Source organism: Streptomyces sp. NPDC047079 (assembly GCF_040643755.1).
Lineage (GTDB): Bacteria > Actinomycetota > Actinomycetes > Streptomycetales > Streptomycetaceae > Streptomyces.
Genome location: NZ_JBEYUZ010000016.1, coordinates 115,343 through 160,096 on the forward strand (window position 1 = coordinate 115,343; position 44,754 = coordinate 160,096).

Below are 44,754 nucleotides of genomic sequence, written 5' to 3' on the forward strand. Positions count from 1 at the left end.
TGCCAGGCGCCGCGCACCTCCCGCACCCGGGCGGGTCCGGTGTCCGGGGACTCCTCGCCGCCGACGCGCGCGGCGAACACCCCGGAGTCGGCGGGTGCTTGGGCGGCAGCCGGCAGCTCCTCGGCGGGGGCCTCCCGTATGCGGTGACCCGCCGGGGTCAGAAAGTGGTCGTGCGGCGGACGCGGATGCCGGAAGGCCAGCCCCCGTTTCACCAGCGCGGCGAGCTGGGCGTCCGTCCCCTTCAGCCGCCCCGTGCCGGGGTCGGCGGCGTCGATCACACGCCGTTGCGCGGCGGTCGGCGGTCGGGTCACGGCGTGTTCCTTCCCGCGGGGGAGGGGACGGGTGCTCACGTCCCCCCGTCAGCGTTCCTCGGAGGGCCCCGCTTCCCCCGCGGAGAGGGACCCATGGGAACAGTACGCGTCGGGTCTGACATTCCAGCCGGCCACCACGGGGCGGCGGTGCTCCGTGCTCAGCCGGCTCACCGTCCCCGTGGAGAGCTGGAACAGGGCGCCCGCCGAGGCCGGCAGACCGAGCCGCCGCGCGGTCAGCACCCGCAGGAAGTGCCCGTGCGAGACGACCACCACGCCGCCCTCCGCCTCGGCGAGCGCCGCGTCGATCTTGGCGAGCACCCGGTCCGCGCGCGCCCCGACCTCCTCCGGGCTTTCCCCCGGGTGCTCCGGGGGGCCGGGCGCGACGCCGTGCGTGAACAGGAACCAGTCCGGAAACGTGCGGTGGATCTCGACGGTCGTGACCCCCTCGTACCCGCCGTAGTCCCACTCGGACAGGTCCGCGTCGACGCGCGCTCCCCCGAGCCCCGCCAGCCGGGCCGTCTCCCGGGCCCGCCGCATCGGGCTGACGAACGCCGAAGCGATGTGATGCCGTGCGATCAGCGGAGCCAGCCTGCGCGCCTGTTCCCGGCCGTGCTCGGTCAGCGGGACGTCGGTCCGCCCGGTGTGACGCCCGGACAACGACCACTCGGTCTCACCGTGCCGGACGAGAATGAGGTCGCCCACGCCCTGCCGCCCTTCCCGTTCCGCCTCTCAGCGCACCGTGTCATACGCGAGCGGCGGGGCGCAGGACGGATTGGGCCAGACAGCCGTTCTACTGGCGGTAGCCGCTCAGAAAGCGGCCGATTCGCCCGATGGCCGCCTCCAGGTCGTCCGCGTGGGGCAGCGTGAGGATACGGAAGTGGTCGGGAGCGGGCCAGTTGAAGCCCGTGCCCTGGACTACCTGGATCTTCTCCCGCAGCAGCAGGTCCAGGACGAACCGCTCGTCGTCGTGGATCTTGTGCACCTTGGGGTCGAGGCGCGGGAACGCGTAGAGCGCGCCCTTGGGCTTCACACAGGTCACGCCGGGGATCTCGTTGAGCTTCCGCCAGGCCACTTCGCGCTGTTCGTGGAGACGGCCGCCGGGCGCGGTCAGCTCGCCGATGGACTGCCGGCCGCCGAGCGCCGCCTGAATGGCGTACTGGGCGGGGGCGTTGGCGCACAGCCGCATGGACGCCAGCATCGTCAGGCCCTCCAGGTAGTTGCGCGCATGCTGCCTCGGCCCGGTCACGACCAGCCAGCCGGAGCGGAAGCCCGCCACGCGGTAGGTCTTCGACAGCCCGCAGAAGGTCAGGACCAGCAGGTCAGGGGCGAGGGCGGCGGCCGAGTGGTGCACGGCGTCGTCGTACAGGATCTGGTCGTAGATCTCGTCCGCGAAGACCATCAGTCCGTGGCGGCGGGCCAGGCCGAGGATGCCCTCGACGATCTCCTTCGGGTAGACCGCGCCCGTCGGGTTGTTGGGGTTGATGATCACGACGGCTTTGGTGCGGTCCGTGATCTTCGAGGCCATGTCGTCCAGGTCCGGGTACCAGTCGGCCTGTTCGTCGCACAGGTAGTGCACGGCCTTGCCGCCCGCGAGGGTGGTCACGGCCGTCCAGAGGGGGAAGTCCGGTGCGGGGATGAGGATCTCGTCGCCGTCCTCCACCAGTGCCTGCACGGCCATCGAGACCAGCTCGGAGACGCCGTTGCCGAGGAAGACGTCGTCCACTGCTACCTCCAGGCCCTTCGCCTGGTAGCGCTGGGCCACGGCGCGGCGTGCGGAGAGGATGCCGCGCGCGTCCGTGTAGCCGTGCGCCTGCGGCAGCATCCGGATCATGTCCTGGAGGATCTCCTCCGGTGCCTCGAAGCCGAAGAGCGCGGGGTTGCCGGTGTTCAGGCGCAGCACGCTGTGCCCCGCCTCCTCCAGCGCGTTGGCGTGCTCGATCACCGGACCGCGGATCTCGTAACAGACCTCGCTGAGTTTGCTCGACTGCCGGAACTCCATGCGCCGCTTCCCCTCCGCCATCCGTTGTTGCTTGGTTTTACCAAGTGGCGGCTTGGAAAGTCCAACGACGTGTCTACACTGCGTCGTATGTCACCTCGCCGAAGCTACGACCAGTACTGCTCCACGGCCCGCGCCCTCGACGCCGTCGGCGACCGCTGGACCCTTCTGATCGTCCGCGAGCTGCTCGCCGGTCCCCGTCGCTACACCGATCTGCACGCGGACCTGCCGGGCGTGAGCACCGACGTCCTGGCGTCCCGGCTGAAGGACATGGAGCGCGACGGACTGACCACCCGGCGCAGGCTGCCGCCGCCCGGAGCCGCGTTCGTGTACGAACTCACCCCGCGAGGAAGCGAGTTGCTGCCGGTGATCCAAGCGCTCGGGGAGTGGGGCGCGCCCGCGCTGGCGGAACGCCGCCCCACGGACGCCGTGCGCGCGCACTGGTTCGCGCTGCCGCTGCTGCGCGCGCTGCCGGGCGAGGGGCTGGTCGACGTCCGGCTGGACGAGGGGGAGTTCCATCTGCGGCTCGGTGCCGAGGACGGACCGGTGTACGGCGACGGGGCCGCCCCCGAGGAGCCCGACGCCCGGCTGACCCTGGACGCGGAGACCTGCATGGCCCTTGGCGACGGCTCTTTGACGTTCCATCAGGCGGTCGCGCGGGGGCGCGTCGCGGTCACGGGGGACAGCACACTCGCCAAGGTGCTGCGCGGGGACTGAACGGGCGAGGCCCGCCGGCGTCCACCAGAACGGAAGTGGACGCCGGCGGGCCTCGCCCTTGGTCTGGGAAGAAGGGCTCAGACGCCCGGCGGGACCCGGGACGGCCGTCCCGAGCCGCGCGTCAGCGCGTAACCGCCGATGCCCGCGAGCGCCGCGAGGACGCCGCCGACCGCCGTCCACACCCAGCGGTCCGACCACCAGGCGGAGGCGTCGGGCTTCAGCGACGAGAGCGTGGGCGCGTCCGACGCGGAGTCCGAGGACGTCTGCGCGATCCCCGGCACCAGCGGCTGCCCCAGCGAACCATCCACCGCAGCCGAACCACCGATGTCCTTGGAGTCCACCCGCACCTCGGCGTTCACCGGCAGCCCGAGGTCGGCGGTGCCCAGTCCCACGGCGGTCAGCCGGATGTAGTACGTGCCAGGCAGCGGGTCGGTGGCCCAGGTCTCCGACCAGGCGCGGACCGTGCGCAGCGTGCAGGCGAGCTCGACGGATGCCGCCCCCTGGGCCGCCGTGCGCGTCTGCGTCCCGTACCGGCACGCCTGGCGGCGTCGCAGCCCGTCGTAGACGTCCAGCTGCCAGGTCTGCGCCCCGCTCCGGGACGCCGAGGGCAGCTTCACCGTCGCCTTCACGGTGGGCCGCTGCCCGGCGTCCGCGGGGAACTGCCAGTACAGATAGTCGCCCGTGGAGGCGCTCGCCGTGGCCTGCTGCCCCTGCTCGATCTCCGTCGCCGTACGGAACGACGTGCCCGCCGAGGTGGGCGCGGCACTGTCACCCGACGGGCCGGCCGAGGGCGAGGCGTCGGCGACGGCCGGGGTGGCGGCGACGCCCAGCAGCAGAGCCGCCGCGGTCAACGCTTGTGCGATACGCATCAGTTGGACCTCCAGACAGCGACGCGCCAGCGCGACAGCCAGCCCCACAGCACACCCGCGACGAAGCCGGTCAGCACAAGGGCGCCGAGCAGCCACCAGCCGCGCCCGAGACCGAAGGAGGCCACGTCGCTCGCCTGGTCGGGACCGTCGACGACGTCGACCGTCAGCTCCAGCGGAAGGCCGGGCGTGGTCTTCACACCGGCCGCGGGGGAGAAGGAGTTGGCGACCTCGAGGCACACCGTCTCGGCGGGCGCACTGTCGTCGTCGCTCCCGGCCTTCGGGTAGCGCAGGCCCGTCGACAGGGCGTCCGTACGGCCCGAGCCTGTCGCCTCACCGCGTACGATCTCCCGTCCGTGCACGGTGACCGCGCGCAGCGTCACCCCGTAGTCGGGGTTCACCTGCCGGTCGTCGAAGACGCTCACCGAGGCGCGCAGCTCCTGGCCCGGCTTCACGTCCACACGGTAGAAGCGGTGCCGCCCGAACTCCTCGCGGTCCGTGTACAGGCCCGACTTCAGCGGGGGCGCCGTCGTGCACTGTGCGGTGCCGTCCACGGCGACCGGGGTGACCACCTTGTCCGCCGTGCGGTCCACCAGCTGGTTCACCTTGTCGGAGAGCTGCTCCTTGTGCTCCACCGACGTGTACGTCCCGCCGGTCGCCTCGGCGATACAGCTGAGCTGCTTGCTCATCTTGGAGTTGGGCACCAGGCCCAGCGTGTCGATGGTCAGCCCGATCCCCTTGGCCGCGATCTCCCGGGCCACCTCGCACGGGTCGAGCGGGGCACAGGTGTCCTCGCCGTCGGTGATGAGGACGATACGGCGGGTGCCGTTGCCGCCGTCAAGGTCGTCCGCCGCCTTCAGCAGGGCCGGGCCGATCGGTGTCCAGCCGGTGGGCTGGAGCGTCGCCACGGCCGTCTTGGCGTCGGTCCGGTTCAGCGGCCCCACCGGGTACAGCTGCGCGGTGTCCTTGCAGCCCGTCTTGCGGTCGTTGCCCGGGTAGCCGGCGCCCAGCGTGCGGATGCCGAGCCGCACCTCCTCCGGCGTCGCGTCGAGGACCTCGTTGAAGGCCTGCTTCGCCGCGGCCATCCGCGAACCACCGTCGATGTCCCGCGCCCGCATCGACCCGCTGACGTCGAGGACCAGATCGACCTTGGGCGCGTCCTGGGCCGTCGTCTCGTCGGCGACGGCCCCGGCCGGGAGGGCGATCCCGGCCGCCAGGGCGGCGAGCAGGGCGCAGACGCCCGTCGCCAGCCGTTTTCTTGTGATCATCGGCGGATCTTATTGATCAATGGGGGCGCGCTTCAAAACGATCTCGTTGATCTCAGGGGACGGGCGTTTGAACGAGTGGGTTGGGCAGCCTCGTCCACAGGTCCCCGGGACGCTCGGGGGACATCCGCATCAGGGTCAAGGCCTTGGCGGGCAGCGGTCCGCGCAGCGCCGCCAGATCGGACGTGGCCGGCAGATCCCGTACGGCGGCCTCCAGCGCCGCCCCAAGTGCGGGGCCCGTACCCGCCGTGGAGGCCAGCGCGCCCGCGACGAGCGAGCCGAACAGTTTGCGGCGCAGGGCCGTTTCGTCGTCGGTGACGATCCGGTCGGCGACCTCCGGCATCTTGATGCCGTGCCGGGCCAGCCGGGCCGGGCTCACCCGGATGTCGGCCAGGTCGCGGTAGACCAGCCGCAGCGGGGCCCCCGTGGGCGACAGCACCACCAGCAGGTTCTGGCCGTGTGCCTCCAGCGCCACACCCAGGTCGAGCAGGCGCAGCCCCACGGTGAGCGCGAGACGGGTGAATGCGGTGAGCCAGGCCGGGGACGCGGCAAGGCCGGTGGCCGGGAGCGCGGCCACGGGGACCACCCACTCGCCCGCCGCGGCGTCCGCGTACGTCTCGGGCGACTCGCGCACCATCGCGGCGAGATCCGGCGAGTGGGCGCTGAGCGCCCCCAGGGTGCGGGCGATCCTCAGCAGGCCGTCGGTGCGCCCGGCGACCGACTCGACGAACCCCGAGACGACGAGCGCGGTCTCGACGGACGAGAGGGAGATGTCCCGCACGGACGAGGTCAGCCGGGCGCTGACCGCGGTCTTCACATGCGGTCCGCCGTCGGACAGCGCCAGGGTGCGCAGGGACATCAGCGGATGCGCCACCGGACCGTCCTGCACCGGCCCGCCGAGCACGTGCGCTGCCTGCCAGGGGTGCACCGGCACCAGCGGGCGCTCGCCGTCCCACAGCCACGCAGGCCACTCGCCCCGCAGGAGACCGTCCTCCACGGGCACCAGGACGAGGCGCACCAGGGGCCGGTGCTCGGGGCCGTAGGCGAGCTGCTCGGCGACCGAGAAACCGGGCCGCGAACGGCAGCTGGGGTGGTACGGGTGCCCGTCCACCACCCGCTGTTCCCACGCCCAGCTCGTCACCGGTTCGGGCGCTTCCCGCGGCTGGCCGGCTCGCGACAGCGCCAACGAGGCCGTGCTGTGGTCCAGCTCGGCGGCGAACGCCGCGCCGTGCGGCACACCGAGGGCCGTGACCAGTTCCGCCGCACGCGCGTACCCGCGCCCGTCCACCACCACCTCGGTGGCGTTCGTGGCGGTGGCATACGGATCGACGGGCGGCCCGTGGAGCCGGCGCCCGTCCGCCAGATGGAGGACCAGCCCGTCGCGCGTCGGCTCCCGGCGGGCGATCCACGGCAGCGGCTCATGGGCCAGCGCCCGCCACAGGCGCGTCAGGACGGCGGCCCGGGCACCGGGGAGCGCGGCCGCGTACGCCGCCGACAGATCGGGGCGTACGGTGTCCAGCTCGCAAGCGAGCTCGGTCTCGGCGGAGGGGCAAGGGGACATGGGTGGGCTCCTCGGGACACGGCGCATTCGTGGTGTCGGACCACGACAGACATACTGATCGTCAGTGCACCGTACGGAACGAATGGACGCGTGGACCGCATGCATCCGAGGGACGGGGTCCCCGAGCTCGCCGACGCCTACGCGGCGGCGCCGCTGCTCAACTGTCTGCTTCGGGAGGCGGCGGAGCCCGCGGGAGAGCAGGGCGTCCACCGGCTGCGGGCCGGCGGCCGGCTGCTGCGCGTGCGCGGTGGGCGGCGTCCCCGCGACCCCGAGGTGCACGTCGACGGCACCTGGCATCCGCTCACCCATGCCGACCTGGTCAAGATCACCGCCGAGGAGCTGCGCCGGGCCACCGGCCTGTCCAACCCCGACCTGCCGGGGGAGATGATCGACAGCCGGGAGGCGGTGGTCGCGATCCTGGCCGCACGCGCCCGCGCGACACCGCCGGGCGACCCCTATGTGCTCTCCGAGCAGTCCCTGATCACGGGACATCCCCATCATCCGGCGCCCAAGGCGCGCGGCGGCGGTCCCGTCGCCAGCTGGCTGCCGTACGCCCCCGAGGCCCACGCACGCTTTCCGCTCACCCTCCTGGGGGTACGGGAGGACACGGTGGTGGAGGAGGGCGACACCACGGGGCTCGACGCGTTGGGCGCCGCCCCGCCCGGATACCGGGTGCTGCCCGCGCACCCGTGGCAGCTCGATCTGGTCGGCGGCCGCCCGAAGATCCGCGAGGCGTTCGAGGACGGGCGCCTGGTGCGGCTCGACGGGCCCCCTCGGACCGTGTGGCCCACGGCCGCGATCCGTACGGTGTACATGTCCGACGGCGATCACTTCCTGAAGTTCAGCCTGGACGTGCGGATCACCAACGACATCCGCCGGCTGTGGCGCCACGACCTGCTCAAGCTGCGCTGCACCGACGCCGCGGCGATGGCGGCGTTCGCGGCACACCGGGGCCCGGCGGCCTGGCTGAGCGACCGCGGCTACCGCACGGCCGGCTTCGCCTTCGAGGAGTTGGCCGTCCTGGTCCGCGACGGTCTGCGCCCCCACCTCAGGCCCGGCGCCACCCCGCTGCTCGCCGCGGCGCTCGTGGAGGGCTTCGACGGCAGCCCGCTCGAGCGGCTCACCGACCCGGCGGCCTGGTGGACGGCGTATCTGCGTCAGGTCGTGCCTCCGGTCCTGGAGGCGTTCGAGGGCCATGGGGTCGTCCTGGAGGCCCACCTTCAGAACACGCTGGTCGCCGTGGACGCCTCGGGCCTGCCCGTCCAGGCGCTGTTCCGGGACGCGGAGGGCGTGAAGCTCCTCGGGGACGTGTCCCGCGAGGCGGGCTGGGAGCGGCTCGTGTACAGCCTGGTCGTCAACCACCTGATGGAGGTGGCCGCGCTGCTGGCGGAGCGCCACCCCGGCTGGAACCCCTGGCCCGCCGCCCGCGCGGAACTGGCGCGCCATCCCGTACCCGAGATCCCCGCCCTGCTGGCCTCGCCCACCCTCCCCGGCAAGACCAACCTGCTGCTGCGCTGGACGGGCGCGGACGGCGCGGAGGCCCGCTATCTGCCCCTGCCGAATCCCCTGGCCTGCCGCTGACCGCCGCCGGTGCCCGCCGGTGCCCGCCGGTGCCCGCCGGGTGCCCGCCGGGTGCCCGCCGGTGCCCGTCGGCCCGTCGCGCCGGTCGCGGGCGACGGCCTGTGGGTTTCGCGACGGGCCGGCCCACAGAGGCCCGTGTGCCGCACGGTGTGACTGCCGTCCGATACGTGACCCCGCTGAGGTGCGGCGGCTCCGCACCCGGGCGTCGGCACGCGGAGTGACTGCGGTGGCAGGGCGCTCAGCCCGGCATCACCAGGCAGGTGAGGGCAAAGCGCGATCACCGCGAGTGGCGGTGTCCAAGTCCGGCGGGTGGAAGGCCCTCAACACCCCTGTCGCTCGTGGCCCGGTCGGCACCAGGGTGCCGACCGGGAGCGGTGACAGATCAGCTGGGCTCGGCGGGTGGGGCGGTCCTGGCACCCCAGCGGTGTTCGACACCGGCCAGGCGCCAGTACGCCAGGGCGCAGGCCCAGACCACGACGAACAGGCCGACGATGACGAAGCCCACGTTGTCGAGGTCGACGCCGGAAATCCAGTTGGTGATGGCGTCGTTCAGGTCGAGCTGGTCGTGCAGCACCCCGACCAGTTCGATGGTGCCGATGAGGAAGGCCACCGCGATGGACAGCCCGGTGATGGTGAGGTTGTAGTAGACCTTGCGCACCGGGTTGGAAAACGCCCAGTGGTAGGCGAAGTTCATGAAGGTGCCGTCCAGGGTGTCGAACAGGCTCATCCCCGCGGCGAAGAGCAGCGGAAGGCACAGAACCGCGTACCACGGGAGTCCGGCGGCGGCTCCGGAACCGGCCATGACCATCAAGGTGACCTCGGTCGCGGTGTCGAAGCCAATGCCGAACAGCAAGCCGACCGGGTACATCTGTCCGGGGCGGGTGATGGACTTGGTCAGGCGACCCAGGATGCGGTTCATGAAGCCGCGGGAATCCAGATGCTTTTCCAGTTCGTGCTCGTCGAACCGGCCCGAGCGCATGGCCTTGAACACGCGGTAGATCCCGGCGAGGGAGACCAGGTTGAGAGCGGCGATCAGGTAGAGGAAGCCGCCCGAGACCGAGGTGCTGACCACGCTGAGGGTCTGGTGGGCGCTGGAGTTGCCGTTCGCCAGGGTGCCGGCGAAGCGTGCCCCGGCCGCGATGCCTCCGGCAAGGACAACCACGATCGTCGAGTGGCCGAGTGCGAACCAAAAGCCCACGGAGATCGGCCTTTTGCCGTCGGCCATCAGCTTGCGTGTGGTGTTGTCGATGGCGGCGATGTGGTCGGCGTCGAAGGCATGCCGCATGCCCAGGGTGTAGGCGGTGACGCCCAGGCCGAGGCCGAAGACCTGCTTGCCTACGGTGTAGTGGTGTGGGGCGACCATCGTCACCAGGATCGCGAAGGCCGCGACGTGCAGCGCCGCTATCGCCGCCATCAGTCCGCCGGTGCGTATCCAGTCCTTGCGTTCCCACCGGATGAGCGGCGTGGCCGGTACCACCACCGCCGCGGTCGTGGGGGAGTTTTCAGACAGGGTCATATCAGGGGGCCTCTCCAGCACCTCGTGGACTAGGTCACTTGCAGTGCCGTGGCCGGTCTCCTGGCTGACGGGTCGAACGCCGCCGCACCCCACCTTCCCAGAGGCCCGAAGGCATCCAGTGGCATCCGCCTGACAGCGGAAGGTGCGTCAACTCCCCGATCACAGTGGCGAGGGCCGCCCCGGACTCCAGACCCCTGCGAGGGTCTGTCACCGGTCTTCCCGAGCACCACGGCGGTAACAGGGTAGATGTCCCGCCGGCGCGGCTACAAGCCTGCACAGGTATGTAGGTGTCTTGTTTCACAGGTCCAAGAGCGCGAGAATGGGGCGCATGCACCTGGTCCCACCGGATCGCGCACACCAACGCGCCATTGACGAGCACACCGTGTGCGACGCCATCGCGGGCATCGGCGACCGCCGGCACGTACGCGCATGGGCCGAGCGCTTCGCCCTGCTCGCCGACCCGGGCCGGCTGTCACTGCTCCTCGCCGTGCACAGAGCCGGGCCCATCGCCGTCTCCGACCTGGCGCTCGCCACCGGCATCCGGGACACATCGGTCTCCCAGGCGCTACGGTTGCTGCGCGCTTCCGGCGCCGTGCAGGCCATCAAAGACGGCCGGATCGTCCGATACAGCCTCCGCGACCCCGAGATCGCAGGTCTTCTCGAAGCCCTTTCCGTCGGCGATCGCACATCGACGAGCGAATGACGGCACCAGCTCTGCGCCTGCGAGCCATATGGCCCGACGCCGTGCTCACGGCGGTTGCCGCGCCGGATCGTAGGCGTAGCCGACCTGGCGGATCGTGGCGATGACAGCCCGGTGTGCCGGGCCGAGCTTGCGGCGAAGCCTGGCGATATGAACGTCCACCGTACGGGTGTCGCCCACGGCAGGTTCTCCCCATACCTCGTTGATCAGCTGCGCGCGGCCATGGACGCGTCGGGGATGTGCGACGAGGCGGGCGAGGAGTTCGAACTCCAGGTAGGTCAGAGTAAGGAGCCGGCCGTCAACCGATGCGCTGGCTCTGGCCATGGCACTCTTCGTCCACTGCTGTGGTGGTGGGCCCTCCGAGTGCCGGCCATGAGAGCCGGGCGGCGTCGTACCAGGGCCAGTTCCTGTCGTATCTGGAGGTCGACCTCGTGCTGGGTTTCATCGTCGCCACCTGTGTACGGCGCGCTTCGATCGTTGCCGTGGCCGTGTCCTTCGCTGTGCAGGTGCTGGTGATCGGCGTCTTCGCGCACGGGAACGGCCTGGCCGTCAACGAGGTGATCGCCCTCCTGGCGTTGGCCGCATCCTGCATGGCCGCTCTGCTGAGTCGCGAGCGCCGTGAGCACGCGGTGGCGCTGCGTGCACAGGAGGTGGCCGAGGCCGTGACCGCCGAACGGCTGCGGATCGCACGGGAGTTGCATGACATGGTCGCGCACAGCATCGGCATCATCGCCATTCAGGCCGGTGTGGGCGGCCGGGTCATCCAGACCCAGCCGGCACAGGCGCGCGAGGCCCTGCGCGCCATCGAGGCCACCAGCAGAGAGACCCTGTCGGGCCTTCGGCGCACGCTGGTGTCGCTCCGTCAGGCCGACCGGGGCGACACCGCCCCGGAGCAGTCACCGCTCGCACCGTCGCCGGGGCTGGCGGACGTCGAACGGCTGGCGGCAGCGACCGCGGGCGCAGGAGTACGCGTCGACGTGCGCCGCAGCGGTCAGCAGCGTCCTGTTCCGGCCGACATCGACCTGTCTGCCTACCGCATCGTGCAGGAGGCGCTGACCAACGTGGTCCGGCACGCGGGCACCGGGCGTTGCCGGGTGACCATCGACTACGGAGACGAGGAGCTGTCCGTGGAGGTCGTCGACGACGGGCGCGGCGCCACCGACAACGGCTCGGCGCACGGCTTCGGCATCATCGGGATGCGGGAGCGGGCCGCCCTCCTGGGCGGCCACCTCAGCGCCGGACCGCGCCCCGAGGGCGGCTTCCGGGTGGCGACCCGGCTGCCGCTGCCCGCACCCATCGCAGTTCCGGTGGAAACCCGATGACCGTCCGGGTGGTACTCGCCGACGACCAGCCGCTGGTGCGGTCCGGTCTACGCGTGCTCATGGCCGATCACAGCGACCTGGAGGTCGTCGGTGAAGCCGCCACCGGCGCCGAGGCCGTCCAACTGGTGAGCGACATCGGCCCCGACGTCGTGGTCATGGACATCCGGATGCCCGGCATGGACGGGATCGAGGCCACCCGCCTGATCACGGCCGGTCCGGCAACCACGCGCGTCCTCGTCCTGACCACCTTCGACGAGGACGACCATGTCTACGGCGCTCTCCGGGCCGGCGCGAGCGGCTTCGTGGTCAAGGACATGGCGCTTGACGACATCCTCGCGGCGATCCGCGTGGTCGCCGCCGGCGACGCACTGATCGCGCCGGGTGTGACGCGTCGTCTGATCGCGGACTTCATCGGGCGCCCGGGACCGGCCCCGGAACACTCCCCACGGCCGGTGGAGGGCATCACCGAGCGGGAACGGGAAGTACTGACCCTGGTCGGCCGCGGCCGGTCGAACGCCGAGATCGCCGAGGACCTCTTCATCACGGTGGCAACCACCAAGTCGCACGTCTCACGCCTGCTCACCAAACTGGGCGCCCGGGACCGGGTCCAGCTCGTCATCACCGCCTATGAGATGGGGCTGGTCACCCCGCCTCGCTGATGGCGTCACCGGCCCGCAGGGTGAGGCCGGAAACACCCTGTCGCTCACGTCGCGGCTACGAGCCGCCGAAGGAGCAGCGGTGCCTGAGCGGGGAGAGCCGGGCGGTGGTCCTCATGCCGTCCCGGTACGCCTGGTGGATGGTGCCGCGCTTGCCGTGGCACACGTCGCGGGCCAGCTTGCGGCGGGACTCCTGAACGGTGAGCTGCCGGTTCCGCTCCTCCCCGGCTGTCACGCTTGGTTACTATGCTCACTTCATGCCGGAGGCCGGAAGCAGGGCCGCACGCCATCGACGGTCTGATGGGGAGACAGGGAGACGAGCATGCCAGTCGGAATTCCCCAGATCCTCCCCAGGGCTGGGCGGGTATGTTCCCCGGCCTGCCCTGGCTGGGAGGCGGCAATGGAATGTAAGGAATACGGCCTGTGGGGCCTTGGAAGATGCTGAGAGAGGTTACCGCGACTCGCTATGTCGCACCCCTGCGCGCCGGCGGCTCCGTCCCCGGAGTCGTCGAGGCCGACGACCTGGGCACCTACGTCGTGAAGTTCACCGGCTCCGCGCAGGGCGTCAAGGCGCTGGTCGCCGAGGTGATCGTGGGCGAACTGGCCCGCAGGCTCGGCCTGCGCGTGCCCGAGCTCGTACTCGCCCACTTCGACCCGGCGATCGCCGCGCACGAACCCCACCAGGAGGTGCGCGACCTGCTGAACGCGAGCCCGGGGCTCAACCTCGGCATGGACTATCTTCCGGGCGCCCGGGACTTCACCCCCGAGGTCGCGAGGGCCTGCACGGTCGACCCCGTGGAGGCAGGCAGGATCATCTGGCTCGACGCCCTGACCGTGAACGTCGACCGGACGGTCCACAGCTCCAACCTCATGGTCTGGCCCACCTTCGGCACGGCACCCCCGCGGCTGTGGCTGATCGACCACGGTGCCGCCCTCGTCTTCCACCACCGCTGGGACGCCTCCGCGCCGGAGAAGGCGTACGACTTCCGTCACCACGCCCTCGGCCACTTCGCCCCGGACATGCGGGCCGCCGAGGCCGAACTCGCGCCCCGGGTGACCGAGGAGCTGCTGCGTGAGATCACCGAGCAGGTGCCGGACGCCTGGCTGACCGGGGAGGCGGGCTTCGCGACGCCCGCAGAGGTCCGGAACGCCTACGTGGACTACCTCTCCGCGAGGGTGAAGGCGTCCGAGGTGTGGCTGCCCACCGATTTCCCCACCCGGGAGGAACTCGCCGCCGAGGAGGCCCAGCGCGCGGCACGGACACAGCAAGGACGGCCGGACTGGCTCAAGCGGGTTCCCGACCTGCACGGCAAACCGGCGGCGGAACAGGATTGGTCGGTGCATCTGGGATGACGGACACCCCCGCGGACGACACGTATCGCGTGCAGATCGAGTACTGCACCCAGTGCCGCTGGCTGCCCCGCGCGGCCTGGCTGGCACAGGAGCTGCTGACGACGTTCGAGACCGAGCTGACGGAACTCGCCCTCAAGCCGGGCAAGGGCGGCGTCTTCGTCGTACGGGTGAACGACGAGGTGGTTTGGGACCGCCGCGAGCAGGGCTTTCCCGAGCCGACGGCGGTCAAGCGCCTCGTACGGGACCGAGTGGCCCCGGGAAAGTCCCTGGGCCACTCGGAGAAGAGCGCGGAGTGAGTCAGCCGGCGAGCTGTTCGTATGCCGGGAGGGTGAGGAAGTCCGCGTAGTCCTCGTCCAGCGCCACTTTCAGGAGCAGGTCGTGGGCCTGCTGCCAGTGGCCGGCCGCGAAGGCCTCCGCGCCGATCTCCGCCCGGATGTGCGCGAGTTCCTCGGCGGCGACCCTGCGGGCCAGCTCACCGGTCGCCTTCTCGCCGTTCTCGAACTGGACGCCCGCGTTGATCCACTGCCAGATCTGGGAGCGGGAGATCTCCGCGGTCGCCGCGTCCTCCATGAGGTTGAAGATCGCGACCGCGCCGAGGCCGCGCAGCCAGGCCTCGATGTAGCGGATGCCGACCTGGACGGCGTTGACCAGGCCCGCGTACGTCGGCTTGGCGTCCAGCGAGTCGACGGCGATCAGGTCGGCCGCCTTGACGTCGACGTCCTCGCGCAGCCGGTCCTTCTGGTTCGGCCGGTCGCCGAGGACCTTGTCGAAGGACTCCATCGCGAGCGGGACGAGGTCGGGGTGGGCGACCCACGAGCCGTCGAAGCCGTCCGCCGCCTCGCGGTCCTTGTCGGCGCGGACCTTCTCGAAGGCGATCCTGTTGACCTCGGGGTCCCTGCGGGAGGGGATGAACGCCGCCATACCGCCGATCGCGTGCGCACCGCGCTTGTGGCAGGTACGGACGAGGAGTTCGGTGTACGCGCGCATGAACGGCGCCGTCATCGTGACCGCGTTGCGGTCCGGCAGGACGAACTTCGGCCCGCCGTCACGGAAGATCTTGACGATGGAGAAGAGGTAGTCCCAGCGGCCCGCGTTCAACCCGGAGGCGTGGTCGCGGAGTTCGTAGAGGATCTCCTCCATCTCGTACGCCGCCGTGATCGTCTCGATCAGGACGGTGGCGCGGATGGTGCCCTGGGGGATGCCGATGTGATCCTGGGCGAAGACGAAGACGTCGTTCCAGAGGCGGGCCTCCAGGTGCGACTCCGTCTTCGGCAGGTAGAAATAGGGGCCCTTGCCGAGGTCCAGCAGGCGCTGGGCGTTGTGGAAGAAGTACAGGCCGAAGTCGACGAAGGCGCCCGGCACTTCCTCTCCGTCGACCAGGAGATGACGCTCGTTCAGGTGCCATCCGCGCGGCCGCACGACGACCGTCGCCAGTTCCTCCTCCGGTCGCAGGGCGTAGGACTTGCCCGTCGCCGGGTCGGTGAAGTCGATGGCCCGGGTGTAGGCGTCGATCAGGTTCAGCTGGCCGAGCACCACGTTCTCCCAGGTGGGCGCCGAGGCGTCCTCGAAGTCCGCGAGCCACACCTTCGCCCCCGAGTTGAGGGCGTTGATGGTCATCTTGCGGTCGGTGGGGCCGGTGATCTCGACGCGACGGTCGTTCAGGGCCTCGGGGGCGGGGGCCACCCGCCACGAGTCGTCCGCGCGGATCGCGGCGGTCTCCGGCAGGAAGTCGAGCGTAGAGGTACGGGCGATCTCCGCGCGGCGCTCGGCCCGGCGGGCGAGCAGTTCGTCGCGCCGGGGTGTGAACCGGCGGTGCAGCTCGGCCACGAAGGAGAGGGCCGCATCGGTGAGGACCTCCTCCTGCCGCGGCAGGGGCTCGGCGTCGATGACGAGCGGCGACGGCGCTGGTGCGGACATGAGCTGTCACTTCCTTCGGCGAGCTTGACGTGAGGACGCCGCGGCACGGGGTACGGCACCGGGTGCCAGGGGGGTCCGGGTGCGGCTGACCGCGCCTGTGAGCGGTCAGGCGCTCCTGACCAGTGGATAGTAGTTTCCTCATAGTGGAAGTTCAATGTTTTGTTGACGTCGAGATTCTCCGCTTCGAGGGACGGTGGCGCTCCGTGCCACCGCGTTCACCGGAGGTCAGTCGAGGTGCACCAAGTCGCCCTCGGTGTCGATGTCGTACGGCCGTGCCACGTCTCCGCACTCGACGAGCCGGACGGAGTCCTCGTGCTCCTTCAGATAGGTGCGGGCTCCCCGGTCCCCGGTGGCGGACGCCGCGACCCCGTCCCAGTGGTCGCTCCCGAAGAGCACCGGGTGGCCCCGTACGCCCCCGTACGCGGCCGAGACCAGAGAGGACCGGCCCTCGTAGGCGGCAAGGACCCGGGCCGCCGCCTGCGGGCCGATGCCGGGCTGGTCGACGAGCGAGACCAGGGCGGCCCGCGCGCCCGTCCCGGCGAGCGAGTCGAGTCCGGCGCGCAGGGAGGAGCCCATGCCCTGCTCCCAGTCCGGGTTGTCGACAAGGACGCAGCCGGACAGGTCCGCGCGTTCCCGTACCTCCTCGGCCGCCGCCCCGAGCACCACATGGACCCGGCCGCACCCGGCCGCACGCAGGACCCCCACCGCGTACTCCACCAACGGCCGCCCCCGGTGCACCAGCAGCGCCTTCGGACGTCCGCCCAGCCGGCGTCCCCCGCCGGCCGCGAGGAGCAGCCCGGCGACGCCGTCTCGACCGTCTTCACGTCGCGTCATACGTCCTGCATACCGGAGTCGCGGCGGTCGCGGGGCGTCCCGGGATCGAATGTCCGTCCCGCGGGGGCGGCTGCTTCCGGGCATATCACCCGACCGCCCGAGCTGATGTGCCGTCGGCCGCCGCGGCCGGAAGCCTAGACTTCCTCACCACGACCGGCACTTCGCCTGCCCCTGTCCGGCACGGGTGGGGCCCCCGCGCTACGGAGGAGGCGCCATGCTGCACCGCTCCGGCAGGACGTGCTGGACACGCTTCGCCGCCGTCCTCCTCCCGGCCGTCGCCGCCGCCGCGGCCCTCGGCATCGGCATGGCACAAGGAGCGCTGGCCGCGTCGTTCCTCATCTCCGGCCAGAGGTTCCAGATCACCGCGGACACACTGCGCGGACGGGGTGCGAGCATCTATCCCCTGGTCGACGTGACCCGGAAGGGAGCGCTGGTGCCGGTGGTGGTCCTCGGGTTCAGGCATGCGGAGATCAGCAGGCTGTGCCTGTCGGTGGAGCTTCCGGTCCCGATGCTGGGTCCCTACACCCTGCGGCTCACCAGCGCCGACGGGCGGCGCGTGGAGGCGGCGAACCTGTTCATCGACGTGACCTCGGTGAGAGCCGAGCAGGCGCATGCCGACGACATCGACATCGGCGTGGCGGCGGGTGCGGTCCGGAAGGGGCCGATCGATCCGGGAGACAGGAACTCGAGGTTCTTCGACCCCAACGTCTTCGCGCAGCAGGCGGAGTCGGTCGTCCTGAACGACGTGCGGGCGACCTCGGTCGCGACCTCGGCCGGCACGCTGAACATCCCCGGCCTCGATCTGCGGATCGAGCAAGGCCGTCACCGCTGCTTCTGACGCCCCACCCGCGGCCGGCACGGGCGCCTCGCGCCCACTCGCCGCATGTCCCTCAGGCCTCACCGCAGGGAGAGACGTGTTCCTGGAACCTTTCCGCAACCGCACGCCACGTCGCGCCACCGCGGTCGGCGCTCGTGCCATTGCCGTCGGCGTCTTGCGCGGGTTCTGGGCGTGGCGGGGTGAACGGCCCTTCTGGGCAGGCCTGTTCACCCTCACGGCGGGGCTGCCCGTCCTGTACTTCCCGTACACGCACCTCGATCTCCAGGGCGTCGCACTGGCCCTGTCGACCACGTCCGGGGCGACGTCCCTGATCATCGGGGTTCTGCTCGTGGTGCTGGGCGTCTCCCTGTGGTTTCAGCCGCACATGCGCGTGTTCGCCGGGGTCGCCACCCTGCTGCTGTCCCTCATCTCGCTCCCCCTCGCGAACTTCGGGGGACTGTTCCTCGGCCTGATCTGCGGCCTGGTCGGCGGTTCGCTGGCCTGCGCCTGGACTCCGCCCGAGGGCGCCGCCGAGCGGCTGCCCACCAGGAACCCGGCAGATGCGGCCCTGCCGGCGGCGCAGGACGAGGGCGGAACGGGAGGGGCCGGCCGATCGTGCGCCGTCTGCTCGCCCGACGGGCGTACCGCGGACCCGTATGACCGGCCCGCCTGAGGCGGTCCGACGCCTCGGGCGGGCGTCCTTGAGCGGATGGCCCGCCGCGCCCGCCTCGAGCGCCGCGAGGGTCAGGCTCCCGTGCTGGCCAGGGCCTGGGACAGTTCCGTCGCCACCTGCTGGAGCACGGGCACGATCCGCTCCGTCGCCGCGTCCGTGACCCGGCCCGCCGGCCCGGAGATGGAGATCGCGGCGGCCGTCGGGGAGTCGGGCACGGGCACCGCGAGGCACCGGACCCCTATCTCCTGCTCGTTGTCGTCGACCGCGTACCCGGCCCGGCGCACCTCCTCCAGCGCCGCGAGGAAGGCGTCGGGCGTGGTGATGGTCTTCTCGGTCGCGGCGGGCATACCGGTGCGGGCCAGCAGGGCGCGTACCTCGTTGTCCGGCGTGGTGGCGAGCAGCGCCTTGCCGACGCCCGTGGAGTGCGGCAGCACCCGGCGGCCCACCTCGGTGAACATCCGCATCGAGTGCTTGGACGGCACCTGTGCCACGTACACGATCTCGTCGCCGTCGAGCAGCGCCATGTTCGCGGTCTCGCCGGTCTCCTCCACCAGGCGCGCGAGATAGGGGCGCGCCCAGGTGCCGAGCAGCCGGGACGCCGACTCGCCGAGCCGGATCAGCCGGGGGCCGAGCGCATACCGGCGGTTGGGCTGCTGACGGACGTAACCGCAGGCCACAAGCGTGCGCATCAGGCGGTGGATCGTCGGCAGCGGCAGTCCGCTGCTCGCGGACAGCTCGCTGAGGCCGACCTTGCCACCCGCGTCCGCCATCCGCTCCAGCAGGTCGAAGGCGCGCTCGAGGGACTGCACCCCGCCCGTGGCGGACTTGGCGGGGGCGTCGCTGGCGCTGGACGTCGACGTCGGCACGGCGCGTTCCTTTCGAAACTGGCGGGAAGGGCAGCAGCCTACCCGGCAGTCCGTTGACTCCCTGCTGGTGTGTCACTACGTTCTGCGAGTCGGAATTATAATTCCGCTTTGTGGAAATGTCCAGAGTGCATACCGCCGAAGGGCCGGACGGCGCCCCGCTCTTGACGGCGCGGGGGAGCGGGTGAAGACTCCTTCAACAGAAAGTTGAATTCCGTTAGGTGGGTATACATCCGGTTTCCCGCAAGCGGAACGGCGCAGAGAGGGGTCCGGGTGTCAGACGCTGAGCTGGTGCTGCGCTCGAGGCGCGTCATCACTCCCGAAGGGACGCGCGCCGCATCCGTCGCGGTCGCCGGGGGCACGATCACGGCCGTACTGCCCTACGACGCAGGCGTACCGGCCGGGGCGCGGGTCGAGGACGTCGGCGACGACGTTCTGCTTCCCGGCCTGGTCGACACCCATGTGCACGTCAACGACCCGGGCCGCACCGAGTGGGAGGGCTTCTGGACGGCCACGCGGGCGGCGGCGGCCGGCGGCATCACCGCACTCGTCGACATGCCGCTCAACTCCCTGCCTCCGACCACGACGGTCGACCACCTCCGTACGAAAAGGGAAGCCGCGGCCGGCAAGGCCCATGTCGACGTCGGGTTCTGGGGCGGGGCACTGCCCGACAACGTGAAGGACCTGCGGCCGCTGCACGACGCGGGCGTCTTCGGCTTCAAGGCGTTCCTCTCCCCCTCGGGCGTGGACGAGTTCCCGCACCTCGATCAGGAACAACTCGCCCGGTCCATGGCCGAGATAGCGGGCTTCGGCGGCCTCCTCGTGGTGCACGCCGAGGATCCGCACCACCTCGCCGCCGCACCGCAGCAGGGCGGCCCGAAGTACGCCGACTTCCTGGCCTCCCGGCCGCGGGACGCCGAGGACACCGCCATCGCCCATCTGATCCACCACGCCGGACGGCTCGACGCGCGCGTGCATGTGCTGCACCTGTCCTCGGGCGACGCGCTGCCGCTGATCGCCGCCGCGCGGGCGGACGGCGTCCGCGTCACGGTGGAGACCTGCCCGCACTACCTGACCCTGACGGCCGAGGAGGTGCCGGACGGGGCCAGCGAGTTCAAGTGCTGCCCGCCCATCCGTGAGGCCGCCAACCAGGACCTGCTGTGGCAGGCGCTGGCCGACGGCACGATCGACTGCGTCGTCACCGACCACTCCCCGTCGACCGCCGACCTCAAGACCGGCGACTTCGCCACGGCCTGGGGCGGCATAGCGGGTCTCCAGCTGAGCCTTCCCGCCGTGTGGACCGAGGCGCGCCGGCGCGGGCACGGTCTGGAGGACGTGGTCCGCTGGATGTCCTCGCGCACGGCGGGCCTGGTGGGGCTCCAGTCCCGCAAGGGCGCCATCGCCGCGGGCCACGACGCGGACTTCGCGGTGTTCGCGCCCGACCAGACGTTCACCGTCGACCCGGCCGCCCTCCAGCACCGCAACCACGTCACCGCGTATGCCGGCCGGACCCTGTCCGGGGTGGTCAGGTCGACCTGGCTGCGCGGCGAACGCGTCGTGGCGGACGGCGAGTTCACCGAGCCGAAGGGCAGGCTGCTGACCCGGACCCACTGACCCGCTCCCGCACCCCGCCGACTCCCGAAAGGACGACCTGATCACCGTGACGGCGCAAGCGCACACCGGCCCGACCCGCTTCACCGGCGACGCGAACCCCTACGGAGGCGGTGACCCGTACGCGGACTACCGCACCGCCGACTTCCCCTTCGCCCGCCACGCCAACCTCGCCGACCGCCGGCTCGGCGCCGCGGTCCTCGCCGCGAACGACGAGTTCTTCGCTCCGCGCGAGAACCTGCTGGTGCCCGAGCGCCCCGAGTTCGACCCCGAGCACTTCGGGCACAAGGGCAAGGTCATGGACGGCTGGGAGACCCGGCGCCGGCGCGGCGCCTCGGCCGGGCACCCCTGGCCCACCTCGGAGGACCACGACTGGGCACTGATCCGCCTGGGCGCGCCGGGGGTCGTACGGGGCATCGTCGTCGACACCGCGCACTTCCGGGGCAACTACCCGCAGGCGGTGTCCGTCGAGGGCACCTCGGTGCCGGGCTCCCCCTCGCCGGAGGAACTCCTCGCCGACGACGTGAAGTGGACGACGCTCGTCCCGCGCACACCGGTCGGTGGTCACGCGGCCAACGGCTTCGCCGTGGCGGTGGAGCAGCGCGTCACGCACCTGCGCGTCAACCAGCACCCCGACGGAGGCATCGCGCGCCTGCGGGTGTACGGCGACGTGGTGCCCGACCGCGAGTGGCTCGGGGCGCTGGGCACCTTCGACGTCGTCGCCCTGGAGAACGGCGGCCGGGTCGAGGACGCCTCCGACCTCTTCTACTCGCCCGCCACCAACACCATTCAGCCGGGCCGGTCCCGCAAGATGGACGACGGCTGGGAGACACGGCGCCGCCGCGACCGGGGCAACGACTGGATCCGTTACCAGCTGGTCGCCGAGGCGCGGATCCGGGCGATCGAGATCGACACCGCGTATCTGAAGGGGAACGCGGCGGGCTGGGCGTCGGTCTCGATCAAGGGCGGCGGAAACGCCGGGGGCGAGAACACCGGGGAGACGCAGTGGCGCGAGATCCTCCCGCGCACCCGTCTCCAGCCCGACACCAACCACCGCTTCGTCCTTCCGGTACCGGTCGTCGGCACGCACGCGCGCGTGGACATCTATCCGGACGGCGGCATCTCCCGTCTGCGCCTGTACGGCACCCTGACCGAGGAGGGCGCGGCGGCCCTGACGGCGCGGCACCAGGAACTGGGCGGCTGACCTGCGCTCCCGTGGACCCCGGTGCGACCGGGGGAACGGCTCCGGAGGGTGCGGAACCAATCGCCCCGGCTCCCACGTTCTTCACACGTGACTCTTCAGCAAGAAATCGTCGGCAACGCCATGCAGATGGCGGTCGTCAACCTGAGCCCCGGCCAGACCGTGTACTGCGAGGCGGGCAAGTTCCTCTTCAAGACCACGAACGTGACGATGGAGACCCGCCTGTCCGGCCCGTCGAACAACGGCGGCCAGTCCCAGGACGGGGGCGGGAGCGGAGGCATGGGCGGCTTCCTGCGCCAGGCCATGGGCACCGCCATGCAGGTGGGCCAGCGCGCGCTCGCGGGCGAGTCGCTGGCCTTCCAGTACTTCACGGCGCGGGGCGGCCAGGGCACCGTCGGCTTCGCGGGAGTGCTCCCCGGTGAGATGCGGGCGCTGGAGCTCGACGGCACGCGCGCGTGGTTCGCCGAGAAGGACGCCTTCGTGGCCGCCGAGTCGACCGTCGACTTCGGCATCGCCTTCCAGGGCGGCCGCACCGGCATGAGCGGCGGCGAGGGCTTCATCCTGGAGAAGTTCACGGGGTACGGCACAGTGATCATCGCCGGCGCCGGTAACTTCATCGACCTCAACCCCGCGGACTTCGGCGGCCGCATCGAGGTCGACACCGGTTGTGTCGTCGCCTTCGAGGAGGGCATTCAATACGGGGTCCAGCGCGTCGGGGGCCTCAACCGCCAGGGGCTCATGAACATGGTCTTCGGCGGTGAGGGCCTGTCCCTGGCCACCCTGGAGGGCAATGGCCGCGTCATCCTCCAGTCCCTCACCATCGAGAGCCTCGCAAACGCCCTGAAGAAGGCCCAGGGCGGCGACAAGCAGGGGCCGACGGGCGGACTCTTCTCCACCCACGCGGGCTGAGGGCGTGTACCCGAAAGGCGCCGGAGGATGACGAGCATGGCCTCACCGGCACTCCGACATCGAACGTGCGCACCCGTGGGAGCGGCTCAGCCGTTGAGGGCTTCGGGCAAGGTGGGGTAGCAGGTGATGATCAGGTCGACGCCGACGAGCTCGATGACGCGCAGGACGGGCTCTGTCAGAGCAGCCAGGCGGATCCAGCCCTGGACACGGTCGGCGGCGCGGTGGGCCTTGACGAGGGTGTTGATCCCGCTGGAGTCCATGAACGTGACGGCGCTGAGTTCGAGCACGATACGGGGCGCGATCACGCTGCCGCTGTCGATGAGAGCGTCGTGAAGCTGGGGCGCGGTGTCGTGGTCGATCTCGCCGCCCACGGTCAGCACGGTGACGCCGTCCACGGTGGTGCGGGTGATCGACAATCGGTTGTCCGGCTGCCCTTTGGTGTCTGCCACGCTCCCCCTCGATCCGGTGATTCCCCTGGCCGCCTGTTCTGCCGGCAAGGCTACCCGCCGCGTCCTGCGGTCAGTGCGGTCCAACGGCCCTGTCCGCGCGGGTGTGTTTTGTCGAGGAGGCGGTGGAGGTGACGGTCTGGGACCGTGGGTCTACGCAAACCTGTTCCAGTGGCTCGCGCCGATCACCAACGGAGCCGGAGGTCCGGCCGAACGCAGGACCGAACCTCCAGCGCGTCGCACCATTCCTTGCACTGAGCCGTAGGGGACTCAGCAGCCGAAGTCGATCAGATCGAACGTGGCGTAGTGGTCGGAGGTGTAGTAGTCCTCCTGGTACTCCTCACCGGTCACGATGCGGCGCGCACCGCGCGTGGGGGAGCCCGGGGTGATCACCGTGTACTCGTGGTAGTAGCCAGTGGAGTGGCTGGGCAGGACGCCCTCCCGGTTCTGGAAGACGACGCCGTCCTGCGAGTACGGGAAGGGGCCGCCGGACGCGATCAGGTCGAGCGTGTCGTACGCCTGGGAGGGCAGGTCGCTGTAGCAGATGCTGCCGACCGAGGTCGCGGCGGCGTCCGCCGTGGTGGCGGAGACGGTGCCGCCCACGAGGAGGGCGGACAGGAGCGCGGCTGCGGCGCCGATGCGTGTTGCGCGTGGGGGGAATCTCATGCCGTCATGGTGACGCGCGTAGACAGCGGCCCGTCAACGACCGGGTGCAAGAATTTCCCGTCAACTCCCATGAATTCCCGGCGAGTTAACCTGCGACCCGGCGTCGACACGCCGTCTCCACAGGTATGTCCGGACGCAACAGAAGCCACCGGCGCCGGGGCGCGGGCACGTGGGAACTCCCGCGTCGGCGGGGATCCGCCGCTGTTGAGGCCCTCTCCAGGCGGCAACCCGCCGGAAGTCGCACGTCCCGGAACCCGGCCCCGCCCGGCGAGGTCCCGCACGTTCCCGGCTCCGGCCAGGGCCTGATCGGGCTGACCGAACGCGCGACCCTGACCGGCGGCACCCTCGACCACGGCACCACGGGGGAGGGCGGCTTCCGGGTGCACGCCCGGCTTCCGTGGCCGGGGTGAGCCCGTGCGACCGGGGGCGTTCCCGGCCTGTTGACACCGGCCGCAGCGGGTGCCCCACCTCGCCGGCCCCGGCCGCACAGCGGCCGGGAGCCGCGCACCGAAGCCCTGCCCGCGGCGGACGGTCGCGCACGGTCACGGGGGAAGGGACCGGCCCCGGTGCGGGCCGCAGCTGCCGGGGTCGGCCGTCCGCGAGCGGGCCCGGGAGGCGGATCACTACGGTGGGGCCCATGACCGCGATCCGACTGCTCCTCGTCGACGACGACCCCCTCGTGCGGGCCGGCCTGTCCTTCATGCTGGGCGGTGCCGACGACATCGAGATCGTCGGCGAGGCCGCCGACGGCAGCGAGGTCGAGCAGCTCGTCTACCGCACCCGGCCGGACGTCGTCCTCATGGACATCCGGATGCCGGCGGTCGACGGGCTGACCGCCACCGAGCTGCTCCGCCGTCGCACCGACGCCCCTCAGGTCGTGGTCCTCACCACCTTCCACGCCGACGAGCAGGTGCTGCGGGCGCTGCGCGCGGGCGCCGCCGGGTTCGTGCTCAAGGACACCCCGCCCGCCGAGATCCTGGACGCGGTACGGCGTGTCGCGGCCGGAGACCCGGTGCTGTCGCCCGCCGTCACCCGCCAGCTGATGGCGCACGCCGTGGGCGCCGGAACGGGCACCCGGCGCACCGGCGCCCGCGAGCGGATCGCGGCCCTGGGCGACCGGGAACGCGAGGTCGCCGTCGCCGTCGGCCGGGGCTCCTCCAACGCGGAGATCGCCGCCGAGCTGTTCATGAGTGTCGCCGGCGTCAAGACGCACGTCTCCCGGATCCTCGCCAAGCTGGGGCTCAACAACCGTGTGCAGATCGCCCTTTTGGCGTACGACGCGGGACTCCTGGACGACCACGGGCACTGAACGGGCACCACCGGAACTGAACGGGAGCCCGGCTCGTTGCAAGGGTGACGGGAGGGGGATCGGACATGATCGATCTGGGGGAGTACGGCGCGCGGTTCACGGCCGACCCGCACCATGTCTACGCGGAGCTGCGCGAGCGGGGGCCCGTGCACTGGGTGCGGACGCCGCCGCCCAACGCGTGGGAGACCTGGCTGGTCGTCGGGTACGAGGCGGCGCGTGCCGCCCTCGCCGATCCCAGACTCTCCAAGGACAGCACCAAGCAGGGAGTGTTCGTCGCGGAGGATCAGGCGATGGGCCGCCATCTGCTGATCGTCGACCCGCCGGAGCACACCCGGCTGCGCTCCCTGGTCGCCCGTGCGTTCACCATGCGCCGGGTGGAGGCGCTGCGCCCGCGCATCCAGCAGATCACCGACGAACTGGTCGAGGAGATGCTGCCGAAGGGCCGGGCCGACCTGGTGGAGGCCCTCGCCTATCCGCTGCCCATCACGGTCATCTGCGAGCTGCTCGGCGTCCCGGACATCGATCGGGTGACCTTCCGGGCCCTGTCCAACGAGACCGTGACCCCGAGCAGCCGGGAAGCCGGACTGGCAGCGGCACGGCGGCTGGCCGTCTTCCTGGACGAGTTGATCGAGGACAAGCGCCGTGCCGCCCCGGCCGACGACCTGCTCGGTGACCTCATCCGCACCCGCGCGGAGGACGGCGACCGGCTCTCGGACAGCGAACTGCGGGCGATGGCCTTCCTCCTGCTCGTCGCGGGCCACGAGACGACGGTCAATCTCATCACGAACGGCGTGCACACGCTCCTCACGCACCCGGAGCAACTCGCGGCGCTGCGCGCCGACATGACCCTCCTGGACGGCGCCGTCGAGGAGATGCTGCGCTTCGAGGGACCGGTGCAGACGGCGACGTACCGCTACGCCTCCGAGCCTCTGGAGATCGCCGGCACGGCCATCGCCGAGGGGGACCCGGTGATCATCGGGCTCGACGCGGCCGGCCGGGACGGGTCCCGCTATCCCGACCCCCACCTTTTCGACGTCCACCGCGCCCCGCAGGGCCATCTCGCCTTCGGGCACGGCATGCACTTCTGCCTGGGGGCGCCCCTGGCCCGGCTGGAGGCGCGCACGGCGCTGCGCACCCTGCTGGACCGCTGCCCGAACCTGTCCCTCGACGGCCCGCCCGGGGCCTGGCTGCCGGGCATGCTGATGCGGGGAGTGCGCTCCCTTCCGGTGCGCTGGTAGCGGACGTACGGCCGCCGCGGGACGGGCCGGGGCAGTCGCGGAGGCCCGCGATCAGTCGCGGATGCCCGCGATCTCCCCGAGGGTGACCGGTCGGCGCTCATGGCGGGAGAGCTCGCAAGCCTCCGCGATCCGCAGCGCCTGAAGAGCCTCGCGGCCGTCGCAGGGGTTGGCGCGCTCACCCCGCACCACCTCCACGAAGGCGGCGATCTCGGCCTCGTACGCGGGCGCGAAGCGCTCCAGGAAGCCGGTCCACGGCTTGTCCGCCGGCGGCGGACCGGCCGGTTCGGTCGAAGTGATCGGCGTACGGTCGTCCAGGCCCACCGCGACCGTGTCCAGCTCCCCGGCCAGCTCCATGCGGACGTCGTAACCGGCGCCGTTGGCGCGGGTCGCGGTCGCCGTGGCCAGCGTGCCCTCCTCCAGGGTGAGCACCACCGCGGCCGTGTCGACGTCGTTCGCCTCGCGGTACATCGCCCCGCCGGCGTCCGACCCGGCCGCGTACACCTCGACGACCTCCCGCCCGGTGACCCAGCGCAGGATGTCGAAGTCGTGGACGAGGCAGTCGCGGTAGATCCCGCCGGAGACGGGCAGGTACGCGGCCGGCGGCGGCGCCTGGTCCGCCGTCATGGCACGGACCGTGTGCAGCCGTCCGAGCCGTCCGGAGCGCACGGCCTCCCGCGCGGTCGTGTAGCCCGCGTCGAAGCGGCGCTGGAAACCCGTCTGCAGCACCGTCCCCGCGGCGTCGACCTCGGCGAGCGCGGTCAGCGTGCCCGGCAGGTCGGCCGCGATGGGTTTCTCGCAGAACACCGGCAGGCCGGAGCGCGCCGCCCGGCCGATCAGTTCGGCGTGGGCCGCGGTCGCCGCCGTGATGACCACGGCGTCCACGCCCCAGGTGAAGATCTCGTCCACACCGGGCGCGGCCGTCGCGCCCAGCCGGTCCGCGAGCTCATGGGCCCGGGCCCTGTCGACGTCGGTGATGATGAGCGAGCCGACCTCGCGGTGGCGGCTGAGCGTGGCCGCATGGAAGGTGCCGATCCGGCCTGCTCCGATGAGTCCGATGCGCATGGGAACAACCTGGGGGCGTACCCCCCGTCCTGTCAATGGTTTGTCCGGACAACCGGACTACACAACTTCCCGTCATCAGGTAGCGGAGCTACGCTCGGCCCGTGCCGAAACCAGATGTGGATCCGACCGTCTCGCTCCAGCTCGGTGTCGACCGGAACAGCCCGGTACCGCTGTACTTCCAGCTGTCGCAGCAGCTCGAGGCGGCGATCGAGCACGGGGAGCTGACGCCGGGCAGCCTGCTCGGCAACGAGATCGAGCTGGCCGGGCGCCTCGGCCTGTCCCGGCCCACCGTCCGCCAGGCGATCCAGTCCCTCGTCGACAAGGGTCTGCTGGTGCGCCGCCGCGGCGTCGGCACCCAGGTCGTGCACAGCCAGGTGAAGCGCCCTCTGGAGCTCAGCAGCCTGTACGACGACCTTGAGGCGGCCGGGCAGCGCCCCGCGACCCGGGTCCTGGTCAACACGTCCGCGCCCGCCTCGGCCGAGGTCGCCGCGGCGCTCGGGGTGCCCGAGGGCGCTCAGGTTCACCACATCGAGCGGCTGCGCCTCGCGCACGGTGAGCCGATGGCGTACCTGTGCAACTACCTGCCGACGGGCCTGCTGGACCCGGGCACCGAGCAACTGGAGTCGACGGGCCTGTACCGGATGATGCGCGCGGCGGGCATCACCCTGCACAGTGCCCGGCAGACCGTCGGGGCCCGTGCCGCCACCCCCGTCGAGGGCGAGCGGCTCGGCGAGCCCGAGGGTGCCCCGCTGCTCACCATGCAGCGCACGACCTTCGACGACACGGGCCGCGCCGTGGAGTACGGCACCCACACCTACCGCGCTTCGCGCTACTCGTTCGAGTTCCAACTGCTCGTACGCCCCTGAGCCTTCGGAAGCCTTCCCCCGCGCCCCTGCCCCTGCTTCCCCGGCGCCGCACGCCTGCCCACCTGCCCGCACCAGCCCCCTGACCTGCTGCGTCGTTCCACGGTCGGTGATACTTGGGGGCTCCTGGCAACTACGCAAGAAGGGCACGGGCTAGTGGCACGGTTTCGGACCTGGGCAACCATCGCGCTCGCAGGGGCGCTCGGCCTATCGCTGGCGGGGTGCAGCAGCCACGGCGGCAAGCGCGCCGAGGACGCCCGCAAGGCCGCCTCCGCCCAGGGCCGGGCCGCGGTGAACACGCCCCGCTGGACGGTCGCGATGATCACCCACTCCGGTGATGGCGACACCTTCTGGGACATCGTGCAGAGCGGCGCCGAGCAGGCCGCCGCCAAGGACAACATCAACTTCCTGTACTCGCACGACGCCAACGCCCAGCAGCAGGCCCAGCTCGTGGACGCGGCCGTGGACCAGAAGGTCGACGGCATCATCGTCACACTGGCCAAGCCCGACGCGATGAAGGCCGCCGTCGCCCGCGCCGAGAAGGCCGGCATCCCGGTGGTCACGGTGAACTCCGGCTCGGCGGAGTCCAGGCAGTTCGGCGCGCTCACCCACGTCGGACAGGACGAGACGATCGCCGGCGAGGCCGTCGGCGACGAGCTGAACAAGCGCGGCCGCAAGAAGGTCCTGTGCGTCCTGCACGAGCAGGGCAACGTGGGCCACGAGCAGCGCTGCGCGGGCGTGAAGAAGACGTTCCACGGCACCGTGGAGAACCTCTACGTCAACGGCACCAACATGCCGGACGTGCAGTCCGCCCTGGAGGCGAGACTCCAGTCGGACAAGTCCGTCGACACCGTCGTCACCCTCGGCGCCCCCTACGCCGACACCGCGGTGAAGGCCAGGTCCGGTGCCGGCAGCCGGGCGGAGGTCGACACCTTCGACCTGAACGCCAAGGTGGCGGCCGAGCTGAAGGACGGCACCCTCGGCTTCGCCGTCGACCAGCAGCCCTACCTCCAGGGCTACGAGGCGGTCGACCAGCTCTGGCTCTACAAGTACAACGCCAACGCCCTCGGCGGCGGCCGGCCCGTCCTCACCGGACCGCAGATCATCACCAAGGACCAGGCCACGGCGCTCGAGCAGTACACGAAGCGGGGGACCCGATGACCGCGACGGCACCGGCATCCGCGCCCGAGAGCCCGAAGGCCGCGGCGGACGAACGCCTGCTGAGGACCTCGCCGCTGAAACGGCTCCTCGGCCGGCCCGAGCTGGGCTCGATGGTGGGCGCGCTCGCCGTCTTCGTGTTCTTCTCGATCGTCGCCGACAGCTTCCTGCGGGCGTCGAGTCTCAGCACGGTCCTGTACGCGGCGTCCACGATCGGCATCATGGCCGTCCCGGTCGCGCTGCTGATGATCGGCGGCGAGTTCGACCTGTCGGCCGGTGTCATGGTGACCTCGTCCGCGCTGGTGTCGTCGATGTTCAGCTTCCAGATGACCGCCGACGTCTGGGTCGGCGCCGGAGTGTCCCTTCTGGTCACGCTGGCGATCGGCGCCTTCAACGGCTTCGTGCTGACCCGTACGAAACTGCCCAGCTTCATCGTCACGCTCGGCACCTTCCTGATGCTGACCGGGGTGAACCTCGGCCTCACCAAGCTGATCAGCGGCACGGTCTCCACGAAGTCCATCTCCGACATGGACGGCTTCTCCTCGGCGCAGACCCTCTTCGCCTCCACACTCACCGTCGGCGGCGTGCAGTTCAAGGTCACCATCCTGTGGTGGTTCGCCCTGGTCGCCCTCGCCTCCTGGATCCTGCTGCGCACCCGCGCCGGCAACTGGATCTTCGCGGTGGGCGGGAACAAGGACGCGGCCCGCGCGGTCGGCGTCCCCGTCGAGCGCACCACGATCGGCCTCTACATGGGCGTCGCCCTCGGCGCCTGGATCTCCGGCCAGCACCTGCTGTTCTCGTACGACGTCGTCCAGTCCGGCGAGGGCGTCGGCAACGAGCTGATCTACATCATCGCGGCCGTCATCGGCGGCTGCCTGATCACCGGCGGCTACGGATCCGCGATCGGCTCGGCGGTCGGCGCGCTCCTCTTCGGCATGACCAGCAAGGGCATCGTCTTCGCCGAGTGGAACCCCGACTGGTTCAAGTTCTTCCTCGGAGCGATGCTGCTCCTCGCGACCCTGCTCAACGCCTGGGTCCGCAAGCGCGCGGAGGCCACGACATGACCACGGACGTCACGGAGCGCACCCCGCTCGTCGCCCTGGCGGACGTCAGCAAGCGCTACGGCAACGTACGCGCCCTCGAAGGGGTCTCCCTGGAGGTCCGGGCGGGCGAGATCACCTGCGTCCTCGGCGACAACGGCGCGGGAAAGTCCACGCTCATCAAGATCGTGGCGGGACTGCACCGGCACGACTCCGGCTCCTTCCGCATCGAGGGCGAGGAGACCCGTCTTTCCTCCCCGCGTGAGGCCCTGGACCGCGGGATCGCCACGGTCTACCAGGACCTCGCGGTGGTCTCGCTGATGCCGGTCTGGCGCAACTTCTTCCTCGGCTCCGAGCCGCGCAAGGGCGCCGGCCCCTTCAAGCGTCTGGACGTCGACTTCATGCGCCGTACGACGCGCGAGCAGCTGCTGCGCATGGGGATCGACCTGCACGACGTCGACCAGCCCATCGGCACCCTGTCCGGCGGCGAGCGCCAGTGCGTGGCGATCGCGCGGGCGGTGTACTTCGGCGCCAAGGTGCTGGTCCTCGACGAGCCGACGGCGGCACTGGGTGTGAAGCAATCGGGTGTGGTCCTCAAATACGTGGCCGCCGCACGGGACGAAGGTCTGGGTGTTGTTTTCATCACCCACAACCCGCATCACGCGTACCTGGTGGGCGACCATTTTGTCCTGCTCAAGCGCGGCACGATGGTGGGCAGCCACACCCGCGAGGAGATCACCCTGGACGAGCTGACCCGCCAGATGGCGGGCGGGGAGGAGCTCGACGATCTCCGCCTGGAGCTGGAAAACCGCGCCCCGGCCGGGGGGCGGGGCTGAGGGGTCCTTGCACTATGCCCGCCCGGGTCGCGCGGCCTGGCACCGCACCTCGCCGCGTTGCCGAAAAGCACTGGTAGCTCCGCAACGAGGGCTCTTCGGCGCCCTGCGATGCACGGCACCAGACCACGCGACCTCATCGGGCGCTCATAGTGCGAGGACCCCTGAAGCGGCATGCGGCTGCGCCGCGCGGGCGCGACCGGCCACGGAAGACCCGCAGCGCGCCGACGGCGCCGGGGTCGCCCGAAGCCCGGCGAGAGTGGTCCACGGTGCAGCCCCGTGGCAGCGTGAGGCAGAATCGGGCCCGATGAGCACCTACCGCGACCTCACCCACCGCGGCTCCGCCCGGGCCACCGTCCTGCGGACCGTGGGCACCCGCGAGCGCCGTTCCCATCTGACGGCCCCGCGCGTCCCCACGGTCGGCATCGACATCGGCGGCACCAAGGTGATGGCAGGCGTCGTCGACGCCGACGGCAACATCCTCGAGAAGGTCCGCACCGAGACGCCCGACAAGTCCAAGACCCCCAGGGTCGTCGAGGACACCATCGTCGAGCTGGTGCTGGACCTCTCCGACCGGCACGACGTGCACGCCGTCGGGATCGGCGCGGCCGGCTGGGTCGACGCGGACCGCAACCGCGTCCTGTTCGCCCCGCACCTGTCCTGGCGCAACGAGCCCCTGCGGGACCGACTCGCCGGGCGGCTCGCCGTCCCCGTCCTGGTCGACAACGACGCCAACGCCGCCGCCTGGGCGGAGTGGCGCTTCGGAGCAGGCCGCGGCGAGGACCATCTCGTGATGATCACCCTCGGCACCGGCATCGGCGGCGCCATCCTGGAGGACGGCCAGGTCAAGCGCGGCAAGTTCGGCGTCGCCGGCGAGTTCGGCCATATGCAGGTGGTGCCCGGGGGCCACCGCTGCCCGTGCGGCAACCGCGGCTGCTGGGAGCAGTACAGCTCCGGCAACGCCCTGGTGCGCGAGGCCAGGGAACTGGCCGCCGCGGACTCCCCGGTGGCGTACGGGATCATCGAGCACGTCAAGGGCAACATCTCCGACATCACCGGCCCGATGATCACGGAGCTGGCCCGCGAGGGCGACGCGATGTGCGTCGAGCTGCTCCAGGACATCGGCCAGTGGCTCGGCGTGGGCATCGCCAACCTGGCTGCGGCCCTGGACCCGTCCTGCTTCGTGATCGGCGGCGGGGTCAGCGCGGCCGACGACCTGCTCATCGGTCCCGCCCGGGACGCCTTCCGGCGGCATCTGACCGGTCGCGGCTACCGCCCCGAGGCCCGCATCGCGCGCGCCCAGCTCGGCCCCGAGGCCGGCATGGTCGGGGCCGCGGACCTCGCCCGGCTCGTCGCCCGCCGCTTCCGGCGCGCCAACCGGCGCCGCGTGGAGCGCTACGAACGCTACGAGCGGTACACGAAGGCCCGCCGCACCACCAAGGGGGCGCTGTGAAGACCGCCGCGTCGATACCGCGCCAGGCGTCACCACCGGACGAGCCCTCGCGGCCCCCGGAGGGCCGGGGACACATGATCCGGCGGCGGGCGCTGACCCTGCTGATCATCGTCCTGCTCATCGGGGTCCCGGCCGGTTACCTGGTGATCTCCGCCAACCAGAGCCGCAACAGCGGCAAGGACAAGGAGGCCAAGTACTCGGCGACCGGACTGACCGAGGGCTGGCCCTCGCGTGTGCAGCGCCGCCTCTACCAGATCTGGATCCCGAGGGACGCCACCCATGTCGCGTCCTACGAGACGAACAACTGGAAGACCAGCCGCCTCTACGTGCAGTTCAGCACCAGCGACGACGGACTGGACCGCTTCCTCAGCACCCTGAAGGCCACGCGCGCCTCACTGGAGGAGGACGACACCGCCATCGGTGAGCGCGACCGGCACGTCGTCGGCTGGGCCTTCGAGGGGCCGGGCCCCTGGTCCGGTCTCACCCACGAGCAGAAGAACCCCGCACCCACGCTGGACGTCGTCGTGAACACGTCCGAACCCCAGCACCCGACGGTGTACGTGGTGTCGCGCACGATCCCCTGACGGCCCCGACCGTCCGCCCCGGGCCGGATGCCGGAGCCGATTGTCAGACCCCGCCCGTAGAGTCGAAGACATCCGATGCGACGCGACGGCGGGAGGTGACCGGACGTATGGCCGACCGGATGGCCAAGGGGGCCGTGCCCCCGGGGCCGGCCGCCGTCTTCCTGCCCGATCCGCTGCCCCGCCGCGGCAGGGTCGCCTTCTGGGACCCCTCGGACGGACCGCTGCCGTCGGGCACCACCGAGGAACTTACGGTCGTACGCCCCCACGGATCCGGAGTGCGCAGGAGCACCGTCCCCGCCGTGTCGCTGCCGGTCGCCGAGGCCCTGCCGCTGCTCGCCCGGGCCCGACGCGATCCCGCCGCACACCCCGCCACCGCCTGCTGGGGCGCGGCCGCCCTGCACGCCCTCCGGCTCGTCGCGCGCGGGCGGCTCCTTCCCGGACTCACCCCGGACGGATTCGACGCCTGGCGCGCCGGCCCCCTGGACCCGGACGACATCACCCACCTCAGGGCCATCGCCGCCGCCCTGCCGTACGAGGGTCATGCCGTCCCGCTCCCGGGCAGGGGCCCTCTCCTGCTGCCCGAGCCCGAAGCCCTCGTGCGCTCCTTCCTCGACGCGGTCGCGGACACCCTGCCCCGCACTCCGGCGGCCCCCCACACCGCGGGCCGGCCCTTCGCGGCGCCCGGACCGCAGCGGCTGCCCGGGGCCCACGCCTGGGCCGCCGAGGTGGCGGCCGGCGTGGACGCGGGCGTACGGATCTCGCTGCGCCTGGACCTCTCGGCGCACGACCTGTTCGACGACGGGGAGGGCGCCCACCGCTGCGGAGCGGCGGTCGTGCAGGTGCACAGCCTCGCCGACCCGACACTCGTCGTCGACGCCGCGTCGCTGTGGGCGGGCGAGGCGGATACCGCGTTCGGCCCCCGCGCGCGGGTGGACGCGGCCCTCGCCGTCCGCAGGGCGGCCCGCGTCTGGCCGCCGCTGGAGCGGCTCTCCGAGCAGGACGTGCCGGACGTCCTGGCGCTCTCGGAGGAGGAGCTGGGCGAGCTGCTCGGCGTCGCGGCCACCCGGCTGGGCGCGGCCGGTGTAGCCGTGCACTGGCCCCGGGACCTGGCGCAGGACCTGACCGCCACCGCGGTCGTACGGCCCGCGCCCGGCTCGGCGACCGACGGCACGGGCTTCTTCGAGAGCGAGGACCTGCTGACGTTCCGCTGGCAGCTGGCACTCGGCGGTGATGCGCTCACCGAGGCCGAGATGGACGCGCTCGCGGAGGCCCACCGCCCCGTCGTCCGGCTGCGCGACCGCTGGGTGCTGGTCGATCCGGCCCTCGTCCGCAAGGCCCGCAAGCGCGAGCTGGGCCTGCTCGACCCGGTCGACGCACTGTCCGTCGCGCTCACCGGCACGACGGAGGTCGACGGCGAGACGGTGGAGGCGGTGCCGGTCGGCGCCCTGGCCGCCCTCCGGGACCGCCTGACGGCGGGCGTCGGTCCGGTGGAACCACCCCCGGGCCTCGCCGCCCGACTGCGGGACTACCAGCTGCGGGGCCTCGGTTGGCTGGACCTGATGACCGCCCTCGGCCTCGGCGGCTGCCTCGCCGACGACATGGGCCTCGGCAAGACGGTCACCGTCATCGCCCTGCACCTGCACCGGGCCCGACGAGAGCCCACCCTCGTGGTCTGCCCGGCCTCGCTGCTGGGCAACTGGCAGCGCGAGATCACCCGCTTCGCCCCCGGCGTCCCGGTCCGCCGCTTCCACGGCCCCGAACGCACCCTGGACGACCTGGACGGCGGCTTCGTGCTCACCACCTACGGGACGATGCGGACAGCCGCCCCCAGACTGGCCGAACAGCCCTGGGGTCTGGTCGTCGCGGACGAGGCACAGCACGTCAAGAACCCGTACTCGGCGACGGCGAAGGCCCTGCGCACGATTCCCTCGCCCGCCCGCGTGGCCCTCACCGGCACCCCCGTGGAGAACAACCTCTCCGAACTGTGGGCCCTGCTCGACTGGACGACTCCAGGACTCCTCGGCCCGCTGAAGTCCTTCCGCGCCCGGCACGCGCGCGCGGTGGAGAACGGCGAGGACGAGCAGGCCGCGGAGCGGCTGGCCCGCCTGGTCCGCCCGTTCCTGCTGCGCCGCAGGAAGTCGGATCCGGGGATCGTCCCGGAGCTTCCGCCGAAGACGGAGACCGACCACCCGGTGGCGCTCACCCACGAGCAGGCCGCGCTCTACGAGGCGGTCGTACGGGAGTCCCTGCTGGCGATCGAGACGGCGCAGGGCATCGCACGCCGGGGCCTGGTCCTCAAGCTCCTCGGCTCGCTGAAGCAGATCTGCGACCACCCCGCGCTCTACCTGAAGGAGGACACCGGGACGGCCGCGGGCCTCACCGCGCGGTCCGGGAAACTCGCCCTGCTCGACGAACTGGTGGACACGCTGCTGACGGAGGACGGCTCGGCGCTGGTGTTCACCCAGTACGTCCGCATGGCCCGCCTGATCACCACGCATCTGGCCTCCCGCGCGGTGCCCGTCGAGCTGCTTCACGGGGGCACGGCGGTGCCCGACCGCGAGCGGATGGTGGACCGGTTCCAGAGCGGGGCGACCCCGGTCCTGGTCCTCTCCCTGAAGGCGGCGGGCACGGGGCTGAACCTCACCCGCGCGGGCCATGTCATCCACTTCGACCGCTGGTGGAACCCGGCCGTGGAGGAACAGGCCACGGACCGCGCCTACCGGATCGGCCAGACCCAGCCCGTCCAGGTCCACCGCCTGATCACCGAGGGCACGGTCGAGGACCGCATCGCCGAGATGCTGGGGTCCAAGCGCGCCCTCGCCGACGCGATCCTGGGCTCCGGGGAGTCGTCCCTGACGGAACTGACCGACCGTGAGCTGAGGGACCTGGTGTCGCTGAGGAGGACGGAGTGAGCTGGGCGGGGCAGGGGACGTCTCCCGAGGAGACACCCGGCGTGGAAGGGCGACCAGCCGACGCGGCACGCCGTGCGCTGCGCGCCGCGAGGGAACGGGAGCGGGCCGCAGAGGAGAGCCGGGACGGCGGGCCTCCCGCCGAGGACGCGGACGTCACCGTGTCCGAGGACAAGACGGCGAAGTCGGTCCGGCCGGGCGATGCGGCGCGCGCGGCCCTGCGGCGGGCGAACGCGGATCGCCGCGGGACAGGTGCCGTGCCCCCGCCGGAGTCGGGAGACGGCGCTCCGCCCGTGGTGAGCGCGGTCGGCGCACCCCCGGCCCCCGCCACGCGCCCCGGCGACGCCGCACGCGAGGCGCTGCGGGCCGCACGAGCAGGAGCGGAAAGGGAACGGACACGGAACGAGGCGACGGCCGAGGGCCGCGCCCCACAACACCGGCCTGATGTCTCGGGGATGTCCGGTGAGGAGGCGACGTCCGGCACAGGGCGTTCGTCGGGCGGGCAGGGATCGTCGGGGGCGCGGGTGCCGTCCGGCGCGCAGGGGCCGTCTGCCGAACGGGGTTCGTCGGGCGGGCAGGGATCGTCCGGGGCGCGGGTTCCGTCCGAGGCGGAGGGATCGTTCGGCACATCCGGGCCGTCCGGCGTGGCCGCGCCGTCGCCCGACGCGGGGGCGTCCGGCAGCGCGGGGCCGTCCCGGGTGGCTCGACTGTCCGCTGCCCGGCGGCGCCGGAACCTGCGTACGCGGGCGGCCGGTGACCCGGGCCGGGAGGTGAGGGAACTGCTCGCCGGGGCCTTCGGACTGCCGGCGTCGGTGGAACCGCGGGGCGGGACCGCGTCCGCCGCCCGGACTCTCGGCGCTGAGGCCGAGAAGGCGTCAGCCAACCCCCGGCACAAGGTGGTGGACCTGTTCTCGAAACGCCGGCAGGCGGGGCCGGACCCGTCCGGGGCAGCCAAGGACACGCCGGATACCGCGCCCCCGGCGGCCCGCTATCCCCGTTCCATGGCGGCCCCGGGCCGTGACGGCGAACTGCGGCGCACGTTCGCCTCCCTGCCGGCGCAGGCTGCGGATGGTGCCGACGGGTTCGCCGGGACATGGTGGGGCAACGCCTGGGTCGCCGCGCTGGAGGAGGGTGCCCTCGACGCGGCCCGGCTGGCACGGGGACGGGCCTACGCGGACCGGGGGAACGTGGACGCGATCACCGTCACCCCGGGGCTTGTCCTGGCGTACGTCCAGGGAAGCCGTCCGCGGCCCTATCGGGTGCAGGTGGGGTTGCGGACGTTCTCCGACGAGGAGTGGGGCCGCTTCCTGGACGCCGCCGCCGAGCAGCCGGGGCACATCGCCGCGCTGCTGGACAAGGAGCTGCCGCACTCCCTCGCCGAGTGCGGAGTCCGGCTGCTCCCCGGGCCCGGCGACCTCGAACCGCACTGCAACTGCCCCGACGCCGGCCACCCCTGCAAGCATGCCGCGGCGGTCTGCTACCAGACCGCCCGTCTGCTGGACCGGGACCCCTTCGTGCTGCTCCTGCTCCGCGGTCGCGGGGAGCGTGAGCTGATCGACGAGCTGTCCCGGCGCAACGCGGCGCGCGCGGCCCGCGCCGCCCGGGAGCAGCGGCCCGCGTCCGTGCCCGGAGTCCGGGCACGGGATGCCGTGGCCCGGCGCGCACTGCCATCGCCGCCCGCCCCGCTGCCGCCGCTCGCCCACCCCGAGCAGCCACCGGTCTACCCGGCGGCGCCGGGCGGCCCGGACCCGCTCGCGCTGGACCAACTGGCCACGGACGCGGCGGCCCGGGCGCACGCCCTGCTGACCTACGGGGAAGACCCGGTCGCGGAGCTGACCCTGTGGCAGGACGCGGTACGGCTGGCCGCCGCGCGCCCGGGCTCGGGCCTCACGGCGGCGACCCGGCCGCTGTACTCCTCGCTGGCCGCCGCGACCGGGCGTACGCCGGCCGAGCTGGCACGGGCGGTCGCCGCGTGGCGACAGGGCGGACAGGAGGCCCTCGCCGTCCTGGAGGAGCCCTGGGACCCGCCGGCGGGCCGCTTCGACCGCGCCCGCCCCCAGCTCCTGGCCGCGGACCTGCCCGCGTTCCGCCCCTGGCGCAACCGCCTCACCCACCCGAACGGCCATGCGCAGCTCCGGCTCGGCCGGGACGGGCTGTGGTACGCGTACGACTCGGAACCGGGCCGGGAGGACTGGTGGCCCCGCGGCACCCCCGACCCCGACCCGGTGGGCGCGCTGACGGGACTGGGGGCTCCGGGCGAGCGATGACGGGCGGCGGGCGACAACCGGGAAGAGCTGTGCGACCGGGCTGCGTCCGATACGGGCCAAGGCACCGTAAGCAGCACCGTCCGCGCACTCCGGGAGACCGGCCGAATTCCGGGACATACGGGACGTTGCGACGTATGGTGCGGAGGCCCCGCCGTCACGGCCGCGGCCGGGCGGGGCCTCGCAGGGTGGGATCAGTCCCAGCCGCCGAGCAGGCCGGCGTTCAACTGGGCGTCGCAGATGTTGTAGCCGCCGGACGCGTGGCCCTTCTTCGTCTTGCCGTCGATGGTGACGGAGCAGTTGATGTCGCCGCCGCCGCTGAGCTGGCCCATCACATTGAAGTACAGGGCGTCCTTGGAGACCGGCAGAGTGGCCTCGAACGCGCCGTTCTTGAAGTGCCCCTGCCGGGTGTCGCTGTCACTGCCGTAGGTGATGTCCACGCCGCCGGCGGCGGTGCCCCACACCTTGAAGACGGCGACCTTCTTCGCCTTGTCGTCCTTGGAGCCGCTGCTCTTGGGCTTGTCGCCGCTCTTGCCGCCGGCCGCGTCCTTCTCGGCGGTGGCCTTCTCGCCCTTGGTCGCGGTGGCCGCGGGCTTGGCCTCGCCGGCGCTGCCGGACTTGCCGGAGCCGCCTCCGCCGGCGATCGCGGCGATGATCCCGATCAGGACGAACAGGGCGACGACACCGAGACAGCCGAAGCCGAGGATCTTCCCGGTCTTCGACTTCTTCGGCGGCTGGGGCGCGATCGGCGGAGTGCCGTAGCCGGGCTGCTGGGGGCCGCCCCAACCGGGCTGCTGGGGCTGCGGGTACTGCTGCTGGCTCATGATCCCCCCTGGGACTGTTGCTGTGCCTTGCGCAGATGTGACCAGTGAGGGAAGTGTGAGGTTGCTGTGAATGGTTGAAAGTCGCTCTATCGTGATCAATCTTGCCTCGGAGGCAACATGACTCTGCCGAGCCGACCGCTTGCCACCGGGCTCCCCGCCGCGTAGTGGACGTACTCGCGCACTCAGCCGGAAACCGGCGTTCCAGGACAGGAGGCGGCCGGCGCGGTTGTGGACCGAGCACTTCCAGCTCGGGATGTGACACCGTGCGGTCCTCGGTCGCGGCCGGCGCGGGCTCGACGCGCTCGCCGCGGGCATAGTAGGCGCCGTTGTCGCGCCCACGTGGCGAAGCGGCACACGCACCCCCAACCGCCCCCGGCTAACGCTCCCAGGGGAGCGCTACGAGTCCGACAACCGGGCCTCCTCCAGGTCCAGCGACCGTTCCTGGTGGCTCTCGCGCTCGTACCGTTCCGGGTGGTCGCGCACGCCGTACGGCGGGAGACTGCCGTGAGCCGGGTCACCGACCGTCACCGCGCGCTACTTGTCAGTACGGATCAGGGTCGTAAGAGTCCCGTCAAAGCCGTAGGGGCCGCCGTAAGAGGGTCGTCAACGGACGATCGAATCCGGCCAGAGAGGCGGTTTCCTCGAACCGTCCGTTTCAACCCGACCCCATTCCAGGAGTTCGCGATGGCCGATCTGGCCTTCGTCGTCACCGTGCTCGCAGGTTTCGCGCTGGTGGCCCTTGTCGCCAAAGGGGTGACGAAGCTGTGACCGCCGAGAACGTCGTCGGCCTGGTCGTGGCCGTCGCCCTGCTGGGCTATCTCGTCCTCGCCCTGATCTTCCCGGAGAGGTTCTGAGAACAGACATGAGTCCTGCACTCGCCGGCGTGCTCCAGTTGCTCGCCCTGATCGGCGCGCTGGCACTCGCCTACGTTCCCGTCGGCAACTACATGGCCAAGGTCTACGACTCGCGCAAGCACCTGCGCGTGGAGAAGTGGATCTACAAGGTCATCGGTGCCAACCCCGACACCGAGATGACCTGGCCCGCCTACCTGCGCGGGGTGCTGGCCTTCTCGGCCGTCAGCGTCCTCTTCCTCTACCTGCTGCAGCGGCTGCAGGGCGTGCTGCCCGGCTCGATGCACTTCTCCTCGGTCAACCCGGCGCAGTCGTTCAACACGGCTGTCTCGTTCGTGACCAACACCAACTGGCAGTCGTACTACGGCGAGCAGACCATGGGTCACGTCGTGCAGACCGCCGGGCTCGCGGTGCAGAACTTCGTCTCCGCCGCGGTGGGTATCGCCGTCGCGGTGGCGCTGGTGCGTGGTTTCGCCCGCTCCCGCACGGGTGAGCTGGGCAACTTCTGGGCGGACCTGGTGCGTGGCACGCTGCGGATCCTGGTGCCGGGCGCGGTGATCGCCGCGATCGTGCTGGTCGCCTGCGGTGCCATCCAGAACTTCTCCGGCATCCACGAGGTCGGGCAGTTCATGGGCGGCTCGCAGCAGTGGAACGGCGGCGCGGTCGCCTCCCAGGAGGCGATCAAGGAGCTGGGCACCAACGGTGGCGGCTACTTCAACGCCAACTCCGCCCACCCCTTCGAGAACCCCACCCCGTTCACCAACCTCTTCGAGATCTTCCTGCTCCTGGTGATCCCGTTCTCGCTGACCCGCACGTTCGGGGTGATGGTCGGCAGCGTGAGGCAGGGTTACGCGATCCTCGCCACGATGTTCACGATCTGGCTGGGCTTCGTCGCGCTGATGATGTGGACCGAGTTCGCCCATCACGGCCCGGCGCTCCGGGCGGCCGGCGGGGCGATGGAGGGCAAGGAGGTCCGCTTCGGCGTCGGCGCCTCGTCGATCTTCGCGGTGTCCACGACTCTGACCTCGACCGGTGCGGTGGACTCCTTCCACTCGTCCTTCACCGGGCTCGGCGGCGGGATCACCATGCTGGGCATGATGCTGGGCGAGATCGCGCCCGGCGGCACCGGCTCCGGCCTCTACGGCATCCTGATCATGGCCGTGATCGCGGTGTTCATCGCCGGCCTGATGGTCGGCCGTACCCCGGAGTACCTGGGCAAGAAGATCGGCGGCCGCGAGATGAAGCTCGCCGCCTGCTACATCCTGATCACCCCGGCGCTGGTGCTGGTCTTCACCGCGCTCTCCATGGCCCTGCCGACCCCGCCGCACTCGATGCTCAACTCCGGCGCGCACGGCTTCTCGGAAGTCCTGTACGCGTTCACGTCGGCGTCGAACAACAACGGCTCGGCCTTCGCCGGCCTGAACGCAAACACCGACTGGTTCAACACCATGACCGGGCTCGCGATGCTGCTGGGCAGGTTCCTGCCGATGGTGTTCGTGCTGGCGCTGGCCGGCTCGCTGGCCGGGCAGAAGCCGGTCCCGGTCACCGCGGGCACCCTGCGCACCGAGAAGCCGCTGTTCACCGGCCTGCTGGTCGGCGCGATCCTGATCATCACCGGTCTCACGTACTTCCCCGCCCTCGCGCTGGGCCCGCTCGCCGAAGGGCTGGCGTGATGACCACCCGTATAGAGAAGTCAGAGGACTCCATGTCCACAGCCACTCCCACCCGGGCGCCGCACAGCGACGTCCCCACCGGGCGCAAACCCGCCGAGGGCCGTGTCGGAGCGGGCCTCTTCGACCCCAAGCAGCTGGTCAGGTCGCTCCCGGAGGCCTTTAGCAAGCTCGACCCGCGGGTGATGGTCAAGTCGCCCGTGATGTTCGTGGTGTGGATCGGCTCCGTCCTGACCACCGTCTTCTCCTTCCAGCACCCGGGTGACTGGTTCGGCTGGACCATCAGCGCCTGGCTGTGGCTGACAGTCATCTTCGCCAACCTCGCGGAGGCGGTCGCCGAAGGGCGCGGCAAGGCGCAGGCCGACACCCTGCGCAAGGCCAAGACCGACACCGTGGCCCGACGGCTGGTGAACGGCGCCGAGGAGCGCGTCCCCGGCACCGATCTGCGCATCGGCGACCTGGTGGTCTGCGAGGCCGGTGACATCATCCCCGGCGACGGCGACGTCGTCGAGGGCGTCGCCTCCGTCGACGAGTCGGCGATCACCGGCGAGTCCGCCCCGGTCATCCGCGAGTCCGGCGGCGACCGCTCCGCGGTCACCGGCGGAACCAAGGTGCTGTCCGACCGGATCGTCATCAAGATCACGACGAAGCCCGGCGAGACCTTCATCGACCGGATGATCAACCTGGTCGAGGGCGCGGCCCGGCAGAAGACGCCGAACGAGATCGCGCTGAACATCCTGCTGGCCTCGCTGACGATCGTCTTCCTGCTGGCGGTGGCGACCCTGCCGCCGTTCGCGAACTACGCGGGCACGCATCTGACGATGGTGGTGCTGGTGGCCCTGCTGGTCTGCCTGATCCCGACCACGATCGGGGCGCTGCTGTCCGCGATCGGCATCGCGGGCATGGACCGCCTGGTGCAGCGGAATGTGCTGGCCATGTCCGGGCGCGCGGTCGAGGCCGCCGGTGACGTCTCCACACTGCTGCTCGACAAGACCGGCACCATCACCCTCGGCAACCGCCAGGCCGCCGAGTTCGTGCCGGTCAGGGGCACCACCGAGGCCGAACTCGCCGACGCCGCCCAGCTGTCCTCCCTCGCGGACGAGACCCCCGAGGGCCGCTCCATCGTCGTCCTGGCGAAGGAGAAGTACGGACTGCGCGAACGCCACCAGGGAGAGCTGGCACACGCCGAGTGGATCGCCTTCACCGCCCAGACCCGTATGTCGGGCGTGGACGTCGACGGCCGAAAAATCCGCAAGGGCGCCACCGCCTCGGTCATCGCCTGGGTGAAGGAGGAAGGCGGCACGGTCGCGCAGGACGCCGACGCCATAGCCAACCGGATCTCCGAGGCGGGCGGCACACCCCTGCTGGTGGCCGTCCACGACGACAAGGGCGCCCGCGTCCTGGGTGTCATCTACCTCAAGGACGTCGTCAAGGACGGCATGCGGGAGCGCTTCGAGGAACTGCGCCGCATGGGCATCAAGACGGTCATGATCACGGGTGACAACCCGCTGACCGCGAAGGCGATCGCCGAGGAGGCGGGCGTCGACGACTTCCTCGCGGAGGCGACTCCCGAGGACAAGATGGCCCTCATCAAGCGGGAGCAGGCGGGCGGCAAGCTGGTCGCGATGACCGGTGACGGCACCAACGACGCGCCCGCGCTCGCCCAGGCGGACGTCGGCGTGGCGATGAACACCGGCACGTCGGCCGCGAAGGAGGCCGGCAACATGGTCGACCTCGACTCCAACCCGACCAAGCTGATCGAGATCGTGGAGATCGGCAAGCAGCTGCTGATCACCCGCGGTGCGCTGACCACCTTCTCCATCGCCAACGACGTCGCGAAGTACTTCGCGATCATCCCGGCGCTGTTCGCGGCGGTCTACCCGGGCCTGGACAAGCTGAACATCATGCACCTGTCCTCGCCCAACTCCGCGATCCTGTCGGCCGTCGTCTTCAACGCGCTGATCATCATCGCACTGGTGCCGCTCTCCCTGAAGGGCGTGCGGTACCGGCCGATGAGCGCCGACAGGATGCTGCGCCGCAACCTCGGGATCTACGGCATCGGCGGCCTGATCGCCCCCTTCATCGGCATCAAGGTCATCGACCTGCTCTTCTCCCTCATCCCCGGGCTGTAACTTTTCAAAGGCGTGCTGATCACCATGAACAACTCCGTAACCAACACCGCCCGGTTGCTCGGGGCGGGCCTGCGGGCCCTCCTCGTGCTGACCCTGGTGACCGGCGTCATCTACCCGCTGGTCGTCACCGGCGTCGCCCAGGGGCTGTTCCACGACAAGGCGAACGGCTCCGAGATCAAGGCGGGCGGGAAGGTCGTCGGCTCCTCCCTGATCGGGCAGTCGTACAACCTGCCGCTGAAGAAGGGACAGGAGACCCCGGACGCCGACCTGAAGTGGTTCCAGGGCCGTCCGGCGAACGGGCTGGGTGCCAACAGCATGAACACGCAGTACAAGCTGATCCTGTCCGGTGCCACCAACCTCGCCGCCGACAACAAGGTGCTCATCAAGCAGGTCGAGGACGCCAAGGCCGCCGTAGTCAGGGACAATTCCGTGCCCGGCTACACGGTCAGGCCCTCCAACGTCCCTGCTGATGCGGTGACCTCCTCCGGCTCCGGCCTGGACCCGGCCATCTCCCCGGCCTACGCCGAACTCCAGGTCCACCGGGTCGCCGAGAAGAACGGCCTGCCGTTCGCCCAGGTGGAGAGGCTGGTCAAGGACCACACCCAGGGCCGCACCCTCGGCTTCATGGGCGAGCCCCGCGTGAACGTCCTGGAACTCAACGTCGCGCTCAAGGACCTCGTAGCGAAGCAGTGACGGCCTTACGCGACCCACACGGGAGTCGGGGGGGGGGGGGGGGGCGGGGCGGGGGGGGCGCCCCCCCCCCCCCCCCCCCCGCGCGGGCCG

Annotated in this window: 42 protein-coding genes, 2 pseudogenes and 1 riboswitch (1 of these 45 running past the window's edge); of the genes and pseudogenes, 27 read left to right on the forward strand and 17 right to left on the reverse strand. The window is 71.5% G+C overall.

Annotation, left to right across the window (positions count from 1 at the left end; genetic code table 11):
* The 3 genes from ABZ823_RS21350 to ABZ823_RS21360 form a co-directional block, all read right to left on the reverse strand.
* A protein-coding gene (locus tag ABZ823_RS21350) for a hypothetical protein (RefSeq protein ID WP_361662491.1) crosses the window boundary here: on the reverse strand, window positions 1-311 show its 5' portion. The gene continues 319 nt to the left of window position 1, outside the view; only the first 311 of its 630 coding nucleotides appear in the window; it begins with the start codon at window positions 309-311; the stop codon falls past the left edge of the window.
* Between the two features lie 48 nt (window positions 312-359).
* Window positions 360-1,013 carry a histidine phosphatase family protein gene (locus ABZ823_RS21355; protein WP_361662494.1) on the reverse strand — a complete coding sequence of 218 codons (654 nt, stop codon included), beginning with the start codon at window positions 1,011-1,013 and terminating at the stop codon, window positions 360-362.
* Window positions 1,014-1,101: 88 nt separating this feature from the next.
* Window positions 1,102-2,310 carry a pyridoxal phosphate-dependent aminotransferase gene (locus ABZ823_RS21360; protein ID WP_361662498.1) on the reverse strand — a complete coding sequence of 403 codons (1,209 nt, stop codon included), beginning with the start codon at window positions 2,308-2,310 and terminating at the stop codon, window positions 1,102-1,104.
* A gap of 87 nt (window positions 2,311-2,397) precedes the next feature.
* On the opposite strand from ABZ823_RS21360, the gene ABZ823_RS21365 reads away from it, so the two are divergent.
* Window positions 2,398-3,024 carry a winged helix-turn-helix transcriptional regulator gene (locus tag ABZ823_RS21365; RefSeq protein WP_361662501.1) on the forward strand — a complete coding sequence of 209 codons (627 nt, stop codon included), beginning with the start codon at window positions 2,398-2,400 and terminating at the stop codon, window positions 3,022-3,024.
* 77 nt (window positions 3,025-3,101) lie between these two features.
* Here the strand turns inward: ABZ823_RS21365 and ABZ823_RS21370 are convergent, their stop codons facing one another.
* From ABZ823_RS21370 to ABZ823_RS21380, 3 genes are read right to left on the reverse strand one after another with little or no spacing between them, the layout of a single operon-like run.
* Window positions 3,102-3,893 (reverse strand): hypothetical protein, encoded by a 792-nt coding sequence (locus tag ABZ823_RS21370; RefSeq protein WP_361662504.1) that lies wholly within the window; start codon window positions 3,891-3,893, stop codon window positions 3,102-3,104.
* On the reverse strand, window positions 3,893-5,158 hold the full coding sequence (locus ABZ823_RS21375) for a VWA domain-containing protein (RefSeq protein WP_361662508.1): 1,266 nt from the start codon (window positions 5,156-5,158) through the stop codon (window positions 3,893-3,895). The genes ABZ823_RS21370 and ABZ823_RS21375 overlap by 1 nt, the downstream gene beginning before the upstream one ends.
* 52 nt (window positions 5,159-5,210) lie before the next feature.
* Window positions 5,211-6,716 (reverse strand): IucA/IucC family siderophore biosynthesis protein, encoded by a 1,506-nt coding sequence (locus ABZ823_RS21380; protein ID WP_361662510.1) that lies wholly within the window; start codon window positions 6,714-6,716, stop codon window positions 5,211-5,213.
* Window positions 6,717-6,815: 99 nt separating this feature from the next.
* Between ABZ823_RS21380 and ABZ823_RS21385 the strand changes: the two genes are divergently transcribed.
* Entirely contained in the window at window positions 6,816-8,297 is a 1,482-nt protein-coding gene (locus ABZ823_RS21385; RefSeq protein WP_361662608.1) for an IucA/IucC family protein, read from the forward strand.
* Window positions 8,298-8,679: 382 nt separating this feature from the next.
* Here the strand turns inward: ABZ823_RS21385 and ABZ823_RS21390 are convergent, their stop codons facing one another.
* Window positions 8,680-9,813, reverse strand: coding sequence for a HoxN/HupN/NixA family nickel/cobalt transporter (locus tag ABZ823_RS21390; protein ID WP_361662513.1), 1,134 nt, complete (start codon window positions 9,811-9,813; stop codon window positions 8,680-8,682).
* A 32-nt stretch (window positions 9,814-9,845) separates the two neighbouring features.
* Window positions 9,846-10,059: riboswitch (cobalamin riboswitch) on the reverse strand.
* Between the two features lie 82 nt (window positions 10,060-10,141).
* Between ABZ823_RS21390 and ABZ823_RS21395 the strand changes: the two genes are divergently transcribed.
* Window positions 10,142-10,516, forward strand: a complete 375-nt coding sequence (locus ABZ823_RS21395) for a metalloregulator ArsR/SmtB family transcription factor (RefSeq protein WP_361662516.1) — start codon at window positions 10,142-10,144, stop codon at window positions 10,514-10,516.
* A 45-nt stretch (window positions 10,517-10,561) separates the two neighbouring features.
* Here the strand turns inward: ABZ823_RS21395 and ABZ823_RS21400 are convergent.
* Window positions 10,562-10,831 (reverse strand): annotated as a pseudogene (locus tag ABZ823_RS21400) (helix-turn-helix domain-containing protein); the annotation flags it as partial.
* A gap of 32 nt (window positions 10,832-10,863) precedes the next feature.
* Between ABZ823_RS21400 and ABZ823_RS21405 the strand changes: the two are divergent.
* Window positions 10,864-11,835 carry a sensor histidine kinase gene (locus tag ABZ823_RS21405; RefSeq protein WP_361662519.1) on the forward strand — a complete coding sequence of 324 codons (972 nt, stop codon included), beginning with the start codon at window positions 10,864-10,866 and terminating at the stop codon, window positions 11,833-11,835.
* Window positions 11,832-12,494: a response regulator transcription factor gene (locus ABZ823_RS21410; RefSeq protein WP_361662521.1), complete on the forward strand. Its 663-nt coding sequence runs from the start codon at window positions 11,832-11,834 to the stop codon at window positions 12,492-12,494. The genes ABZ823_RS21405 and ABZ823_RS21410 overlap by 4 nt, the downstream gene beginning before the upstream one ends.
* 55 nt (window positions 12,495-12,549) lie before the next feature.
* On the opposite strand, the gene ABZ823_RS21415 is transcribed toward ABZ823_RS21410, so the two are convergent.
* Window positions 12,550-12,726, reverse strand: a complete 177-nt coding sequence (locus tag ABZ823_RS21415; protein WP_361662524.1) for a hypothetical protein — start codon at window positions 12,724-12,726, stop codon at window positions 12,550-12,552.
* Between the two features lie 203 nt (window positions 12,727-12,929).
* On the opposite strand from ABZ823_RS21415, the gene ABZ823_RS21420 reads away from it, so the two are divergent.
* Together ABZ823_RS21420 and ABZ823_RS21425 are read left to right on the forward strand one after the other, a co-directional pair.
* A complete protein-coding gene (locus ABZ823_RS21420) occupies window positions 12,930-13,844 on the forward strand; it encodes a HipA family kinase (protein ID WP_361662527.1) in 915 nt (304 codons plus the stop codon).
* Window positions 13,841-14,140 (forward strand): Rdx family protein, encoded by a 300-nt coding sequence (locus ABZ823_RS21425; RefSeq protein ID WP_361662530.1) that lies wholly within the window; start codon window positions 13,841-13,843, stop codon window positions 14,138-14,140. Before ABZ823_RS21420 ends, ABZ823_RS21425 begins: the two co-directional genes overlap by 4 nt.
* A 1-nt stretch (window position 14,141) precedes the next feature.
* On the opposite strand, the gene aceB is transcribed toward ABZ823_RS21425, so the two are convergent.
* Together aceB and ABZ823_RS21435 are read right to left on the reverse strand one after the other, a co-directional pair.
* Complete coding sequence (gene aceB, locus ABZ823_RS21430; protein WP_361662532.1) at window positions 14,142-15,761, reverse strand: malate synthase A; 1,620 nt, start codon at window positions 15,759-15,761, stop codon at window positions 14,142-14,144.
* A gap of 225 nt (window positions 15,762-15,986) precedes the next feature.
* Window positions 15,987-16,595 carry a nucleotidyltransferase family protein gene (locus tag ABZ823_RS21435; protein WP_361662535.1) on the reverse strand — a complete coding sequence of 203 codons (609 nt, stop codon included), beginning with the start codon at window positions 16,593-16,595 and terminating at the stop codon, window positions 15,987-15,989.
* Window positions 16,596-16,809: 214 nt separating this feature from the next.
* Between ABZ823_RS21435 and ABZ823_RS21440 the strand changes: the two genes are divergently transcribed.
* Together ABZ823_RS21440 and ABZ823_RS21445 are read left to right on the forward strand one after the other, a co-directional pair.
* A complete protein-coding gene (locus ABZ823_RS21440) occupies window positions 16,810-17,433 on the forward strand; it encodes a DUF6230 family protein (protein WP_361662538.1) in 624 nt (207 codons plus the stop codon).
* Window positions 17,434-17,572: 139 nt separating this feature from the next.
* Window positions 17,573-18,085, forward strand: a complete 513-nt coding sequence (locus ABZ823_RS21445) for a DUF6114 domain-containing protein (protein WP_361662612.1) — start codon at window positions 17,573-17,575, stop codon at window positions 18,083-18,085.
* Between the two features lie 71 nt (window positions 18,086-18,156).
* Here ABZ823_RS21445 and ABZ823_RS21450 read toward each other — a convergent pair whose 3' ends face one another.
* A complete protein-coding gene (locus ABZ823_RS21450) occupies window positions 18,157-18,951 on the reverse strand; it encodes an IclR family transcriptional regulator (RefSeq protein WP_361662541.1) in 795 nt (264 codons plus the stop codon).
* Between the two features lie 270 nt (window positions 18,952-19,221).
* Here ABZ823_RS21450 and allB point away from each other — a divergent pair, with 270 nt between their 5' ends.
* From allB to ABZ823_RS21465, 3 genes are all read left to right on the forward strand, one after another.
* Window positions 19,222-20,562 carry an allantoinase AllB gene (gene allB, locus ABZ823_RS21455; protein ID WP_361662544.1) on the forward strand — a complete coding sequence of 447 codons (1,341 nt, stop codon included), beginning with the start codon at window positions 19,222-19,224 and terminating at the stop codon, window positions 20,560-20,562.
* 46 nt (window positions 20,563-20,608) lie between these two features.
* On the forward strand, window positions 20,609-21,763 hold the full coding sequence (gene alc, locus ABZ823_RS21460) for an allantoicase (RefSeq protein ID WP_361662547.1): 1,155 nt from the start codon (window positions 20,609-20,611) through the stop codon (window positions 21,761-21,763).
* An 87-nt stretch (window positions 21,764-21,850) separates the two neighbouring features.
* A complete protein-coding gene (locus tag ABZ823_RS21465; protein ID WP_361662550.1) occupies window positions 21,851-22,669 on the forward strand; it encodes an AIM24 family protein in 819 nt (272 codons plus the stop codon).
* Between the two features lie 86 nt (window positions 22,670-22,755).
* Here the strand turns inward: ABZ823_RS21465 and ABZ823_RS21470 are convergent, their stop codons facing one another.
* Window positions 22,756-23,118, reverse strand: coding sequence for an STAS domain-containing protein (locus tag ABZ823_RS21470; RefSeq protein WP_361662553.1), 363 nt, complete (start codon window positions 23,116-23,118; stop codon window positions 22,756-22,758).
* A gap of 267 nt (window positions 23,119-23,385) precedes the next feature.
* A complete protein-coding gene (locus tag ABZ823_RS21475) occupies window positions 23,386-23,781 on the reverse strand; it encodes a ribonuclease domain-containing protein (RefSeq protein ID WP_361662556.1) in 396 nt (131 codons plus the stop codon).
* Between the two features lie 248 nt (window positions 23,782-24,029).
* On the opposite strand from ABZ823_RS21475, the pseudogene ABZ823_RS21480 reads away from it, so the two are divergent.
* The 3 genes and pseudogenes from ABZ823_RS21480 to ABZ823_RS21490 form a co-directional block, all read left to right on the forward strand.
* Window positions 24,030-24,191: pseudogene (locus tag ABZ823_RS21480) on the forward strand (sensor histidine kinase); the annotation flags it as partial.
* A 227-nt stretch (window positions 24,192-24,418) separates the two neighbouring features.
* On the forward strand, window positions 24,419-25,090 hold the full coding sequence (locus tag ABZ823_RS21485) for a response regulator transcription factor (protein ID WP_361662559.1): 672 nt from the start codon (window positions 24,419-24,421) through the stop codon (window positions 25,088-25,090).
* A gap of 65 nt (window positions 25,091-25,155) precedes the next feature.
* A complete protein-coding gene (locus ABZ823_RS21490) occupies window positions 25,156-26,328 on the forward strand; it encodes a cytochrome P450 (RefSeq protein ID WP_361662562.1) in 1,173 nt (390 codons plus the stop codon).
* Between the two features lie 51 nt (window positions 26,329-26,379).
* Here ABZ823_RS21490 and ABZ823_RS21495 read toward each other — a convergent pair whose 3' ends face one another.
* Window positions 26,380-27,390, reverse strand: a complete 1,011-nt coding sequence (locus tag ABZ823_RS21495; RefSeq protein WP_361662565.1) for a Gfo/Idh/MocA family oxidoreductase — start codon at window positions 27,388-27,390, stop codon at window positions 26,380-26,382.
* Window positions 27,391-27,506: 116 nt separating this feature from the next.
* Between ABZ823_RS21495 and ABZ823_RS21500 the strand changes: the two genes are divergently transcribed.
* From ABZ823_RS21500 to ABZ823_RS21535, 8 genes are all read left to right on the forward strand, one after another.
* The gene (locus ABZ823_RS21500; RefSeq protein ID WP_361662615.1) at window positions 27,507-28,256 is read left to right on the forward strand and encodes a GntR family transcriptional regulator; all 750 of its coding nucleotides are present in this window, start codon (window positions 27,507-27,509) and stop codon (window positions 28,254-28,256) included.
* Window positions 28,257-28,409: 153 nt separating this feature from the next.
* The gene (locus ABZ823_RS21505; RefSeq protein WP_361662568.1) at window positions 28,410-29,414 is read left to right on the forward strand and encodes a sugar ABC transporter substrate-binding protein; all 1,005 of its coding nucleotides are present in this window, start codon (window positions 28,410-28,412) and stop codon (window positions 29,412-29,414) included.
* Window positions 29,411-30,475 carry an ABC transporter permease gene (locus ABZ823_RS21510; RefSeq protein WP_361662571.1) on the forward strand — a complete coding sequence of 355 codons (1,065 nt, stop codon included), beginning with the start codon at window positions 29,411-29,413 and terminating at the stop codon, window positions 30,473-30,475. Before ABZ823_RS21505 ends, ABZ823_RS21510 begins: the two co-directional genes overlap by 4 nt.
* Window positions 30,472-31,287 carry an ATP-binding cassette domain-containing protein gene (locus tag ABZ823_RS21515; protein ID WP_361662574.1) on the forward strand — a complete coding sequence of 272 codons (816 nt, stop codon included), beginning with the start codon at window positions 30,472-30,474 and terminating at the stop codon, window positions 31,285-31,287. The genes ABZ823_RS21510 and ABZ823_RS21515 overlap by 4 nt, the downstream gene beginning before the upstream one ends.
* Before the next feature lie 304 nt (window positions 31,288-31,591).
* The gene (locus tag ABZ823_RS21520; protein WP_361662577.1) at window positions 31,592-32,737 is read left to right on the forward strand and encodes an ROK family glucokinase; all 1,146 of its coding nucleotides are present in this window, start codon (window positions 31,592-31,594) and stop codon (window positions 32,735-32,737) included.
* A complete protein-coding gene (locus ABZ823_RS21525; RefSeq protein WP_361662580.1) occupies window positions 32,734-33,321 on the forward strand; it encodes a sugar kinase in 588 nt (195 codons plus the stop codon). The genes ABZ823_RS21520 and ABZ823_RS21525 overlap by 4 nt, the downstream gene beginning before the upstream one ends.
* A gap of 107 nt (window positions 33,322-33,428) precedes the next feature.
* On the forward strand, window positions 33,429-36,233 hold the full coding sequence (locus ABZ823_RS21530; RefSeq protein ID WP_361662583.1) for an SNF2-related protein: 2,805 nt from the start codon (window positions 33,429-33,431) through the stop codon (window positions 36,231-36,233).
* Window positions 36,234-36,274: 41 nt separating this feature from the next.
* A complete protein-coding gene (locus ABZ823_RS21535) occupies window positions 36,275-38,497 on the forward strand; it encodes an SWIM zinc finger family protein (protein ID WP_361662585.1) in 2,223 nt (740 codons plus the stop codon).
* A gap of 191 nt (window positions 38,498-38,688) precedes the next feature.
* Here the strand turns inward: ABZ823_RS21535 and ABZ823_RS21540 are convergent, their stop codons facing one another.
* Together ABZ823_RS21540 and ABZ823_RS21545 are read right to left on the reverse strand one after the other, a co-directional pair.
* Window positions 38,689-39,318 (reverse strand): hypothetical protein, encoded by a 630-nt coding sequence (locus tag ABZ823_RS21540; protein WP_361662588.1) that lies wholly within the window; start codon window positions 39,316-39,318, stop codon window positions 38,689-38,691.
* A gap of 396 nt (window positions 39,319-39,714) precedes the next feature.
* Complete coding sequence (locus tag ABZ823_RS21545) at window positions 39,715-39,846, reverse strand: hypothetical protein (RefSeq protein ID WP_361662591.1); 132 nt, start codon at window positions 39,844-39,846, stop codon at window positions 39,715-39,717.
* A 236-nt stretch (window positions 39,847-40,082) separates the two neighbouring features.
* On the opposite strand from ABZ823_RS21545, the gene kdpF reads away from it, so the two are divergent.
* The 4 genes from kdpF to ABZ823_RS21565 are packed head-to-tail and all read left to right on the forward strand — an operon-like array spanning window position 40,083 to window position 44,664.
* Complete coding sequence (kdpF, locus tag ABZ823_RS21550; protein ID WP_009326374.1) at window positions 40,083-40,172, forward strand: K(+)-transporting ATPase subunit F; 90 nt, start codon at window positions 40,083-40,085, stop codon at window positions 40,170-40,172.
* A gap of 8 nt (window positions 40,173-40,180) precedes the next feature.
* Window positions 40,181-41,842, forward strand: coding sequence for a potassium-transporting ATPase subunit KdpA (gene kdpA / locus ABZ823_RS21555; RefSeq protein ID WP_361662594.1), 1,662 nt, complete (start codon window positions 40,181-40,183; stop codon window positions 41,840-41,842).
* Window positions 41,843-41,874: 32 nt separating this feature from the next.
* Window positions 41,875-43,971, forward strand: coding sequence for a potassium-transporting ATPase subunit KdpB (kdpB, locus tag ABZ823_RS21560; RefSeq protein WP_361662597.1), 2,097 nt, complete (start codon window positions 41,875-41,877; stop codon window positions 43,969-43,971).
* A 24-nt stretch (window positions 43,972-43,995) separates the two neighbouring features.
* Window positions 43,996-44,664, forward strand: a complete 669-nt coding sequence (locus ABZ823_RS21565; RefSeq protein ID WP_361662600.1) for a potassium-transporting ATPase subunit C — start codon at window positions 43,996-43,998, stop codon at window positions 44,662-44,664.
* Window positions 44,665-44,754: the final 90 nt, after the last annotated feature.

What these genes read in the sequence shown, in the direction of transcription:
- ABZ823_RS21420 (WP_361662527.1), top strand. Translation starts at nt 12,930, where the DNA reads ATGCTGAGAGAGGTTACCGCGACTCGCTATGTCGCACCCCTGCGCGCC.
- ABZ823_RS21435 (WP_361662535.1), bottom strand. Translation starts at nt 16,595, where the DNA reads ATGACGCGACGTGAAGACGGTCGAGACGGCGTCGCCGGGCTGCTCCTC.
- ABZ823_RS21360 (WP_361662498.1), bottom strand. Translation starts at nt 2,310, where the DNA reads ATGGAGTTCCGGCAGTCGAGCAAACTCAGCGAGGTCTGTTACGAGATC.
- ABZ823_RS21365 (WP_361662501.1), top strand. Translation starts at nt 2,398, where the DNA reads ATGTCACCTCGCCGAAGCTACGACCAGTACTGCTCCACGGCCCGCGCC.
- ABZ823_RS21380 (WP_361662510.1), bottom strand. Translation starts at nt 6,716, where the DNA reads ATGTCCCCTTGCCCCTCCGCCGAGACCGAGCTCGCTTGCGAGCTGGAC.
- ABZ823_RS21375 (WP_361662508.1), bottom strand. Translation starts at nt 5,158, where the DNA reads ATGATCACAAGAAAACGGCTGGCGACGGGCGTCTGCGCCCTGCTCGCC.
- ABZ823_RS21530 (WP_361662583.1), top strand. Translation starts at nt 33,429, where the DNA reads ATGGCCGACCGGATGGCCAAGGGGGCCGTGCCCCCGGGGCCGGCCGCC.
- ABZ823_RS21540 (WP_361662588.1), bottom strand. Translation starts at nt 39,318, where the DNA reads ATGAGCCAGCAGCAGTACCCGCAGCCCCAGCAGCCCGGTTGGGGCGGC.
- ABZ823_RS21515 (WP_361662574.1), top strand. Translation starts at nt 30,472, where the DNA reads ATGACCACGGACGTCACGGAGCGCACCCCGCTCGTCGCCCTGGCGGAC.
- ABZ823_RS21440 (WP_361662538.1), top strand. Translation starts at nt 16,810, where the DNA reads ATGCTGCACCGCTCCGGCAGGACGTGCTGGACACGCTTCGCCGCCGTC.
- ABZ823_RS21520 (WP_361662577.1), top strand. Translation starts at nt 31,592, where the DNA reads ATGAGCACCTACCGCGACCTCACCCACCGCGGCTCCGCCCGGGCCACC.
- ABZ823_RS21425 (WP_361662530.1), top strand. Translation starts at nt 13,841, where the DNA reads ATGACGGACACCCCCGCGGACGACACGTATCGCGTGCAGATCGAGTAC.
- ABZ823_RS21385 (WP_361662608.1), top strand. Translation starts at nt 6,816, where the DNA reads ATGCATCCGAGGGACGGGGTCCCCGAGCTCGCCGACGCCTACGCGGCG.
- ABZ823_RS21510 (WP_361662571.1), top strand. Translation starts at nt 29,411, where the DNA reads ATGACCGCGACGGCACCGGCATCCGCGCCCGAGAGCCCGAAGGCCGCG.
- aceB (WP_361662532.1), bottom strand. Translation starts at nt 15,761, where the DNA reads ATGTCCGCACCAGCGCCGTCGCCGCTCGTCATCGACGCCGAGCCCCTG.
- ABZ823_RS21485 (WP_361662559.1), top strand. Translation starts at nt 24,419, where the DNA reads ATGACCGCGATCCGACTGCTCCTCGTCGACGACGACCCCCTCGTGCGG.
- ABZ823_RS21495 (WP_361662565.1), bottom strand. Translation starts at nt 27,390, where the DNA reads ATGCGCATCGGACTCATCGGAGCAGGCCGGATCGGCACCTTCCATGCG.
- ABZ823_RS21395 (WP_361662516.1), top strand. Translation starts at nt 10,142, where the DNA reads ATGCACCTGGTCCCACCGGATCGCGCACACCAACGCGCCATTGACGAG.
- ABZ823_RS21490 (WP_361662562.1), top strand. Translation starts at nt 25,156, where the DNA reads ATGATCGATCTGGGGGAGTACGGCGCGCGGTTCACGGCCGACCCGCAC.
- ABZ823_RS21410 (WP_361662521.1), top strand. Translation starts at nt 11,832, where the DNA reads ATGACCGTCCGGGTGGTACTCGCCGACGACCAGCCGCTGGTGCGGTCC.
- kdpB (WP_361662597.1), top strand. Translation starts at nt 41,875, where the DNA reads ATGTCCACAGCCACTCCCACCCGGGCGCCGCACAGCGACGTCCCCACC.
- kdpA (WP_361662594.1), top strand. Translation starts at nt 40,181, where the DNA reads ATGAGTCCTGCACTCGCCGGCGTGCTCCAGTTGCTCGCCCTGATCGGC.
- ABZ823_RS21565 (WP_361662600.1), top strand. Translation starts at nt 43,996, where the DNA reads ATGAACAACTCCGTAACCAACACCGCCCGGTTGCTCGGGGCGGGCCTG.
- ABZ823_RS21390 (WP_361662513.1), bottom strand. Translation starts at nt 9,813, where the DNA reads ATGACCCTGTCTGAAAACTCCCCCACGACCGCGGCGGTGGTGGTACCG.
- ABZ823_RS21475 (WP_361662556.1), bottom strand. Translation starts at nt 23,781, where the DNA reads ATGAGATTCCCCCCACGCGCAACACGCATCGGCGCCGCAGCCGCGCTC.
- ABZ823_RS21370 (WP_361662504.1), bottom strand. Translation starts at nt 3,893, where the DNA reads ATGCGTATCGCACAAGCGTTGACCGCGGCGGCTCTGCTGCTGGGCGTC.